Genomic DNA, 56741 nt, shown 5'->3' on the forward strand with positions numbered 1-56741 from the left:
AGGACATCCAGCCGGTCTGGCCGTGCTGGCTGGCGGTGTCGCGGATGTGGGTGAACGACCCCGCGCCCGCGATGGCGGCCAAGACGAGCACAGGTCCGGTGTCGAGCAGCCAGGAGGCCAGGCGTCGCATCGTTCTCCTCCCTTTCAGGCGGTGATGGCTTCAGGCAGGTGAGCGGTGATCTCGTCCCAGGCCGGGGCGAGATGCGTGTGGGTCTGAGCGGCCCGTTCGGCGGTGGTCTCGCTGACGTAGAAGGAGCGGGCCCGGTACCACTGGCCGTCCTGGCTGGCGACGATGGCGACGCCGGGTGTCTCGGCGGCAATTGCACGAGCGGAGACGAGTGCGGCGGGGTCGAGGTCGCCGAGCGTCATGGTCGCGGTCTCCGGGTCGTTGACCCGATGGCAGATCCGCCCCGAGCACTGCGCCCGGAGCGCGGTGACGCCAGGGCCGAGGTCGGAGCCGATGCGCTGGCCGCAGCAGAACAGGTAGATGCCGAACGCCCTTCCGAGCTGCGCCACCCGCAACAGCGCCGTCGAGGCTTTGGCGATCTCGTCCTTCTCCGACTTGTCGGCCATCAAGTACAGCTCGGCCAGTTCGTCCACCAGGACGACGACGGGCACGGGGCGGACGCCGGGAGGAAGCTGCCAGATGTTGCGGGCACCGGCCTGACGGCACAGCCCCATCCGGTCGAGCATCAGCCCGACGAGGTCCTCCAGCAGCGACACGGACTCGGCGCGGGTGGTCGCCAGTGCGGACATGCGTGGCGCGTAGGGGGTGAACTCGACCCCGCCCTTGAGGTCGAAGCCGACCAGCGCTACTGGTTGAGGCGACAGGCCGACGATGAGGGCGTTGGCGAGGTTGGACTTGCCGGACTGGGTGGCCCCGGCGTTGATCCAGTGCGGCACCGTCTTGAAGTCGATGACCCACGGGCCGCCGGTCTCCAGCCTGCCGACGGTGACCTTGAGCAGTTCAGTGGAAGGCGGCAACTCCTCGACCTTCACCAGCGGATCCCGCATCGTCACCGACAGCCGGACCCGGCCCGGCTTGTCGGAGGAGACGCGCACGGCGTGCACGCCCCAGGAGTGCGCGAGCCGTTCGGCGGCGTCGGCGTAGTCGCCGGGCGTCTGGCCTTCCAGGGTGTGCAGGGTGACCCGCCACCCGTTCCGGGTGGGCAGCGGCAGCCACATGAACGGCTTGGTGTCGACGGCGACCCGCTGAAAGCGGCGGCGGACCTTGACCAGACCGGTGGAGGCGATCGCGCCGGGCACGGTGGTGAACCACCAGCGCTGCCGCTTCTTGGTCAGCCCGCAGCCGAGCGCCACCCGCCGCCACGACGTGCGCACGAACAGGGCGGCGAGCGGGAAGCCGAGCGCGAGCCAGAACGAGGGGTAGTGCAGGCGGCGCCAGGCCCACAGCCCGGCCGCCACTGCGGCCAGGACTGTGAGCACGAGCAGCGCGTCACGCATCGGCGGCCTCCCGAATCGGGAGCAGGGCCGAGGCGCGGTAGGAGATGCCCCACCGGCCGGCCATCTCCCACACGTAGCCCAGCAGGCCGACCGCGTTGACGGCGTCTCCCGCCTTGATGGGCGGCTCTCCGGTGATGCCGATCTTGACGAGTTCGATCCGGCCGAGCTCGTCTTCGACGGAGACGGTGACCTCGTAGACGGTGTTGCCGTCCTTGTCGGTTTTGATCTCGCCGGTGTCGCGGTTGAGCACGCGAGGGCGCGCGGCCTTCACGCAGGTGATGGCGAGCTTGCTTGCATCCACAGGGATCGGAACGGAACGCATGGTCTCTGACCTCCTTATTCATCCTGCCAACATAGTTAACCTAGTTGGCCTGGTTGTCAATGTGCTCTCGGTTGGCTTGGTTGCCGTTTCGTGGTGTGATGGAAGGCGATGGTCAAGAACACCGGGCAGCCCGGCTACCTGCAGATCGCCGACGATCTCCGCGCGCAGATCCGCGGCGGGTCTCTCGCGCCCGGAGCCCCTCTGCCGTCGACCGCCCAGTTGGCCCAGCGATACGACGCCTCGCTGTCCGTGGTGAAGATGGCCGTCGGCATCCTGCGCAACGAGGGCCTGGTGATCGGCCAGCAGGGCAAAGGCGTGTTCGTCAGCGATCCCGACCAACGCCCCGCCGGCGGCGGCCACGCGGCCGGTGAGGTGGCCGAGCTGCGCGCCGCCGTACAGGACCTGTCGGTACGGCTGTCGCGGGTCGAGGAGCAGCTAGCTACGTCCACGACACGCCGTCCCGGACGTAGCAGCCGGTAACCTTCCGGGCCAACGCCGCTGACGCCCCCCGCGGTCGCTGGTGCAGGCTCAGCGCCTTGTCCTCCCGGCGGATGCCGACCAGGACCGCGATGTAGCCCGTCAGCAGCACGATGCCGAGCAGTCCGGCGATGATCAGGATGATCGTGGTCATGACCAGATCACCCCCGCCTCGGCCAGGCCGCGAGGCTCGCGAGGGGGCCGACGGGTCTCGCCGCGCCGACCGCCACGCCTGCGCTTTCCCGCGTACCGCTTGATCCAGCGCTCCCGGGCCAGGCACTTACGGCACCGCGTCCGCCCCTCCTCCAGGCGTGCGCCGCACTCGCAGGCGGGCTCCGGGTAGATCTCGTCAGTCATGTGATCACCTCTCCTTTCGGATCTCGGTTCGTGCTTGCGAACCGAGAATGCGACGGAGAGTCAGGACGAGATCACTACACGACGGGACATGTTCAAGACGTCCGTCCTACGATGGCCAGGTCCCCAGACGTCCTGCTGGCAGGTGACATGGCGAACGAGAGATTGCGGGCGGCGCTGTTGCAGCGCGGCGTGAGCATCGCCCAGCTAGCGGAGGCCATCGAGGTAGACCCGAAAACGGTCGAGCGATGGGTGACCAAGGGCCGCTCGCCCTACCGGAAACACCGATATGCGGTGGCGTCGTACCTGGATACCGACGAGACCTACCTGTGGCCCTCAGCGCTGACTCGCGACCAGGTCGCCTCGGCGTCGGAGTCCGAGATCGTCACCGTGTACCCGCATCGCTGGGCGGTGCCGAGGGACGTGTGGGGACGGCTGTTCGCCTCGGCCTCCGAGGAGATCGGCGTCTTGGTCTACAGCGGGTTGTTCCTCGCCGACGACACTGGTCTGGTCCGGATGTTCGGCGACAAGGCCGACGCCGGGGTGAGGGTACGCATCCTGCTGGGCGATCCAGACTGCGCCGAGGTGGCCCAGCGCGGGCGGGACGAGGGCATCGACGACGGCATGGCAGCCAAGATCCGCAACGTGCTCGTGCTGTACCGGGAGCTGATCGGGCGGGACAACATCGAGTTCCGGCTGCATGCGACCGTGCTGTACAACTCGATTTACCAGGCTGACGATCAGTTCCTCGTCAACACGCACGTGTACGGGGTGCCGGCGGGCAATGCGCCGGTCTTCCATCTGCGCAAGGTGATCGGCGGGGACATGGTCGCTACCTACGCCGAGAGTTTCGAACGCGTCTGGGAGGGCGCCCGGCCGATAGGGTCCTGAGCCATGGCCAAGCGGATCGACTACTACGACGACCCCGATGCCCCCGCGGCCAACAGCCTCGTGCCGTCCGTCAACGTGGTCGTCACCAACGACGCGGGCGAGGTGCTGATGATCCGTCGCACGGACAACGGCAACTGGGCGGTTCCCGGCGGCGCGATCGACCTGGGTGAGTCGATCCCGCAGGCCGCCGTGCGGGAGACACTGGAGGAGACCGGGATCACCTGTGAGATCACCGGCCTGGTCGGCACCTACAGCGACCCCCGCCACGTCATCCTCTACACCTCCAACGGCGAGGCGCGTCAGGAGTTCTCCCTGGTTCTGACCGGCCGCGTGCTCAACGGCGAGCCGACCCCGAGCGATGAGTCCCGTGAGGTCCGCTGGGTGTCTCGCGATCAGGTGGCCACGCTGCGGATGGATCGCTCGATGCGGATGCGGATCGAGCACTACCTAGCCGGTACCGGCCTGCCGTACATCGGCTAGCGCCGTCTCCACCTCTCGGACCGCCGTCAGGATGCACGGTGTCGAGGCGGTGATGGAGCGGGACACCAGATGGTCGGCACCGTACCTGGCATGGATCTCAGCGAGACGCTCGGTGACGTCCAGGTGGATGCCGTCGGGGCCGGTGGTCATGTCGCAGTAGGTCAGCGCCCGCACCAGCTCCGGCGGTTCCTCGTCGAACTCTGCGGTGAGCGCGTCGAACAGGGAACGTTCAAGGGCCTCGTTGACGGCGCAGGAGTGATGGGCGACCAGGCGGCACAGCGTGTCGTCTGCGTGGTGCACATCGCGGAGGTAGCGGGCTCCGTCGAGGGGGTGAAAGCCCGTGACGACCAGGCGAGGGGCGTAGCCGATGTCATGCAGGTAGGCGGCGGCGGTCAGGGTGTCGGTCGCCTCGCCGAGGATCGGGGCCAGCGACATGGCCCGGGCGGCGACTCCTTGGGTGTGTGCCCAGCGCCGGGGAAGATCCGTCTTCAGCAGGTCTTCGGCCAGGTCATGAGCCCATTCAGCTTGTCCCACGCCGTCTACGATAGGCATGGGATGCCGGATGCGTGCCAGTCTGCCCGCGAGGACGTCCTAGGACGTCTCACCCTTCACGAACCGGCCTCGCCCCTGCTCGGCCACTACCAGGCCCTCTTGCTCGAGCAGCGCGAGAGCCTGCCGCACCGTGTTGCGCGAGGCCGCAAAGCGCTGCCGCAACGTCAGCTCACTCGGCAACGCCGCCCCCACGGCCAGCTCTCCGCTCTGGATGCGTTCGCGCAGCTCGCTCGCGATCCGCTGGTAGCTGTACGGAGCATCCGACGACAGGACGGAGACCGTCGTGACGATGCGGCCCTTGGACGGCACCGTCACGATCAGTCCTTCGTCCTCCAGGATCGCCAGCCCGCGCCGCGCGGTGTTGCGGGCGATCCCGAACTCCCGGCACAGTGCCGCCTCCGAGGGAAGCACGTCGCCCACCGCGTACACGCCGGAGGCGATCCGATCCCGCAGCCGGTCCGCCAGCTGCGTATAGACGCGCCCACCCGTCAGCCAGGCCCGCTCTTCCGCCATCGAAGGTCAGGCACGGTAGGCGTCGACGATACGGCTCAGGTCCATCCCGAGTTCACCCTGTTTGCCCTCGTGCCAGCCGTCCCGCGTGGCCTGCTCGATCCGGTCGACCGCCGTCGGCATGCGCAGGGAGGTGACCCGCTCGTCCTCCCGATCTCCCCAGTAGAACCAGCAGAACGCCAGATGGGCGTAGACCCGCCGCGTCCGGAATCGGCTGTCGGTCACGTCCAGCCCGGGCCGGCCGTCGGCGGCCACCACCAGCACCGCCGTGATCTGCCGCTCGACCAGTTCGTCCCGCAGCGTGGTCAGCAACCGCTGAGCGTAGGCGGCCTGCTGTTCCTTGATGCTCTTCATCGCCGAGGCGTCCTCTCGCCGTCACCGTCTGTGTACGTCGAGATTCGCCTCCAGCGTGGAACCTCTACACCTCAACTCAGGGACGTCTAGGGACGTCTCGTGTTAGCTTCGCAGGCAGAACACCCCGTCCCCGCCGGAGGTGCGCCTTGAACGACAACCTTCGCCACGCCCTCGCCAACGCCCGCCTCCAGCCCGCCGACATCGCCGCCCGCCTCGCCGTTGACCCCAAGACGGTGCATCGATGGCTGAAAGGGCGCATGCCCTACCCCCGCCACCGCTGGGCCATCGCCGACCTCCTCCACGTCGACGAAGCCGACCTCTGGCCGGAGGCGACCCAGCACCACCGCGTCATCTCCGACGAGGTCCAGGCCGTCTACCCGCACCGCTGGGCCGTCCCCCAGCACACCTGGCGACACCACTTCGAGTCCGCCACCCGAGAGATCGGCATCCTCACCTACAGCGGCCTGTTCCTCGCCGAAGACACCGGCCTCATCCGACTCCTGGCCGCCCAAGCTGGCGCCGGCGTCAACGTCCGCATCCTGCTCGGCGACCCCGATGCCCCGGCAGTGGCAACCCGCGGCATCGACGAGGCCATCGGAGCACCCATCATGGCCGCCCGCGTCAGAAACGCCTTCACCCTCTACCGCACTGTGCTCGGAAGCGGCACGGCAGAGATCCGGCTTCATGGGACCGTGCTCTACAACTCGATCTACCGCTCCGACGACAACCTCCTGATCAACACCCACGCCTACGGCACACCCGCAGCCCAGGCCCCCGTCATGCACCTACGTGCCACCGAACAGCAGGCTGCAGCAGAGACTTACCTGGCCAGCTTCGAACGCGTCTGGGCCTCCGCAACCGCATATGCAGATGGCGCTTGAACAGGCGCAACACTCAGATCACTGAGACGCAAGATCAGAAAGCAACCTATCTTCACGTGATCAAGCCGCCGCCCGATGGGCGGCGGGCGGCCGGGCGGTCCGGGCGGGCGTGCGGCCTCTCCGGGCCGGTCCCGCCCGGCCACCCCGCCGCACCATCGATCGCAGGCAGAACCACGTGCAGGACGTTCACTAATACCGCGAGGGATGTGGGCTTCTGCTCCATTCAACGAGGCGAAGAACGCCTTATGGCGGAAGTGCTCCGACGCCAGGGTGAACCCATGGCATCACGATTGCGTGTCGCGGCTATACGCTGTTCATCTGACAAACGATTATCGTGTTGGCAGTATTGGGGAAGAGGTTTGAGTGGCGGCGCATGCGAAGCATGTTTCTCGTTAAGCATCGGAAGATGAATTTAGATTGATCCTCAGTCATACTCCCACTCGCTGAGGCTCATCCTGCCAGCCTCACATTTGAGGCAGCTGTATGAGGTGTACCATCGCACTCTTCCGGTTCTCCGATCTTCTCCGGACTCAACTTGCTTCCACGCGTGATTTACCCCGGCAGTGTGCTCGGAGTCTCCGGGCTTGCATGTGGCCAGGGCTCTTGCTTTGGCGTCGGCCTTCGCCTGAGCCTTCTCCTGAGCCCGCTGCTTGTTCCGCCAGATCAAGGTATGCCTCCGATAGGTAAGCCTTAGCCGCAGTTGGTGCCTCGGTAGGCATCCGGGCACTTGATGCCGCGACCATCGCAACGATCACACTCCGGACTGCCGAAGGGCTCGTTTCCGAAGTATCCCCGACCTTCGCAGTGCTCACATTCGATCTTCCAAGTGTTGCAATGTGAACATTTCTCATTCTCCATGATGAAGGCCCCCTTGCTACTGGCGACGATCTTTATTCGTGAAGTAGTGATGCATCGAGTGTGCCGGGGTGCACTTGAGCATCTTTCATGGCACCGCAAGTCGAACGAGATGTCAATCCGGAAGATGCGACGTGTGGGTGCTGGGCTACCAACGCTCAGGGGAAGGGCAGGCACTCTGGACCGTATAAATCGTCCTGCCTCGCGGACTGCCTCTTGCGGCTGTTCGCTGCTGCGGATAAATGGCTGCACATCGAAGTGGTTAAGGCCGTGACGATCGCTCACTTCGGCGCTCGCCGTCCTGGTTGGGGCGATCGCTGCCGCGGACCGACTTCGTCGGTCCTTGCCGCCGGGTCCAAGGGCTGAGGTCCGCCGTACAGCAGCCAGTACAGCAACACCGACTCACTCAACCGCACGGCGGCCATCCATGCCTGCTGTTCAGAGTGACGTGGAGGTGATCCACAAGCCGTCTGCCCTGCCCTTGTAAACAGAAGGTTTGGGGTTCGATTCCCCACGTCGGCTCTGCAGTAGGAAGCCCCTGAACAGGCATTATGCCGTTAGGGGCTTCCTTGCGTTGCCAGCAATCCCGGATTGGGCTAGGAATTCATTTCATAGCGGTACCAATGGCGCGGGTCTCCGTCCTCGTGTAGCCACAGTGTCCCGTCTCTGCCAATCCTCCCTCGGGCCCAGCCGGTCGGGTGTCGGTCGTGTGGCAGCAGCAGGTTCAGCCGGTCTGATTCGGTGACGGCTCCGTTCTGTCGGTGGGCTCTACGGATCCCCCAGCGGAACCCGCCATCCGCTCGGTGTTGATTGAGGAAGGCAATCTCAGCACCTGAGACGGCCAGGCCGTGGCAGCGTGTGATGGGGTTTGGGCTGATGCTGCGGACGCCCTGACTGTCGATCTCGATCAGGTGGAAGTCGGGGTAGGGGCAGGCGTAGACCACGTCGCGTCCGACGTTCAACGAGTAGCAATCACACCAGAAGACGTCTGGAGTGTGGAGCGGCGCCATCCAGGGTTGGCCACCGTCACTGCCCCAGCGCGCCAGGCCGATCGCGAAGCCGTAGGAGCGGGTGCCGTCCGGGTTGGGGAACCAGTAGTTCGACTCGTCGAAGTAGCTGATCCAGATAGCGCCCTGGGCATCCGTCATGAGTTGCTCGATGCCGTCACCGGCGTAGAAGGCCGACTGGGTCTGTCCGCCTTCATCGATCACCCGGACGTTCTTCGTGAGGTGTAACTCGTCCTCTGGGATTGGCTCCTGGTAGCGCTCAACGTCGATGTCTACACGCGCACAGCGGGCAGCGGCCAGCACGATGCCGTCGCCGTAGGTGTCGATGCTAGTGAACCGTTGGTCGAGATCTGTCAGCGGAATCTCGCGGGGCTCCGCGCCATCGCAGATGACGGCGGTTGCGTCGTAGCGCGGGGGCGGCCGGAGTCCGGAGAAGTGAGGCATGGGGACGAAGCCCTGGGCGGGGTCGGCGACCAGGGCGGCGAGCCGGCCGCGGTGGTCGATGGTTGAGGCCATGACCTCATGCTGGGCGTAGCGGTCGGGGAGCGTCGCGTGGAGCGCGAGGCGCTGATCAGCGACCATGGGCCTTTCTTGTTGTCATTCCTTGATGATCGCATACAAGGCAGCACGTCGTACGGTCGCCGGACTCTGCTCTCACAGCTCCTGCTGACAGCAAGCTTCCTTCACTCGCTTGGTTCCTACCACTCCCGAAGCGCGTCTCCGCTGGTCCGGGTCCGTGCCTGATCTTGCTAACGCGGATGCTAACAACGTCCGTGTACGCGGGTGCACGTCCTTGGAAGTCGATCAAGCTTTGGGAGCCGCCGAGCAGGCGTCCGCGGCAGCGGTAGCCACCGCTGGACAGTCTCGAAGTCCCTTGTAAACAGAAGGTCAGGGGTTCTCTCTTGCGGGCGCGGGTCCATGCCCGCCGGATCGTGCTCACGGAGAGCACCCCGCCCTCAATGCCGTGGAAGATGCGGCCGTCGGGTCCGGCACCGAAAGCCTCGACGTGTTCGCGGAGGACCGCGGCCAGCTCGGGAACGCAGGGCACCATGCGGGTTTCTCCCTCGGGCCGGTGCTTGAGCCGTCGTACTTCGCGGTGCTCACCAGAGTCGGTCCACTCCTTGCCAGCCTCTGGCGCGGCACGCCTCACATGAATCCAGCCCGAGCGGGTAACGGTCAGGCGTAGTCGTCGGTATTTGGCTGCGCGACCTGCCGCGAACGTGATCGCCGAGACAGTTTCGTCATGTCCGAAGGGGTGGGGCGGCCGATCGGTAGGACACCGACGACAACGAAGCGTGGCGTCTCCGTGATGCTACGCGCGCGCCAGGTGTTCCAGACGCTGTCTTCGAGGCTGGTGTAACCCTTAGCGTGATTGCTGTGATCCCCAACGAGCAGGATGCAAAAGGGAGGGCCCGTCGCAGTGTAATTGGCGGTCTGGGGAATGTACTTCTCTTCTATTCCTGCCCGTGTCCACTTGCTCGTATGACGTTTTACTTCCACGACAAGACGCATTCCGGATTCAGGGGTATAAGTGATGTCCGTACGCCCAGACGCGATGTCAATGACCTCCCGCTGAACGCTGCCGGGGGGCTCCAGCATCCCCCCGAGGTACTGGAGGCAGTCGTTTTGAACGTGTTCTTCCAACCAATACTTCTCGCCTGGTTTTGGCGGTCCCAGATAAGCTGTGACGTCACCAAGCAGATCTGCTTGCGCGTCGAAGCGGATATGCAAGAAGCGCAGGAAATGCATTAAGAGGGTAGCGAAGTAGCTGCGTTCGGGTTCCATCCATGCAGGGCTCCGGATTACCTCCCCGTGCAATTGCTCAAGCTGGCGGTCAAGCAGGATGTTGCCAGTGAGTGCGTAGCCCCGCTCGTGTTCGCGAAGCACGCCTAAGACCTTACGCTGAAGGACAGGATCTGAATTATTGAGCAGCGTGGCCCATGGCGACTGCTCTGCTGCGGATTTTCCCGGCGGCTCCGCAGGGGATCCAGTCTCCAGAGCCTGCCGCCGTGCTGCCACCTTCGCGTGGAGTTGCCAGACGTCGGGATGCTCGATCAGCTCCGGATCGTTTTCGAGTGCCTGCTCCAAGTGGTTGAGTAGGCCTAGCTCGCGGACGAACGCCGCTTCCACCGGAGGTGACACGAGCTGCTCCAGGCCGCCGTTGGTGGTGCCTGCGACTGTGTAGACCGAACGGCTAGCCTGGTACACCTGCAGCACGTCGGTCAGCACCTTGCAGGCATCAAGCCAGCTCGGTTCGAGCAGTCGGGCGCTGGCCTGGCGCAAGGTGGCAACAAGTTGGGACCAGGCCGCCTCACTCTGTCCGCGTGCCTCCAGCCACTGCGGCTTGTGCATCCGTGCGGACCATGCGTACCGCCGCGTCACAGTCTGATCGAGATTTTGAGCGCTGGCCACTAGACGACTTCTGACGGCGGCGGTTGGCTGGCCTTCAAGGTCAATGAAGGCGAAGACCGCATCCAGGGCGAGCCGGTAGGCTCGCGCGTCTAGACGCGCCTCTTCAGCGGTCTCGACAATTTGCAGTCGTAGGGCCGCAGCGCGCAACAGCCGCATCACCTCCTGACGGTCACTCGCTCCTAAACCCGCGCGGAGAGTCGCCAGCGCCAGCTCGTATCGGGCGTCGTTGCGGGTAGCTGACGACAGCGTGTCCGACCCTTCGAGTGTCCGTAGTACCTCAAGCAGCCCTGCATCCTCGTAGTGGTCGTGGGCTATGCCGATAAGTAGAGGCAGGCGCTCAAGTGCGGCGGCAGGCTCGCCCCCGCTGATCTCGGTGAGCAGAAGCAGGAGGCGGCGGTGGTTGGTGAATCCGCCGAGGGATAGCTGCAGCAGGCCGGCGACAGCGTGCTGTGCAAACGCAGGGTCTTGCTCCCCTGCAAGAGCCGCCTCCGCATGTCCGAGCAAGGCCTTAGCAGCCGCACTTCCATAGGCCTCCAGCAGCATCGGATGCGAGCACAGCACTTCAATGGCCTCAGCAAGTACCCAGGCGCGGAAGGGCTGCTGCAGTCCCTTTGCTATGGCCGGTACCAGGGCGGTCCTGATTTCGTTGGCACTGCCGGATGCCGGATGGACAAGCGCCCGCAGCAGCGTGGGCAAGTGCGGGCCTACCGCGAGGGCACGAGCTTCAGCGGTGACAGCCTCGGCACCCCCCAAGTCATCGAGACTGGGGCCGCTGTCGAGCTGCTCGGTGGTTGCACTGGCTGCCCAGGCACCCAGGGAGTGCTCGACGGTGCTCATCGTGTCCTCTCAATCGACGCTGCGAGCTACAGACTCTTGAACGTTCGCGTCAGCTAATCACGTCCTGCTCACTAGAACATGTAATTTTGGTCACTAGTAATAATCCTTTCTCGCGGCAAAGCGTCTGTAACATACTCAGGCTTGGCAGTCGTCAGGATGATCTGAAGCCCTGGTAGCTCCCGGCTCAGCTTCTCAAGCTCGGCGATCAACCTTGTCGCGTCTGGAGTGGTGACCTCCTCGCTCCCGATCGCGTCGATTAGCACCAGCCCAGGATGGGCTGGCACTCCTCGTTGAGTACTGACGCGTAGCATCGCGATCACCATGGCGATGCGGACGCGGAGACGCTCTCCCGGCTGGAACCTGTCGAACGAAGTGCTTTTTCCGCCCTTCTTGGCGTTGAGGTGACCGTTGCGCTTGAGGTCGACAGAGTCGAGGTTCGGTACGCCAAAGTCGCGCGCGAGCGTGACAATCTGGCGGTTGAGGGCGGGGAACAAGTGATCGGCCGCTTCCTTGGCCACAGCCTTCAGCACGTTTAAGACAGCAGCCACGACCTGCTCGGTCGTGCCTGACGTCCCGGTGGAGGAGGTACCGTCGGCCGTTCCCGTGGCCTGCAGTTGCCCTTCTAGCCGGGCGGCGCGGATCTCAAGGTCTCTGAGCGCTAGGTAGGTCGGTGCCATCTGGATTTCTTCAAGCCTGGCACGTGCCTCTTCATGGCGCTGGTGAGCCTCCCGCAGGGCCCGCGCCAGCGTAGCCAGGTTGTTGCTGACCTGCTGTCGGGCTTCCTGCTGTCCGGCGAGTTCCTGCTCCAGTTCTGCGATGCGGGCCTCGGCGAACGCTGCGTTCACTGGCGGCATCGGGCGCGTACAGACGGCGCAGGAGGCGTTCTGCCGCTCGGTAACGTGGCGCGCCCGCTCGAACGGTTCTTCGCAGCGTGGGCAGCATGTCGGGGACAGCAAGCCCAACACCCTCCGGGCCTGCCAAGTCTCTTTGGCGTCCATCACCTGCTGTTCAGCCATCAGACACGCCTGCTCGGTACTGCGGTACATATCCTCGCTGTCGGCGAATGCTTGCCTTGCCGCTCGCAGCTCATCGAGTGCGGCGTCGACGGCCGCTATGGCATCTGCGGCCCCAGGGTCCGCGGTCCGGTGCGCGTCATCTAACTGCTGTCGCACTTCGTCCAACTCTCGCTGCCACTGCTCGCGCTCATGGCGGCGGGCCGCTCGGTCCTGTTCCGTGCGGTGAGCAGCCTGGCTGGCCTCCTTCACGAAGCGTCTCTGCGCGGTGGACAGGTGCGTTAGTACCGAGGCGTAGGGGATGCCGATGAACAGGTCAAGCAGCTTGGCGGGTAGCGAAGGCACCTCTTTGACGTCGCCGAGCAGCAGCTTGTCCCCGCCACGGTTGAGGTAGCAAGCACCGAAGTAGGCGGGCCAGCCATGATTCTGCGCGGCCCCCTCGCCGTCCAGCCCTCCCGTTGGGTTCCAGATAGACGTGTAGCCCAAGCCAAGGGCTTCCATCATGAAGGTCCCTATAAGCCCTGCTACCTGAACTTCACCGTCAGCCTGTGCGAGCTGGCGTAGATTCCTATCTTCCTCCGTCGTGACTTCGTCGGCGGGGCCAGCCGGCAGGATGTGGCACTCGAGCTGACCAGGTTCCTGCGATGTGTCTTGATCCAGTACCACTCGCACTTCCTGGCCGCTGACCACCGCGTCAACTGCGATGTGACGGACCCATGACTTGACATCGGCTCCCAGCTCTCGTGGTCGACCTCGCAAGGCCCAGACGAGGAACTCCAGCATGCTGGTCTTACCGACCAGGTTTTTCGGATGCATGATCGCCCACACGCCTGGTTCGAGCGTTTGGTCGATGGAGAAGTTCGTTCCGTCGTTCTTGGTGCCGACGACTTGGAGCCGTCTCACCTCGATCGTGCGGGGTGGCGGCACCGGGCTGGGCAAGGTGATCCCGACCTCGCCCAGCACCGTCTCTACCATGGTGACGCTCATGGAGCACTTCGCGGCCGCCCGCTTCAACACCTCTCCGGGACTAGGGGGCGTCCAGGGCTGAATCTCAGGGTCTGCAACGCTGGTCACTGGACCACCTCCGTGAATCCCGCCTCGGCTGCGCTGGCCTGCCGCAGCGTGGTCAGACGTGCACGAACTTGCTGCGTGATCGGGGGAATGTGGGACCCAATTGGGGTGTCGGCGTAGTCCCGCTGCAAGTACTGGCGCTCCTTGATTCGGGTGCCACCGACGCCGTTGACGAGATTCACCACAGTGCGGGTGCGTTCGACATACCACACGAGCGCCGGAGCCTCCGTTATTAGGCTGGCTGCTATCACGCGCCCTTGGTCCAGCAGGTAGTAATCGTGCTGAATGACCCGCGTATCCCCAAGGCGATGCCGTTTGCGGGCCAGGCCCTTCTCAACGAGAACCGACAGCGCATTGTCCAACTGCTCAAAGGCGCCGAAACGGTGCCGGAGCATCGGGAACCGGCGAAGATCTGGCTCCTCCGACGTGAGGATTCGTTCCGCCTCGTCGACGAGCCCAGGCGATTCCGGATCAGCCTCGTAATCGTTCAGTAACTCGTTGGCCAGGTAGTCCGGATTGCGTACCCAGAAGTCGAGCTTTTGCAACCGTACCTGGGTATATACAACACCGACGGCCCCGGTCGGGACTTCACTGTCCTCGCCGATGGGCTCCGCCGCCGCATCGAGCAACAGCAGCAGCCGAACCGCGTCTTGCCAGAGGCTCGCCTTTCGAACGGTCCATTCAGCCACATCACAACCCAACCCGATTGCATGACCCGTGTCTAGATCACAACCGAGCGTTCTCAATATTGGTCTTGGGAGTTGGTCAAGGATGGACGAATCGATCAGCGGTCGCCGTAGATGGCGACGTGGTGCTCCTCCTCATCTTCAAAACACCCGTCGTTCGGCTTAGCACCTGGCGGGCGGGGGTGTCGAAGTCCACAAGGTCTGGCGATCTTACCTTTTGGCGTCATCTCGATACTGGCTGGCATATTTGTCCTAAATGACGGTTTCCGACACTCAACTAGACCTGTCTGCCCGGAAGCAGCACGGCATCGTGGTGGGCGGCGAGGGAGTGCTACAGCTTCAAGAGGCTGGAGAGCCAGTTGATGCACGCAAGGCCGAGGGCTCAAGCTTCCATGGAGGGTGACGCCTCTGCGGCCAACTGGTGAGATAGGGCTGGCCCTGTTCGTCATGGCCCGAATGGTCGACTGCTGCACCGCTTAGGGGCTTGCTCACTGCACCGGGGGAGGTGAAGCCGGACGGGACCTGGAACCAGACGAGGAGTGGCCCGGCCAGTATCTCATCGCTGATACTTGGATCTGGTGAGAGACCCTCACGGCCCTTGATCATTCCCAATGTGTTCCCAATGAGCCGCGCCCGCTGGAGGTCCGACCGTGTTAGGACAGGCCAAAGCCGTCTTAGCGGTACGGTGGATCTTCCACTTGTAAACAGAAGGTCAGAGTTTTGCGGGCCAGAACTGCAGTCGGTACGTCTCCAGCCCTTCAGGTGGACGTTCTTCGTGGTATCAGGCACCGGGGCCGGGGCGGACGCTGGCGCTTACGGACCAGTGGCGTGCTTGACCGCGCAAGTCCATGACGTTGCCGGAGGAGTGGCCTTCGGTTCCCACGACTCGGAGCTTGCCCGAGCCGGAGTAGAACTGTGCCGTCTCGGTTCGGGCCCATTGAGCGTCGTCGGCGGGTGGCCGGCCGACCCAGAGTTCGAGCGTCACCTCGACGGTGTGCCAGGAGTCCGCCTGGCTGGTGATGATGGCGACGTTCGCGGTGGTGAGGAACCAGTCGGTCATGCTCGCCCGGTTCGCGAGATCCCAGAGGTCCTCGGCGCCTTCTGGTTGCCCGTTGGCTCCATCAAGGTCCATGACCATGAAGCTGAAGACCCGGATCGTGATCTGGTGGATAGCTCCGGTGGTCCGGAGCATGGGAGAGTCGCTCTTGTGCGGGGATCATGTCGGTGATCGGAGATGGTGAGTGTCGGAAAGTCTCGCGCGGCTTGTGCTGTCCTTCGTGGACGAGGAACTGATTCTCGACCGGGGAAATGTGAACGTGGAGGCTCGGGGCAATCTGATGGCGTTCGGCTTCGCCCCGGAGGGCTTCGACGCGGAGCCCGTGGAGCAGGCTTTCGTCACGGTCGGCGAGCGGCTCGGTGCGCGGTTCGCCGATCTCGCCGGGCCCGTGACGTTCTATGCCTGGTACGACGAGCAGGCCGGCCAGCTACGGTGTTCGGCGGCCTCTGTCGAGCCGGACGATCTGCCGTTCAGGGGCAGGTTTCGGCTTGTGGACAGTCCCGTACCTGTGGTCGCACTGATGGCCGCGGACGCACTGCCGGCTGTGGTGCCGTGGACTGATCTACGGGAGGTCACCGCCGAGGAGGATGCCGGCCCGGACGAGCAGGTCGAGCACACCTTCCCGGTATTTGCCGTGAAGCTCACCCGGTGAAGACGGGCACGGAGGGCCGTGGTTGCGATGTCTGGGAAGGGCAGGGTGGCATCGGAGGTGTCCGTTTGGTCTGGCGGTGCAGAAGCTTGCCCGCGACCCGTTGGAGCTGCCAGCCGATCGTCATGTCGGCCTGGTCGAGATCGACTTCTGCCCAGCGCAGCCCGAGCGCTTCGCCGAGGCGTAGCCCGAGGACGTAGCCCGCGTACATCGGGTCTTCGCGGATGCGTCCCGGACTCCAGGAAGGTCTTCGCCTCGTCCACCCTCCAGGGCTTGACCTTGCGCTTCCGCTGGACCGACATCTTGGCGTTGCTGAGCGCTGCCCGCAACGTCGTGTACGCCGACAGCACCGACAGCACACGCCGACACATCCGCGCTACCGCGTACACGCACCTGACCATGGTCTTGATCAGCCGAGCAGCGTGATTGCTCAGCCTGAAGTAGAAGGTCGGCAGTTCCGGCGGCCCACGAGAGTGTTGCCACGGGCTGCTGCTCGCTCATCGAACCCTGCTAACAACGGTGCTAACAACGGCCCTGGACATTGATGTACGTCCGCGGAAGACGATCAAGCCGAGGAGGACGCTGAGCAGGGACGTGTGACAGCGATGGACGCTCGTGGACCATCTTCGACCCACTTTTAATCCGTAGGTTCCGGGTTCGAGCCCCGGGCGCCCTACCAGCTATTACGTCTCTCCTTGATCTTGTCGGGTGGAGTCGTACAACCAGTTTTACAGCCAAGAGGGCCGGATTCCCGTGGAGGGAGTCCGGCCCTTGATCGTGCTGGAGATCATCCGAGCTGTGGCCGAGTGTCTTCATGACCGTGCGAGGGGACGCCCCGCTTGCCAGAAGGTAGGACGCGCAGGCAGGTCGCAAGTCGTGCAGCCGCAGCCAGTCAAGCGATGGCGCGGGGCATCGCCGCACGCCCGCCACGCCGCAACCCAACAAACGCGTCGACCACCGCCCTGCCGCCGCATGACTCCAGAACACTCACTCCGAACTCAATCGTCAACAACAGTTGACGCCCACGCGCTGGTCAATCTAAGTTGACGTCATGGGAAGGGATGAGAAACCCGGAAACAACGATGTACCGACGCCGGTACTGATCGACCTAGGCGATCATGCACTATGCGCCCAGGTCCGCGGGAAAGGCCCCACAGTGGTTCTCGAATGCGGTGGCTCAGGCCAGGGCGTGGGAACCTGGGGAGAGGAACTGGAACTCGCGTTGGCCGAGCGTGTCACTGTAGTGACCTACGATCGGGCCGGCGTCGGCCGCTCCGGCGGATCGCAGGCCCGTACCGTCACCGAGATGGCCGACGACCTGCGTAGGCTTCTTCGCGCCCTGCACCTTGAACTGCCGGCGGTATTCGTGGGCTGGTCCTACGGTGGGCTCGTGACCCAGCTTTATGCCGCCCGCCATCCCACTGATGTGGCGGGGCTGGTCTTCGTGGATCCGACCGCCAGCGGAACACCGCCGGGCTCGGCGCTCGTACGCGCCCTCTCCTTCCTCCTAGCCCCAAGGCTGCTCCGTCTGCGTGCGATGTTCGGCGGCACCGATGCGCGGTCGCTGCGCGAACTGGCCGACACCCTGGCCGGGATGCAGAATGCCATGAACGAGGCTGCACAGGCGCGTCAGGAGAGCGGGTTGCCGCCTGTGCCCATCCGTGTGATCACGGCAGGCAAGCGGCCGCGCATGCCCAAAGCGCATCTGGAGCATCTGAACGCCGACCATCGCGCTCTGGCCAGCCAGTCCCCACATGGGCAAGTGATGGTCGCCGAGCGGGCCAGTCATCAGATTCCGTTCGAGCAACCCGAGATCATTATTCAGGCGGTCGATGAGGTGTTGGGCTGCCGCCGACATCACAGGAAGGCCTGAACGGGTGAGCCGCTGGATTTTCCGACGCGGCCCACCGAGCGCCGGGCTGCCTCGTGGGCCAGCTCCGGAAGCACTGTCGTGTACGTGTTCTCGGTCAGAATCGTCGAGCCGTGGCGCAGCATCGTGGACACCATCTCGTGTCGGCGCCGGCCGCATGAGCGAGCGTCGCTGCGCAGCGCCGTAGGTCGTGCAAACGGATCGGCGGCAGGCCTCGCCCTCCTCCAACTCCCATCCGACTTGGGCGAGTCGCTTCGCCACGACCAGCGTGCGCTCGTTCGTGTCGAGGTCCTCCCACCGGACGCCACAACCCTCGCCACGGCGCGGGCCACGGAAAGCAATGAGGGGGAAGAAGGAGTACAGCCGATGCTGGGCCGCGACGTCGAGGAATGCGCCGAGCTGGACCGGTGTCCAGACCATCACGGGTGACGGCGGCAGTTCGAGAGCCTCCCGGACCCGTACGGCGCTGATCTTCTTGCCGCCCTTCTCCGCCTTCACGGCCGCCAGGCGCTCGGCGAACTCGGCGACGAATGTCTCCCCCCGTTGCTTGGTCCACACCAGAGCCTGGGGCCGCTTGGCCTTGTCCAGCTTGATGGCACCGGCATTGTTGATGCTGCTGATCTCTTGCCGGACCGCTGGGAGTCCCCCACGCGCCGCTCACCCATTCGTTACAGCGACATGCTGCCCAAGATCATCGGAGTGCTGTTTTTGTGACCATTCCAGGAGCCAGGCCATGAGCCACCCTTCCACACCCGCCATCACCGGGGAAGCAGAGTCTCGCCCCGGAAGCCGGCACCCGACACTTTGATCAACTCGACCCCAAGAGGGCTCGGTCGCGATCGTGAGAGATCAGGGCCGAAACGCGCCTGCTGGGATTACCTCAATGAATGGCAGCTCAGAACACGAAACCGTTCACCGAATCGAACGTCCTTCAGGACCGGTCTCCCTCTTGCACCCTGATGAAGATGCGAGCTTCTCCACGCTCCGTTTTCGCCACCACACGCCAGCAACCTGGTGAAGGGAACTGCAACGACGCCGGTATGGGGCCCGGCAAGCCGTCCGCCGTAGGCATCAGCTGAGCCGAGCCCACGTTGTCACCCGCCACTTCTTCAACGGTAACCGTGGGAAGCCTCGTGCCGGTCGTCCATAGTGGACGCTTGATCTGATAGCCCTCCGGGACCCGCACGGCCGAGGAACTCCAACCTCCTGACACAGGAGCGACGAACCAGATGTCGGTTGCGCCTACCCCTGGCTGGCCATCGCTTCCGGGAATGTCCACGCGATCGCGCACCGTGTCATCACATGGTGCCGTGGCGGCATCTGTGGCCTCCGTGCGCGCCCCTCCTTGCGAACAGGCCGTCAGGCTCAACGCAGCTATGGTTCCGCATGACATGAGCGTTATGGCGGTAGCGGTTCGGTAGTTCAAAGCAGCCATGCGGAAGCCATCCATCCCGATATTGCGACCATGACGAGCACGCCGAGCGCCTGTGCGTAACGAACGCAGTGCCACCAGCGGTCCATCGCTCTCTTGCCGAGAGCTGAAACATCACCGGCGGTAACCGAAATGATAAGCGGAACGGCGAAGAACAGGCCGTAGACCGCGCCTGACCGCGACGGCGCTATCCCCAAGACGGCCGAAAGCAGGACCAGCCAGGAAGTGAACGACACTCGATAAAGAGCAAGGCTCTTCGCGGTTTGCCGACGCCATCCTATGGACATCGAGCCACGAAGAATCGCCCGGGTGTCGACGATGACTCCCTTGGCAGCGACAAGGGCGAACACTTTGAGCGCGTTTTCCACAGGGAGGACAAGCGCTACCGCCTGACCGATCTGCGACAGGAAGAACACCGGGCACGCCCTGGCACTGCCGGCCCGGGCATACCGGCCAGGTCATCACCACGCTGCGCAGGCCGCCACAGCCGTCGCGCCTGAAGCTCCGCGCTCTGATCGCCAATGGTGATCTCCACGACTCCTGGCGTTTTCACCTCGCCCGGCAACACGAACGGGTCCACCGGAGCGGCTACCAGGACGGATACTCCCTCACGGCTTGATCGATCAGTCACTGCGGAAGAGCTACACCCGTCCGGTTTGGTCGGCAGTGGGAGGATGGGGGGCATGTATGTCCGTGAGGCCGGTGACGCACACGCTCCTCCTATTCTGTTACTGCACGGTGGCGGCGTCGCGGGATGGATGTGGCGACCGACGCTGGAGCGGCTCGGAGCGAAAGCCCGAGTGATCGTTCCCGATCTGCCCGGTCACGGACGCAGTGCGGAGGAAGCGTATCGGTCACACGAGATGACCGCCCAGGCCGTGGCCAGGGTCCTGGAAGAGCGCGCACCGGGCGGCGCGATGGTCGCGGGGTTCTCGTTGGGTGCGCAGCTCACGATTCTCCTCGCCGCTACCCGGCCTGATCTCGTCACCAGTGCCGTCGTCGTGAGCGCGCAGGCGAAGCCTCTTCCGTTCCCGCAGGCGACCCTGGGGCTCCTCGGCGCGACCGCACCGCTCGCACGGCAACGGTGGTTCGCGAAGCTCCAGGCGAAGCAACTGTTCATCCCGGCCGAACTCCTGACCGACTACCTTCGCGACAGCGCTCGCACAAGCCGTGAGACTCTTCTCGCGAGCGTCGGCGAGAACATCCGTTTCACCCTTCCCACCGGCTGGGCCGACTTCAAGAACCCGGCGCTGGTGATGGTGGGCGAGCACGAGCGGAAGCTCATGCACGACTCCGCACGGAACATCCACGACTCCCTTCCGGGCAGCCAAATGACCTTCGTGCCGGAATGCGGCCATGGCATACCCCTGCAGCGCCCGGACCTGTTCGCTGAGATTCTGGCCGACAGAATGTGAGTGTCCTGTTCTTGGGCTTCCGCGCCATCACGCTGCCTCCCGGGACCAACACGCCCAAGCTGAATCGGGCGACGTAAGCGGCAATGCACCCTGGCCCACGGCTATCAGGGCCGCCTCCTGCCAAGCCGCCAGGGCCGCCGCAACCGTGCCGGGCCACCTGCGGGTGATTCCGAGGGTGATCACCGCGGCCACTCCGCACGCGGGCGGGATGTCGATCCGCGCCCTGGCCGCTCGACGCGTCAGCAAGAGCAGGACATGAGAAATGCCGAGTCCTCAGAACGCGTGGGAGGGGCAACGTGCTCGCGTACAACGGCGTACCGGTGGACGGCCAGGACCAATCAGAACTCGCCGACGGCCGAGGGGACAAGGAGTTCGCGGAGCCGGCATCCGCGTTGCGCTTGGCGCGCTGTGTGGCCGTCGTCGTCGGCGTGGGATTCGCGCTCGGTGGTCTCGCCGGCCTTCTCGCGAACGAGCCGCCCGGCGTTCTGCTCGCGGCCGGGATCGGCGCCCAGGCAACGATGTTCGCGCTGTATCTGTACAGTTGCGTGCTGCCGGCGCGTGGGCGACGGCCGCGAGGCTGGCGCTGGTCGCTGCTTGCTCAGACCGCGCTTACGGGCGTCGGCCTGATCTGGGAGGCCGGCTCCTGGTGCGGCACTTCCGGCTTCCTGGCGGCCGCGGTCCTGCTGCTGGTCAGGCCGGTCCGCCTCGGTTGGGCGGGGTTCGCCGGCGTGCTGGCGGTGCAGGGATGGTCCTGGTGGACGGTCGATGCCTCTCCGGGCGAGGTGGCGAATCTGGTTTTCGGACATACCGCGTTCGTCGCCATCGCGCTGTACGGCAGCGTCCGGGTGGCCGATCTGGTTGCCGACAGGTACGACGCCCGTGCTGAGCTGGCTGCCGCCGAGGTGACGCGGGAGCGCCGGGCCTTCGCCGACGAGCTCAACGGCCGGGTGGGGAACAGCTTGCGTACGGTGATCGCCGCGGGCGAGGCCATGCTGGCCTCGACCGGCACCGAGCAAGCCCGCGGCCAGCTGGAGCGGGCACTGGATACGGCTCGGTCCACGCTCGATGAGACCAGGGCGATGTCACACGCCCGTCGCGACTCGCATGCCCGGGTCCGGCCGCCGGCCGATGACATGAGCCCGGCGTACGTGCACTTCCTCGGCGGTGTCACCGTTTGCCTGATGATCGTCCCGGAGTCGGCGCGTTTCGCGGTCGAGGCGGGGCTTTCCGCCGCCGGAGGATGGGCGTTCGGCCTGCTGCTGGTGTCCTTCACCGCGCTCTATCTGTGGCACTGTCTGATGGACGGGACTGGAGGGCGGCCTCCGCACTGGCCTTGGACGCTGCTGATCCAGGCGGTCATCGCGTTCGTTCCCGTTGCGTTCTACGGTCTGCAGGCGTGGCACGTCGTTGCCTTCTTGCCGGGGCTCACCCTGATATTGCTGCGTGGATGGCTGCGCTGGGCGGCCACGGGGCTCCTGCTTGTGCAGAACGCCGTGTATCTCTTGTGGGGTGGCGGCCTGGGCGAGGCCGACGTGTTCGACCAGCTCTCGCGGGTGGTGTGGGGTGGCGAGCGCGCTCTGGTCGTCTACGGCCTGGCGCGGATGGCGCGGATGACCTGCGAGTTGCGTGGTGTGAGAGAGGCGCTCGCGCGCACGGAAGTGGCTCGCGAGCGCCTGCGTTTCGCTCGTGACCTCCATGATCTGTTCGGCTACAGCCTGTCGGTCGTCGTGCTCAAGGCCGGCCTGGCAGGACGACTGCTGACGGTGGACAGGGAGCGTGCCGAACGTGAGATGGCCGAAGGCGTCGCCGCCGCACGCGAGGCCCTGGACGACATCCGGACCGTTGCACACGGTTACCGGCAGGAGTCTCTCGCGGAAGCCTTCGAGTCGGCCCGGTCCCTGTTGCTGGCAGGCGGTTTCGACGTGCGTGCCCACTACACCCATGTGCCGATGTCCGCTCATTTCCAGACAGAGCTGGCAGCGTTGTTGCGCGAGGGCGTCACGAACATCCTGCGGCACAGCAGCGGTGACAGGTGCGAAGTCCGTATCGAGCGCGATGGGAATCACGTCCGATTGGCGCTGTCGAACAATGGTGCGGGGGCGGGTGCCGGGAGCCAGGGCCTCGGCATGGAAAGTTTCGCCGCTCGCGTGCGCGTCCTGCACGGGTCGTCGGACCGGCGCGTCGTCGGTGACGTTCATGTCCTCACCACGGAGATCCCGCTCGACGACGGGTCAGAGCCAGCCCTCGTCCGTGGCGATGCGGATGGCGTCGATGCGGTTCCTGGCACTCAGCTTGACGACCGCGGAGGTGAGATAGTTGCGGACGGTGCCCAGGCTGAGAGACAGAGCGGCGGCGATCTCCTGAGGCTCCGCACCGGTGGCGGCCATCCGCAGCACGTCGGTTTCTCGCTCGGCGAGAGGGCTGGTCATCGTCTCCAACGCCCTCATCGCGAGTGAAGAGTCGACCACACGATCACCGGCGGCGACTTTGCGAATGGCCTTCACCAGATCCTCCGGCGGCGAGTGCTTCAGGAGGAAGCCGGCCACCTGCGCGGTCAGGGCGCGACGCAGATAGCCCGGCCGCGCCATGCCGGTGAGCATCAGGACCCGGCAGGAGGGCAGCAGCTCATGCACCTGGGCGGCGGCGGTCAAGCCGTCGATGCCGGGCAACTCGATGTCGAGAAGGGCCACGTCGGCGCGTAGGCGCGCGGCGGTCCCGGCCACGTCGTCCCCCCGCTCGACGGTGGCGACGACATCGAAATCGTCCTCAAGGCCGAGGACGGCGGCAAGGGTGTCACGCAGAATTCGGACGTCTTCCGCAATGATGATTCTTATCATATCCGTCCCCGACGAAAGAGGCTGGGTGACTTCAGTATTGACACGTTGATTTTAGCGCCTCGCTGCCAGGCGAATTGCATCACCTTTTGATTGACTCACAGGCGCCTCCGTGACGTATTCATCAAGGGCTGGTGATCAGCGCACTTACCTCCTTACCTGCTGCCGGGGGAAGCTCACATCGGTACACCTGAAATCACTGAAAGGATCGATGATGTTGCTGGCGAAAAAGAACATCGTCATCTACGGCGGCAGCGGGCCGATCGGCAACGCATTCGCTCTGACCTTCGCCCGGGAGGGCGCGCGGGTGTTCCTGGTGGGACGGACCCGGAAGCCGCTTGAGCGTACGGCGGCCGAAGTGGAGGCCGCGGGCGGCAGCGCTCACGTAGCCGTGCTGGACGCGCTGGACGAGCGATCGGTGAACGAGCACGTACAGGAGGTGCGAACGCTGGCCGGTTCGGTCGATGTGTCGGTGAACCTGGTCTCGCGTGGCGATGTGCAGGGCATTCCGCTGATCGACATGGCGACCGACGACTTCGTCCGGCCCATCACCGCAGGTCTGACGGCGGCGTTCGTCACCGCCCGGGCCGCCGCGCGGGTGATGGCCGACCAGGGCGATGGCGTGATTCTGACACTGAACAGCGGCTCGGCTCACGGCAGCCCGATGATGGGGGCCAGCGGCCCGGCCGACGCCGCCACCGACACCTTCATCCGCAATCTCGCCGCCGAGGTGGGCCCGCGCGGGGTGCGAGTGCTGGGCCTGTGGACGGCGGGCCTGCCCGAGAGCTTCGCCCCGCGATTCCTGGAGCACAATCCCACGCGGCGGGCCTCCGGCATGTCAGCCGAGGACATCGACCGGGTGATCAGTGGGCTGAGCATGCTGGGCCGCGCTCCACGGCTGGCGGATGTCGCCGAGACGGCCGCCTTTCTGGTCTCCGACCGGGCCGGCGCGATCACCGGCGCCTTCGTCAACGCCACCAGCGGCATCTTCCCCAGCTGACCCTTCCAGCCAGGCACTCGAGCAGAGATGAGAACGATGAACCACGGACACGACGAGACCGTCGCCTTCGAAACCGTCGCCCCGCAGCCCGTCATCAGCGTGCGTCGCACGGTCCCGGTCGCCGAGCTGCCCCGGACCCAGGCAGAAATCCTGGCGGCGCTGTGGGCTCACCTCGGCGAGCACGGCGTGCGCCCGGCCGGGCCGCCGTACGTGCGCTATCACGCCTTCGGCGACGTCGAGACCGACGTCGAGGTCGGTGTTCCGGTGCAGGGTGTGGCCGCGAGTCGAGGAGAAGTCGCCATGGGCGAGCTTCCCGGCGGGCCGGCCGTCACCACCTGGCATCTCGGCGCGCACGACCGGCTGGGCGGCGCCTACGACCGGCTGCAGGCGTGGACGCGGACCGCACCGTACAAGCCGGAGGGCGGCGCGTGGGAGATCTACACCTGGATCGACCTCGCTCACCGCCCTGATCCCGCGGCGTGGCCGGCCCCGTCCACATGGCGCACTCAGCTCGTCCAACCCCTCAACAGCGCATGACAGACATGATCGCCAGGTCCACGGCGGGCCGCCGGGAATGGCTCGCGCTGGCCGTCCTGTGTCTGCCCACGATGTTGACCATGCTGGACATCAGCGTGCTGTTCCTGGCCGTGCCTCAGATCACCGTGGATCTGGGTGCCGGCGCGACCGAGCAGTTGTGGATCACCGACATCTACGGTTTCCTCATCGCGGGCTTCCTCATCACCATGGGCAGCGTGGGGGACCGGATCGGCCGTCGCCGGCTGCTGCTGCTCGGGGCGACCGCGTTCGGCGCGCTGTCGGCACTCGCGGCGTACGCCCCCTCGACGGAGGTGCTCATCGCCGCGCGCGCTCTCCTGGGGGTCGCCGGCGCCACGATCATGCCCTCGACCCTCGCGCTCATCATCGGCATGTTCCGCGACCCGCGACAACTGGGCGTCGCCATCTCGGTGTGGGCGTCGGCCCTGACGGCGGGGGTGGCCCTGGGACCCCTCGTAGGAGGAGCGCTGCTGCAGGCATTCTGGTGGGGTGCGGCCTTCCTCGTCGCGGTGCCGGTGATGCTGCTGCTGGTCGTCACGGGTCCCCGGCTGCTGCCGGAGAGCCGGGACCCGGGCGCGCCCGGCGTGGACCCAGTGAGTGTGGTGCTGTCCCTGGTGGCGGTTCTGCCGCTGGTCTACGGGCTCAAGGAGCTGGCTCAATCCGGCTGGTCGCCCGGTCCGGTCGCGCTCACGCTGGCAGGGGCCCTCGCGGGTGTCGTGTTCGTGGTGCGCCAGGGCCGGCTGGCGCACCCGATGCTGGACCTCGGGCTCTTCCGGATCGTGGAGGTGAGAGGCGCGCTGCTGATCTCCCTGCTGGTCGGCGCCTTGCAGAGCGGGAGCGGCTTCTTCGTGGCCCAGTATCTGCTGTCGGTGGAAGGACTGAGTCCGCTGGCGGCCGGCCTGTGGATGCTGGTGCCGACCTTCGGCCTCGTCATCGGAATCTTCGTCAGCCAGGGGATCGCGCAGCGGGTACGTCCCGCCCACGTGGTGGCGGCCGGAGCGGCGATCGCCTCCGCAGGCATGGTCGTCCTGACGCAAGTGACACCCGGCGGCGGGCCGGCGATCCTGTTGCTGGGATTCACCGTGGTCTACGTCGGCGTCAGCCCGGTCGGTCCGCTGGCCGGACGTCTCGTGGTCCCTGCCGCGCCGCCGGAGAGGGCCGGCTCCGCCTCGGCCATGCAGTCCATGAGCGGGGAACTCGGCGTGGCCCTCGGCATCGCCGTCCTGGGCAGCCTCGGGGCAGCGATCTACACATCGGCGGTCGAGGTTCCCCCGGCGCTGGCGAACACGGCGCCGGGCAGAGCGGCCGCCGAGACCATGGCCGAGGCGGTGGCCGTGGCACAGCGACAGCCGACCGGCATCGGCGACGCACTGATCAGCTCGGCACGCGACGCGTTCGCCTCCGGCCTCAACGTCACAGCGGCGGTGTGTGCGCTGGCATTCGCCGGCATCGCGGTGCTGGCGTTGACGACCCTGCGGCGCATCCCACCCTTCGGACCGCCTGCCGCCCAGTAGAGGGTAGGAAGAACGACATGACAGCCCTCCCCACCAGTGACGTCTTCACCGAGCGATTGACGGCCCTGCCAGTGCCGGAAGGGCGCCGTGTTCGTATCTCAGAGCAGGGCGCCGTGCTCGGTGTCCGTATGCGCGACGTCTTCGCTCTCGCCAGAGAGTTCATCGACATGCCTCCGGACGAGATCGCCAATCTCCTCGAACGCGACGTGCACGAGGTCAGGGTCGGCGCGTGCAGCATCATGGACAAGCAGGCCCGCCGCAAGCGCACGCCCCAGTCGCGTCGCGCGCAGCTGTACGACCTCTATATGGGCCGCCACGATCGCATCAACACCTGGGACCTGGTGGACCTGGCCGCGCCCCATGTCGTCGGAGGCTATCTGTACGACAAGTCGCGTGCCCCTTTGTATACGCTGGCCCGTTCCCCGCAGTGGTGGGAGCGGCGCACCGCCATTGTCGCCACCTTCTACTTCATCCGGCACGACGATCTCGGCGACACCTTCGGCATCGCCGAGATCCTGGCCGATGATCCTGTTGAACTGGTGCAGAAGGCCTACGGCGGATGGATCCGCGAGGCCGGCAAGCGGGAGCCTGCGCGCCTGCTCGCCTTCCTTGACCGGCACGCCGCAACGATGCCCCGCACCGCCCTGCGTTACGCCGTCGAACACCTCGGCAGCGACCTCAGAGCGCATTACATGGGAGCGGCGAAACGATCTGCCGGGTCTCAATAGGCTTCGTGCTCAGTGCGCATCAGAGGCATTCCGGCGAGTCACGCCAGGGCCTCGATGCGCACTGCCATACTTCTACCCCGACGCCCACTCGCCGGCCCGGCACAGGAACACGGCGAGCCCACTCGACGGCCTCCGCTCTGTCCTTTGCTTGGATCAGCCAGAATCCGGCGATCCATTCAGTGTCGAGCGATGGCCGGGCAGTCACGACGGCCTCGCCACCGTGACGCGCGATCTGCGCCACCAGGCTCTCTGGACGCAGCCTCCCGGCGGTCAGAAGCACTCCGGCCCTGATCAGGGTCTCGTCATAGACCCGCAGTCTGGCGGCGAACTCGCGGCCGGGTGGAAAGCCCGCCTCGGTGTCTGCCCCGGCCCGGCGAATGATCATGAATCTCATCGATCTTCTCTCAGCTCGGCAGGCCGTTTTCTTTCATGTCGAAGTTCGTCGGGGCGTCTAGCTCCTGCCTCAGATTGCCGCTTCATCCGAGGGTTGTGTAGTGCGCTCTTCATCGGACACCAGTGAGATATTCATGTTCAGCCGGTTACTCATAGCGATGATTCCGTCACCTTATGCAGAAGGGGAGGGAACCGTTGCGACAGGAGTTGCCCGGCGTGAGGCCGGGGACGATCGGGGCATGGCGAGCACATTTCAGCGGGGCAAGGTGCAACTCGTTTTCGGTGCGATGGACGTCGACGGTGACGGCGTGCTGCGCGAGAGCGATTTCGATGCCCTAGCGGGGCGTTGGGCGTCCATCCGCGCGGCCGGTGATGAGGAGCACCTCATGGCGATCATGCATGGCTGGTGGGGAACGCTCGCCGAGCGCTCCCGCGACCCCGAGTCGGTCACGCTCGACGACGTCCTCACCGTGGTGGATCTGCTCGGCCGGACGCCGGACGCCGTGGACGCCACCGCCGAGGCCATGTTCGAGGCCATCGACGAGGACGGCGACGACCGGATCTCGCCGGCCGAGTACCAACGCATGATCGAGGCGTGGAACGGCAGCCCCACCGACACCACCGACGTGTTCGTCCGACTCGACGCCGATGGTGACGGCACCGTCTCCCGTACGGAGTTCATCCGCCACTGGAGAGAGTTCTGGGTGGGCGACGACCCTGCGGCGCCCGGAAGCCACGTCTTCGGGATACCTCCCGCGGCCTGATTCCTAGGAACAGGTCTCGAGCGATCGTCAGACGTTGGTGCGTGACCACTGCTGGTTGGTGCCGGTGTTGCACGGATACTGCTTGAGGATCACGCCGTCCGCGGTCGACGCGGCCGGTACGTCCACGCATTTGCCGCTGTGTCGTGCCCGGAGCTGGAAGTAGCTGCCGTTGGCGACCATCTGGAACTGCTGGTTGGTGCCGGTGCCACAGGTGTACTGGATGAGTTCGGCGCCGTCGGCGGTCGACGCGCTCACCACGTCGAGGCACTTCCCGCTGTGGCGGCTGACGACGCGCCAGTAGCCGCTGCCGGCGTCCTGGAACTGCCACTGCTGCCAGGCGTTGCCGCCGTACGTGTACTGGCCGACGCGCGCGCCGTTGTCGGTGTTCGGCTGCTGGACGTCCATGGCCTTGCCGCTGTGGCGCACGTCGATCCGGTAGTACGTCGGCGGGGGAGTGGGGCCGACGGCGTCGCCCCAGGCGTACCGGATCCGGTCGGCGCCGGAGGGGTTGCGGACGGTCAGGCCGAGATCGGTGCCGCTGCCGGTCAGGCCGTACATCGAGTAGTGGTCGTAGCCGCTGGTTCCGGTCGGTTTGCCGCCGAGGGCGGGCCAGTAGGTGCCGCCCATCTGGTTGTCCCGCATGACCTGGGCCATGGCGCGGATGTGGCGCACGAAGTTGTCGGTGCTGTTCGCGTCGCCGTAGTCGAGGCCGGTGGCCATCGGCGCGCCGAACTCGGTCGCGACCGCGCGGGAGGCGCAGTTGCCCAGACGCGTCTGGATGTGGCTGCGGAAGGCGTCGTAGGTCATCGCGCTGTAGAAGAAGGCGTAGTGGTGGAAGGACAGCAGCGTCGCGTTGAAGCGGCTGTCGTTGCAGACGTCCCGCAGGTCCTGGCTGTAGCCGGTGCCGCCGATGAGCACCCGGCCGGGCACCGCCGAGGTGTGATAGCCGAGCCAGTTCGCCGCGACGTCGCGCCACTCCGCCGAGGTGTAGCCGTGCGGCTCGTTCATCGGCTCGAAGTAGACGTTGCCGTTCGAGCCGTACGTGTTGGTCACGCTGGACCACATCGTGTTCCACGCGGCGAGGTCGGTGATTCTGCCGCCGGAGGCGGCGCCGTCCTCCCAGTACGCGAGGATGACCTTGAATCCACGGGCAGTGGCGGCGTCGATGGCGCCGCGGTAGGCGTTCCACCAGGTCGTGTTGGCCACGGTGTGGGTGTTGATGGGCAGCCGGACGGTGTTGACGCCCATGGTGGAGGCCATGTCGTCGTAGAGGGCGTTGGCTTTCGCCCGTACTGTCGCGTTGCTGTCGGACTGGCTCAGGCCGTGCAGGACGAGCGTGCCGGTGCTGAAGTTGTCACCCAGCACGGCCCAGTTCATGCCCCTGAACTGGCTGGTGGCGGCAGCGGCCGGCGACGCGGGGATGACGAGGCTCGCCGCCGCGGTGAGCGCCGTCACCACGAGGGCGATCAGCGACCGGCGTGACGACCGGGTGTTTCCCGAGGATAAGCAGCTGATCAGTCTCATGGCATGCCCAATCACTGGATCTGAATTCCTGGGTCAGACCTGGGTGCGGCTCCACTGCTGGTTGGTGCCGCTGCCGCAGGCGTACTGCTGGATGTCGGCGCCGTCGCCGGTGCCGGAGCCGACGACGTCGAGGCACTTGCCGCTGTGCCGTGCGACGATCCGGAAGTAGCTCCCGGTGGCCTGCCACTGCCATTGCTGGTTGGTGCCGCCGCCGCAGGTGTACTGGATGACGTTGGCCCCGTCGGCGGTCGAAGCGCCGGCCACGTCCAGGCACTTGCCGCTGTTCTGGTTGACGACGCGGAAGTAGCCGCCGCCGGCGTCCTGGAACTCCCATTTCTGGTTGCCGCCGCCGTTCCAGGTCCACTGTTTGATCTCGGCGTTGTTCGCGGTGGAGGCCGACACGACGTCCACCACCTTGCCGCTGTTGCGGTTGGTCACGCGGTGGACCGGCGCGGGGGCGGGCACGTCGGCCACCGGCAGGATCGTGCCGTGGCGGCAACCGGGGCAGGTGATCTGGCTCAGGCCCGACCAGGAGTTCAGGTTCGAGCTGGTGGCCGTCCAGATGCCGCCGTTGGTGTACTTGTCGATCCAGATGCGCCAGGAGCCGTCGCTCATCCGCAACACGGCCGGTCCCTCGTAGCCCGAGCTCCACAACTGGCCCTGGTTGCTCCACCCGCTGGTGAGACTCGTGCTGGTCCAGTGCTCGATGTACTTGGAGGTCTCGTTCTTGGTGAAGGCGTGATAGGTGCTACCCGACTTCACCACGTACGTGTCGATGTAGTTGTAGCCGAGACCACCCATCTGCGCCGGTCCGCTCCAGGAGGTGAGCGACGCGTTCTGGGCGGTGAAGATGTACGGACGGAAACAGTTGGAGCACGTCGTCTGGGCGATGCTCACGATGATCCGGACGGTGCCGCCCTCGACGTAGAACTCGGGCGCCCAGGTGAAGCGCGTGTTGGCGACGCCGGAGTCGACGCTGGTCACGTGGGTCCAGTTGACCAGGTCGGGGCTGGAGGCGATGTTGAAGTGGGTGGAGTTCGTGGTCCACGACTCGACGGTGTGGGCGATGTAGTAGAGCCCGTTGTGCTGGATGATGCTGGGATCGCGCAGCACGCCGGACGGGCCGCGGTAGTTCGTGTCGGCCAGCACGCCGAAGTTCGTGCCGTTGGCCGACGAGTAGACCCAGAGCTCCTGGTCGGCGGCGGCGTCTCCCTTGAACGTGGTGTAGACGTAGCCGGGCGCGGCCTGTGCGGGTGAGGCGACCGACGCCCCGGCGGCGGCGGCGGTGAGCGCCACGAGGCAGAGCCGGGCCAACCAGCGTCTGACCTTCAGTCGTCTGTTCACGGGTGAATTCCCTCACCATGAATTGTTAGCGCTAACATCATGCTGATCCATTCACGAAGGCGTCGAATGGTGGTCGGTGCGCCAAGCGTGCGCGGGGGTGCGGTCGTTACGTCGGCGTTACATCAGTGTGTTCGCTCATGTCGAGCCGGTCAATACCCCGTTCATTCGTGGACGATTGACCGCAGGCGGAATCGTCTCGTGGCGAGGTATTGACAACCGGGCTGTCAGCCTTTTCCATGTGGGAAAACACGTCGTAAACATGCATGTGACCCTCGGGTCGGTGGTGATGTTAACGCAAACATCGTGCCCCCGTGGAACACCCGGTCGCCACGCCAACCGCCGGAACAGAGGGAAGTGATCAGCATGAATCGACTCGTGAGCTTACGCCGCTCGCTCGCGGCCATCCTCCTGCTCGCCGGTGCCGTCGTCGGCCACGCCGCGACCGCGGCCCCGGCCGGCGCGGCTCCGGTGACCATCACCAACGGCACCCAGTTCCTGGACACCAGCGGCAACGCGCTGCACGCCCATGGCGGCGGCGTGCTGCGGGAAGGCGGCTACTACTACTGGTTCGGGGAGAACCGCAATCCCGACAACACCTTCCGGGCGGTCTCGGTCTACAGGTCCACGGACCTGCGGAACTGGGAGTTCCGCAACGACGTCCTCACCCAGTCGTCGCACCCCGAGCTCAACGTCGCGAACATCGAGCGGCCGAAGGTCATCTACAACAGCTCCACCGGCAGATTCGTCATGTGGATGCACAAGGAGAACGGCTCAAACTACAGCGAGGCCCGCGCCGCCGTCGCCTCCTCCGCCACCGTGGACGGCCCCTACACCTACCACGGCAGCTTCCGCCCGCTCGGGCACATGTCGAGGGACATCACGCTCTTCAACGACAACGGCACCGCCTACATGATCTCGGCCGCGGACGAGAACTACGACCTGCACATCTACCGGCTCACGACGGACTATCTGAACGTCAGCACGCTGGTGGGCAATTTCTGGAACGACGCCCACCGGGAAGCCCCGGCCATGTTCAAACGAGGAAACGTCTATTTCCTGCTGACCTCAGGGGCGACCGGGTGGAGTCCGAACCAGGCGCGATACGCGACCGCGTCGAGCATCTCCGGTCCATGGACCGGGTGGACCAACGTCGGCGACGGCACGACGTTCAGCTCCCAGCCGACGTACGTGCTGCCGATCCAGGGCTCGTCGACCACCAGCTACCTGTACATGGGGGATCGCTGGGCCGGGGCCTGGGGCGGGCCGGTGAACGATTCCCAGTACGTCTGGCTGCCGATCACGTTCCCGTCCACCACCAGTATGAGCCTGACCTGGTATCCCCAGATCACCATCGACGCCGCCACCGGCGTCGTCTCCGGCGGCGGCACCTCCCCGTACTACCGGATCACCGGACGCGGCAGCGGAAAGGTGATGGACGTCGTCAGCTCGTCGACGGCGAACAACGCCGAGGTGAAGCAGTATCCGTGGAACGGCGGCGGGAACCAGAAATGGCAGTTCCAGGACATCGGCGGCGGCTATCACCGGCTGGTCAACCAGAACAGCGGCAAGTGCCTGGACGTGGCCGGCGCTTCGACCGCCGACGGGGCCAACATCATCCAGTACACCTGTGGCGGTGGCTCCAACCAGCAGTGGCAGTGGGTGGCCACCGGCAGCTACTTCCAGCTCAGGGCCCGTCACAGCGGCAAGTGCCTGGACGTCGTCAACGCGTCCACGGCTGACGGCGCCGACATCCAGCAGTACGCGTGCGGCAGCGGCACCAACCAGCAGTGGTCCCGTACCCAATCCTGATCCTCGGCCGTAGCGACATGACCAGGAAGCCATGCCATGAGAAGACTCGCACTCGCCGCGGCGCGCCTGCTCGCGGTGTGTTCACTGGTGGCGGCGACGTTGGTCGCCGGACCCGCCGCGCCTGCCCAGGCGTCGAACCCGATCGTGAACCGGTTCGCCGCCGATGCGTCGATGCACGTCTACAACAACCGCGTGTACGTCTACACCACGGACGACGAGAGCAACAGCGGCACGTACTGGGACTCGAACGCCTGGCGGGTGTACTCGTCGGCCGACCTGGTGAACTGGACCGACCACGGCGCGCCGTTCTCGGTCGGCGGGTTCGGGTGGGCGACGCGGTACGCGTGGGCGCCCTCGGCGACCCAGCGCAACGGGTACTACTACCTGTACCTGCCGACCGACCGGACCAGGATCGGCGTGGCCAGGAGCACGTCGCCCACCGGCGGGTTCAGCGACCCCCGCGGCACCCCGCTGATCGAGAAGGGGCGGGACGCCAACACCGGTGAGGAGCCCATCGACCCGGCGGTGTTCGTCGACGACAACGGGCAGGCGTACCTGTACTTCGGCGGCGCCCGCGCGCCGAAGGTGGTCCGCCTGAATTCGGACATGATCTCCACCACGGGCGCGATCCAGAACGTGACGATCAGCGGCGGCAGCGGCTTCGCCGAGGCCGGCTTCATGCACAAGAGGAACGGCGTCTACTACTACTCGTACTCCACGGGCTGGCCGGGTCAGATCGCCTACGCCACGGCGAGCAGCCCGCTGGGCCCGTTCACCTACCGGGGCGTCATCCTCGAAGGCGTCAACGTCAACACCAACCACCATTCGATGGCCGAGTACAACGGCCAGTGGTACATCGCCTACCACCGCAACGCCCGCGCCGGCGGTGGCAACTACAAGCGGTCGATCGCGCTCGAGTACCTGTCCTACAACGCCGACGGCACGATCCGCCGGGTGACGCAGACGAGCGCCGGGGTCGGCACCCCGACCATCGCCGCGAATCGGCTGCAGTCGTACAACTTCCCGGACCGGTACGTACGGCATGCCGACTACGACGTACGGATCGACCCGAACGTGAGCCCGGCGGCGGACGCGCAGTGGCGGATGGTGCCGGGGCTGGCCGACACGGGCGGCGCGTACGTGTCGTTCGAGGCGGCGAACCTGCCCGGCTACTACCTGCGGCACTACGACTACGACCTCGTGCTGGCGCGGAACGACGGCAGCGCGACGTTCCGGGCCGACGCGACGTTCCGGCGGGTGGCCGGGCTGGCCGACTCGTCGGCGGCGTCGTTCCAGTCGTACAACTTCCCGGACCGCTACCTGCGGCACGCAGACTACCTGCTCCGGATCGACCCGGTCAGCACCACGACCGCTCGGGCCGACGCCACCTTCCGCGTCACCGGCTGAGACCAGAGGGCCGGAGTCCCGCCGGGGAGTCCGGCCCTCGGTCAGCGCCGGTGGGGATCCGTTGAGGATCTGTCAGGCGTCTTGTGGCAGGGCCTTCTCGGCGGCGGCCGTCTCCATGGCCGACGGGCCTTCGCCCGGGCGCCGGGGAGACGTCGGCGGCTCGCGGAGGACGATCGGCATCCCCGCGGCGTGCCATGCCTGGAAGCCGCCGATCACGTCGGTGCTGCGGTGGAGGCCGAGGTCCTGGAGCGAGCGGGCGGCGAGGCTGGAGGAGTATCCCTCGTCGCACAGGATGATCCACTGGATGCGGGCGTGTTCGGCCTCGGGAATGCGGGCCTCGCACCGGGGGTCCAGCCGCCACTCCAGCTGGTTGCGCTCGATGACGATGGCGCCCGGGACCTCTCCCGCGCAGCGCTGGAAAGCGGGCCGGGTGTCGACGATGAAGCTGTCGGTCCGGCCCGCCGCCGACCATGCCTGGGGTGGGCTCAGGCGGTGCAGCCCCGTGCGGGCCTGAGCCAGCACCTCGTCGATGTCTATCGAAGCTCCCTGGTCGGCGCGGGCGGACGGGAGTCGGACCCGCCACCTTGACGATCAACAAGGTTACCCGCGCGGGGCCTCAGAACGCGCGCGCGCCGCTCGTGGCGGCCGGTCCGTACGCGCCGCCGCTGTCCGCGACCGGCATGCGGCGTATCGCGATCATGGCGGCGTCGTCGCCGAGACGTCCGCCGGTATAGGTGAGGAGGTCGTCGCACACCCGTTTCAACAGCCCTTCCGGGGCTTCCTGCGTCCAGGCGCCGATCCGGTCGGCCAGCGGGTAGAAGACCCCGGCGGCGTCGCGCGCCTCGGTGACGCCGTCGGTGTAGAGCAGCAGGAGATCGCCCTCGTCGAACCGGAACGAGCAGACGGCGTACCCGTGGTCGCACAGGTCACCCAGACCAAGCGGTGGCGCCGGGTTCTCGCACTGCAGCGGTGTGACCTCCCCGGCGTGCACCAGCAGCGGCGGCGGGTGGCCGCAGTTCACCAGGGTGAGCGCCGGTTCGTCGTCTGGTATGTCGAGGGCGACCGCGGTCACGAAGGTCTCCTCGCTTGCCGGCCATTCCCCGGCGAAATCGTACGGATTGAACCCGGCGCTGTCCTCAAGGTCGGCGACGAGCTCCGGCAGGGACAGGCCCCGGCGGGCGGCTTCGCGGAAGGCGCTGACGAGAGCGGCGGCGTCGGAGATGGCGGTGAGGCCCTTGCCCCGGGCGTCGCCGATGATCAGGCGGGTGGCGTTCACGGTGCGTACGGCACCGTACAGATCCCCGCCGACCCGGGCCTCCGCCGCGGCGGCCAGGTAGACGGAGGCCAGCCGGAGCGTGCCCAGCGACTCCGGCAGTGGCCGCAACAGAGCCCGCTGCGCGGCTTCGGCCACCGAGCGCACCTGCACCAGGACCCGCCGCTCGCGGTCCCGGATGAGGCAGAAGACCACCACGAACGCCGATACCGCGATCATGGCGATGAGCTCCGACTGCATGTTCTCGGTGCCCAGGCGGTTGTGATGGACGCCGATCATGATCTCGCCCGTGATCGCGAGAAGCCCGATCACGCCCGTGAACCACGCTCCCGCGAAGGAGGCCGTGATCGCCGGGGCCGCCACCAGCAGAGCTCCGAAGTGGATGTCGCTGGGGGACAGCAGGTCCGCGACCGTGATGACCACGATCATGGCCAGCGGAATCACCGCCAGCGCGTGATTCCGTTGCAGTGAGAGACGCCCCCGAAGATGCGGGTTTCCCCCATATCTCACAGTTTCTGTCTACATGTTCCGATACGGGGGCCAAAAGGTAGATGGACAGGTCTTGGGAAAGGCTTTCATCCCAGTCGCTCACCTCTCGTGACGTCGCGATGACATTTGGTGGTGGCGTGCCTAGGCTCTCCCCGTGATCGGCTTTGCGGAAGTCGTGAAGCGTCTGCTGGTCGGCAGGGCGCTGCGCAGCGAGAAGCTGCACGAGAGGCTGCTGCCCAAGAGGCTGGCGCTGCCGATCTTCGCGTCCGATCCGCTGTCGTCCGTGGCCTACGCCACCCAGGAGATCCTGCTGGTCTTCTCGGTCGCCGGGCTGGCCTTCCTGCATCTGACGTCCTGGGTGGCCACGGCGGTGATCGTCCTGCTGGTCGTGGTGGTCGTGTCCTACCGGCAGGTGGTCCGCGCCTATCCCGGGGGCGGCGGGTCGTACGCGGTCGCCTCCGGCAACCTCGGCCCGACGGCCGGCCTGGTGGTGGCCGCGGCCCTGCTGGTCGACTACGTGATGACCGTGGCGGTCTCGGTCGCCGCGGGAGTGGACAACATCGTCTCCGCGTTCCCCGGCCTGCACGAACACCGGGTGAGCCTGGCCGTGGGTCTCGTCGCCGTGCTCGCCACGATGAATCTGCGCGGGGTACGGGAGTCCGGCCGCGTCTTCGCCGTACCGACGTATCTGTTCATCGGGGCCGTGCTGGTGATGTGCGCGACCGGCCTGTTCGGCTGGGTCACCGGGAACGCGCCGGTGGCCGAGTCCGCCGGGTGGGAGCTTCGTCCCGAGGCGGGGTACGAGCAGCTGACGGGCCTGACGTTGACCGTGCTGATCCTGCGGGCGTTCTCCAGCGGCTGCACGGCGCTGACCGGAGTGGAGGCGATCTCCAACGGGGTGCCGGCGTTCCGCCGCCCCAAGGCCCGCAACGCCGCCACGACCTTGGCCGTCATGGGCCTGATCTCGGCGACGATGTTCGCCGGGATCACGGCGCTGGCGCTGATCAGCCAGGTGCGGATCGCCGCCGACCCCTGCCAGTTCAGCGGCACCGGCCCGGACTGCGCGGACCTGCCCCAGCGCACCGTGATCGGCCAGCTGGCCGCCGCCGTCTTCGGCGGGCACGACAGCGTGGGGTTCTTCGTCGTCCAGGCGGCCACCGCGCTGGTGCTGGTGCTGGCCGCCAACACGGCCTTCAACGGATTCCCGCTCCTCGCCTCGCTCCTGGCCCGGCATCGTTACCTGCCCGAGCAACTGCACATGCGCGGGGACCGGCTCGCCTTCTCCAACGGGATCATCGCCCTGGCGGCCATCGCGGCCGCGCTCCTGTGGGTCTTCCACGCATCGGTGACCGACCTCATCCATCTGTACATCCTGGGCGTCTTCACCTCCTTCACCCTGTCCCAGGCCGGGATGGTCCGCCACTGGGGCCGGGCGCTGGCCGTCGAGTCCGACGCAGGAGTGCGACGCCACCAGCGGCTGGCACGGACGATCAACGCCGTGGGGGCCCTGACGACCGGCCTGGTCCTGATCATCGTGCTGGCCACCAAGCTCACCGAGGGCGCCTATCTGGCGCTGGCCGCGGGCGTGCTGCTGTGGTCGCTGATGCGGGGCATCCGCCGTCACTACGACGTGCTCGCCAGTGAACTCGCCGTCACCGACCCGATCGAGGAGTCCGTCGCCCCCGCGCGGGTCTTCACCATGGTCGTGGTTCCCCGGATGGACGCGGCGACCATGCGCGCCCTGGGCTACGCCCGTGCGCTCCGGGCCGACCACGTGGAGGCGGTCACGGTGGCCATCGACCGCGAGGACGCCCAGGACCTGCTGAGGCGGTGGGACACCTCGGGCATCAACGTCCCGCTGAAGGTCCTGGACTCGCCGTACCGCGAGCTCACCCGCCCGATCACGGCCTACGTCCGCTCCCTCGTACGGAAGAGCCCGCGTGACGTGATCTACGTCGTCATCCCCGAGTACAGCGTCGGTCGATGGTGGGAGAGCCTGCTGCACAACCGGACCACGCTGTGGCTCAGGAGCCGGCTCATGCTCATCCCCGGGGTCGTGATCATCAGCGTCCCCTGGCAGCTGCCGTCCTCCCGCCGTCTCACCCGCCGCCTGACCCGCCGGCCCCTCCGCCGGGCCCCGGGAGCCGTACGACGAGGCGAACCCGACCCCCGAGCGGACCGTGGCTAGAGCGAGTCGGCCGGGTCCCAGACCTTCACGGTCGCCCGCATGTTGTGGTACGAGTCGTCCTTCATCTTCATCGCCGCGATGCGCCCTTCGGAGGTCCGCAGGCAGAAGATCGCTCCGGTCTCCACCTCTTCCTTGCCTGACTCGCCCCATTCCGTCGTGCCCTGGGTCGAAAGTGCCTCGACGCACTGCTGCCGGGTGGGCGCGGTGGAGTCGCTCCACGGGGCGAGGGACTGTTCGTGCGCTGCGATCGAACTCACGAAAAAGGACGAGGATTCAGCGATGTCCGCGTTCTCGTCGGATGTGCGAATGGTCGGCGGGAGCTGGTCGAGGTCGACACCGGCGCCCAGGCGCACGACTCCGGTCCACCGGACGGAAGGCGCTGCCGACGGTTCTGGTGACGGGGTCTGGCTCGGCGTCGGAGCCGAGCTGCTCGGGGCCGTGCTGGCGGGGTGAGCCGAGGGGCTGGTGGTCGCGGCCGCCGGCGGTGGGTCGTCCTCGCCGCGGAACCATCCGTCACCGAAGAACAGGACGGTCACCGCGAGGGCTAACGACAGGACCGCGAGGATGGTCTCCTTGGTCCATTTTCTCGATGGCTGCTGACTGGGATCGCCGTAGTAGTGGCCTGAAGGGTCTGCCTGGTCGCCATCTTGTCGAGTCTGGCTCATCCGAGCATTCCCATCGCCGTCAGATGTTCCTTCGAAGTCCGGTGGACCCCAGAGTGCCACATCTGAGCTGTCGGCTTCGGGTCAGGCCGCGAATTCGCCCGGCCGGTCTGCCTTCCATGAGAAAGGCGGACCGGCGGGCGCCGAATGGTCTGGGCGTGTGGTGCCGCCCAGGCTTTGTTAGCGCTCACATTCCGCGCTGTGGTCCTCCTTCGCACTCCGGCGTCTTCCGGTGGTGATGGCGGCGAGTAAATACAACACGCCGGGTGTCGTCAAGGGGTGGTGGTCTGGTGCGCGACGCGTCCGGTGGGTGTCGGGGCAGGTCTGCGGGTCCGTAAGTTGCGGGGATGGGTGAAAGTTTCATCTCCGCCGTCGCGGGGTGCTCGTGCGATATCGCTCCTGGTGTCCGTGGCTCCATGGCATCCGCGGTCAGGCATCGACCCCGCGTCGGGCGTTCCGAAATTTTCGTGAAAACGTTGACATGTTTCGGTTGCGTTCCCACACTGATCTCCGAGGCGGTCGGTCCTGCCTGATGTGGTGATCGGCCAGGGCCGCCGGTCATGACGCCATCGTGGTGTGCGCCTCCGGCCTGGGGTGCGGCGTCGTCCGCCGGGGTTCCCGCACATCCCTCGTTCCGTAACTTCAGTATGGAGTCAGGCATGGGCTTGAAGGCTTTACCTTCGTCCGCGTACGAACGTTTCGGTGTCCTCCGCGGCATCGTGGGCGCCGTCGGCGCCCTGGGGATCGTAGGCGCGGCGCTGATGGTGTCCGTTCCCGCGGACGCGGCGGAGAGCACGCTCGCCGCCGCCGCCCAGCAGAGCGGCCGGTACTTCGGCACGGCCATCGCCGCGGGCAAGCTGGGCGACCAGGCGTACACGACGATCGCGAACCGCGAGTTCGACATGATCACCGCCGAGAACGAGATGAAGATCGACGCCACGGAACCCAACCGGGGGCAGTTCAACTTCAGCGCCGGCGACCGGATCTACAACTGGGCGGTCCAGAACGGCAAGCGGGTACGCGGCCACACCCTCGCCTGGCACAACCAGCAGCCGGGCTGGATGCAGTCGCTCTCCGGCGGCAACCTCCGCCAGGCGATGATCGACCACATCAACGGCGTGATGGGGCACTACCGAGGCAAGATCTACGCCTGGGACGTCGTCAACGAGGCCTACGCCGACGGCAACTCCGGTGGCCGGCGCGACTCCAACCTCCAGCGGACCGGCAACGACTGGATCGAGGTGGCCTTCCGCACCGCGCGGGCCGCCGACCCGTCCGCCAAGCTCTGCTACAACGACTACAACATCGACAACTGGAGCTGGGCCAAGACGCAGGGCGTCTACAACATGGTCCGCGACTTCAAGCAGCGCGGCGTACCGATCGACTGCGTCGGCCTGCAGTCGCACTTCAACAGCAACAGCCCCTACAACAGCAACTACCGCACGACCATCCAGAGCTTCGCCGCCCTGGGCGTCGACGTGCAGATCACCGAGCTGGACATCCAGGGCGGCTCGGCCACCACGTACGCCAACGTCGTCAACGACTGCCTGGCGGTGCCGCGCTGTACCGGCATCACGGTCTGGGGCGTCCGTGACAGCGACTCCTGGCTCGGCGCCGGCGCCAGCGCGCTGCTCTTCGACGGCAACGGCAACAAGAAGGCCGCGTACAACTCCGTCCTGAACGCGCTCAACAACGCGGACCCGGATCCCGACCCGGACCCGACCACGACGCCCACGCAGACCCCCGGCACCGTGGGACAGATCCGGGGTGTGGCGTCCGGGCGGTGTGTGGACGTGCCGAACGCCTCGACGGCCGACGGCACGCAGCTCCAGCTGTGGGACTGCCACTCCAACTCCAACCAGCAGTGGTCCTACACCTCCGCGCAGGAGATCCGCGTCTACGGCAACAAGTGCCTGGACGCCGCCGGCACCGGCAACGGCGCCAGGGTGCAGATCTACTCCTGCTGGGGCGGCAACAACCAGAAGTGGCGCGTCAACTCGGACGGCTCCATCGTCGGAGTCCAGTCGAATCTGTGCCTCGACGCCGTGAACAACGGCACCGGTAACGGGACCCAGCTCCAGATCTACTCCTGCTGGGGCGGCGACAACCAGAAGTGGTCCTGGAACCGGGGCTAGGAGGTCAGATCATGAGACGGCACCAGCAGGTGCCGATCGGGTCAGGGACGGTGATCGCCGCCGTGGTCACCGCGGTGATCACCGTCCTGGCCGGTTGCGTCGCCATGGCGCCCCAGGCGAGTGCGGCGACGCTGACCAGGATCGGCGACTTCGGGGCGAACCCCGGCAACATCCAGATGCACCTCTACGTCCCTGACAACGTGGCCGCGCGTCCCGGCATCCTGGTGGCGATGCACGGCTGCAACGGCCGGGCGACCGACTTCCACCAGCAGACGGAGTTCGCGTCCCTGGCCGACCGGCACGGCTTCGTCGTCATCTACCCGCAGGCCAACAAGAGCGCCAACGGCCTGTCGAACTGCTTCGACGTGTGGTCGGACGAAGCACTCCGGCACGGCGGCGGCAGCGACCCCGTGTCGATCGTGTCGATGGTCAACTACGTCGTGCAGCGCCACAACGGCGACCCCGAGAAGGTGTTCGCCACCGGCTTCTCCTCCGGGGCGATGGAGACCGTCAACCTGCTCGCCACCTATCCCGATGTGTTCAAGGCCGGCGCTCCCTTCGCCGGTGTGCCCTTCGGCTGTCTCGGCCCGCCCGGTTGCGGCGACCGGACTCCGCAGCAGTGGGGCGACCTGGTCCGCGGCGCCTACCCCGGTTACACCGGTCCCCGGCCCCGGCTGATGGCCTGGCACGGCACCGCGGACGACGTGCTGAACTTCAGCATGTTGCAGAAGGAGGTCGACCAGTGGACCGACGTGCACGGGGTGAGCCGGACGCCCACCTCGACCACGAACCCGCAATCGGGGTGGACGCGCAGAGTCTTCGGGACCGGCCAGGTCGAGGCCTACACCATCAGCGGAGCCGGGCACAATCTGCCGCATCCCGGGATGGCCGTGCACGCGATCCGGTTCTTCGGCCTCGACGGCGCCGGCCCCACGCCGACCCCTGGCGGCGACGGCCAGATCAGGGGCGTCGCCTCCGGGCGCTGCGTGGACGTGCCGAACTCGAGCACCGCCGACGGCACGCGGCTCCAGCTCTGGGACTGCCACGGCGGCGCCAACCAGCGGTGGGCCCTCACCTCGTCCCAGGAACTGCGGGGTCTCGGCGGCAAATGCCTCGACGCCGCCGGGGCGGGCAACGGAGCCGGCGTCCAGCTCTACTCCTGCTGGGGCGGCGCCAACCAGAAGTGGCGCGTCAACGCTGACGGGACGATCGTCGGCGTGCAGTCGGGGCTGTGCCTGGACGCCGCCGGGACGGCCAACGGCGCCCGCCTCCAGCTCTACTCGTGCCACGGCGGCGCCAACCAGCGGTGGAGCCTGGGCGCCGCGTGACGCACCCCGGGTCTGGGCGGTCTCTTGTGGATCGCCCAGACCCGGGTCATGGCTCAGAGGCGGGTCCACCGTTGGTTGGCCGCGCCGCTGCACGTCCAGATCTGCAGGTAGACGCCGTTGGCGGTGGCGTTGCCGGGCACGTCCAGGCACTTGTTCGCACCGAGCGCGGTGATGCTTCCGTCGGTGTTGAAGCGCCACTTCTGGTTGTTCTGGCCGTTGCAGTCCCAGATGATCACGCTGGTGCCGTCGGCGGTGCCGTTGTTGTTCACGTCGAGGCACTTGTTCCCGTAGACCCGCAGTTCGCCGGCTGCCGTGGAGGTCCACTGCTGGTTGACCTGACCATGGCAGTCCCAGATCGCCACCCGGGTCCCGTTGGCCTGGGAAGCTCCGGTGACGTCGAGGCATCTGCCCGACCCCACGCCCTGGATCCGGGACACGGGGTTGGGCGTCCCGCCGCTGACCCGGAACACGACGGTGCCGTGGGACGGCACGCTCGCCGAGATGGCCCCGGTCGTCGAGGTGACGGCGTTCGTCCAGGCCTCACGCATACTGAAGGAGCTGCCGGACAGGCCGATCGCCGAGGTGGTGGTGCTGATCGTCGTCGTGCCGCCGCCCTGGTTGAACAGCGCGACCGCGACGTCGCCGTTGCTCAGCCGTTTGGCCAGGACGCGGCGGGTGCCGTCGTTGCTGATCTGGGTCGCCTGGAGGCCGAGCGGGTCCTGGTTGATGGCGATCAGGTTCTGGTTCTTCATGATCGTGGCGGTCGCGGAGTCCATGGTCCGCATGTCGTTGCCCGCGATCAGCGGTGCGGCCATGATCGCCCAGAGGGCGAAGTGGCTGCGCATCTCGGTGTCCGTCATGCCGCCCCGGCCGACCACCATCATGTCGGGGTCGTTGAACTGTCCCGGCCTGGCGTAGCCCGACAGGGGCGCGTTGACGTTGACGATGTTCTGGATGCCCATCGGGTAGCCGTTGGTCTGACCGGAGTTCCACACGTTGGTGATGTCCTCGGTCGTACGCCAGATGTTGGCGACGTCACCCCAGTTCCGCTGCGGGCCGGTCTTCTCGTGGATGCTGTTGGGGTTGATGCTGTAGAGGATCGGCCGGCCGGTGGCCGCCAGGGCGTCGCGCATCTTCGCGAAGGTGCGGACCTGGTCGTCGATGGTGCCGGTGGGGGAGCACCAGTCGTACTTGAGATAGTCGACGCCCCAGGCGGCGAACTGCTGGGCGTCCTGGACCTCGTGGTTCAGGCTGCCGGTGGCGCCCGGGTAGGCGCCGAAGTACTGGGCGCAGGTGCGGTCCAGGGGTGCCTGGTAGAGGCCGAACTTCAGGCCCCGGGCGTGCAGGTAGTCGCCGAGCGCCTTCATGCCGCTAGGGAATCTCGACGGGTTGGCCCGCAGGTTTCCGGCGGAGTCGCGGGCCGGGTCGAACCAGCAGTCGTCGACGACGACGTACTGATATCCGAGGTCGCGCATGCCGGAGGAGACCATCGCGTCGGCGGTCTGGCGGATCAGCGTCTCGTTGATGTTGCAGCCGAAGGTGTTCCAGGTGTTCCACCCCATCGGCGGGGTGCGGCCCACGCCGTTCTCCAGCGCCTGCGCCTGGGTGGCGGGGGTGAGCGCCACGACCAGGGCCACTGCGGTCAGCAGGGCGCGGGTTCTTTTCCCGTTCATGGAGATCGCTCCTCAGGGGGTCGAAGGGAGGGCACTGCCGGTGAACTGCCACCAGTTGACGTTGAACAGGTAGCCGCCGCCGCCCGCGAAACGCAGGTAGAGGTCACGGGTGCCGGTCGCGCCGGACACCGGGCAGGTGACCGTGGTCCAGTTCTGCCAGCCGCCGGTGCCGTTGACGGCGCAGGTGCCCACGAGGGTGCCGGTGGCGCTGCCGAGCCGCAGCTCGATCCGGCCGCCGCTGGTGGCCGAGGCGACGCGGGCGGTGAAAGCGGTGGCCCCGTTGCCGAAGGCGACGCCCTTGACCTTCAGGTAGTCGCCGTTCTCGATGTAGCCGACGTTCATGCCGCCCTCGCTGGAGGGTTCGGTCTCCACCCCGGACGCCCAGGCGACGGTCTCGGCCTCCTGCCGGACGAACGGGTTGAGGGTGCCGACCTGAGGCGGACCGGCGGTGGTCATGTTGATCGTCGGGATGCTGCCGTCGGCGTTGTAGGTGAACTTCTCCACGGCCACTGACCTGGTGAAACCGCCGCCGCCCGGCAGGGCGCCGTTGTGGTAGAAGAAGTACGATCCTCCGGCGTAGTCGATGATCCCGGCGTGGTTGGTGAAGCTGCTGCCCTGCCGGGGCATGATCGTCCCCCGGTACGTCCACGGCCCGGTGGCGCTGGGGGCCGTCGAGTAGGCGATGAACTCCGAGCAGCATTCCGCGGCGAACACGTTGTAGTAGAGGCCGTTGCGCTTGTAGACCCAGGGCCCCTCTTCGTAGAGCGTGGGGCGGCTGGGGTTGCCGTTGCGCGTGCCGAATCCCGCGCCGGTCAGCTGGATGTAGGTGATGCCGCCGGAGTAGGAGATCATGTCGCTGTTCAGGCGTACGTACGCGAGCCGGGGGTTGCCCCAGTACAGGTAGGCCTGGCCGTCGTCGTCGATGAGGACGTTGGGGTCGATCTCGTTGTTCTCGACCAGCGGGCGGCCCAGCGCGTCACGGAACGGCCCGGTCGGGCTGTCGCCGACCGCGACGCCGATGGCCATGCCGCCGGTCCTCCGGTTCCGTACGGGGACGTACCAGTAGAACTTGCCGTTGCGGTAGGCGACGTGGCCGGCCCAGGCGTTGGCGTCGGCCCAGGTGAAGGTGGCCAGGCTCATGGGCGAGCCGTGGTCGGTCCAGTTGGCCATGTCGGTCGAGGAGTAGACGCGCCAGTCGCGCATCGTGAAGTACGTGGAGCCGTCCTCGTCGTGGCCGGTGTAGAGGTAGACGCGGCCGTTGTGGACGAGCGGCGCCGGGTCGGCGGTGTAGATCGTCTGGACGATCGGGTTGTCCGCCATGGCCGGTGTCGCGGGCAGCAGGGACATGATGCAGAGCACGCTCATGATCCAGGCCAGGCGGCGTGATCGCGCGGGTCTCATGGGGTCCTTTCGGGGCGGCTTCGTGGAGTGTTAGCGCTAACATCAAATCGTGGGGTGCGTCGTCGCGGAGTACATCCGATGGTCCGGCGGGCGTCAACGGAGGCGATCCCCGCCGCGTGGGCGTCGTCGCCTGGACGCTTCCCGGCCTGCGGTTCCGTCCGAAAAGGGATCACGTGACCGCACCGTCACGTGAAAATTTCACGTGACGGTGCGGCCGGCCCGTGGATCAGGCGATCTCGATGTGGTCCAGTTCCGCCCAGCGCGTCCGGTGCTGCAGGCGCAGGGTGTTCCAGCCGGCGTTCAGCGTGAGCCGGGCCGGAACCTGCGTCCAGTTGTCCCAGCCGCGGTCGGGGTAGTCCAGGGTGAACCGCGTGGTCCCGTTGACCGTCATCAGGTGCTGCGCGTCGCCGTAACCGGCCGCGTAGGCCACGTGCGCCGTGTAGGCCCCGGCGACCGGCGCGAACACCCGGACGTCGACCCAGCTGTCCGCATGGTCGATCTTGGCCACGACGGCCCCCTGGGACGCCCCGGCCGCGCCGGTGCGGACGGTGGCACGGTTGAGCGAGCCGCGCTCGGCCTCGTACCGTACGCGGCTGCCACGCACGACCGGATAGTCGCCGGCCCAGCCCAGCGCCGCGGTGTACAGGTGGCGGGCGTCGCCCACCCAGCCGTGGAAGAAGGCGCGGTCGCCGAGCACGTCGGTCCCGCCGGGTCCCTGTACGGCTCCGTCGAAGGTGGCGGTCGTCATCAGCGGCCGGTACGCCTTGGTGTAGCGCCCGGTGAGCGACGGGGACACGGCGTAGCCGGTGAAGTAGCTGTTGCCGGTGTAGGAGCCGCCCGAGTAGAAGAGCACGTACTGGGAGGGCCGCTTGACGAGCACGGGCGCCTCGATGACGCCGGCCTCCTCGGGCCTGTCGTCGCGGATGAGCTCGGTGCGGCCGCCGACGAAGGTGACGCCGTCGGCCGCGACCTGCTGCAGCCAGAGGATGGTGGGCCGGCCGACGGCGTTGCCGTCGTTCTTGTAGAGCAGATACCGCTTGCCGTCGGTGTCGACGAAGCTGGACGGGTCGATGTCGCCGCCCTCGTCCGCGTCGCAGACGAGCGGCGAGCCGCCGGCCGGCTGGAAGGGGCCGAGCGGGTTCGCCGAGGTCGCGGCGCCGACGCACATGCGCCCGGTGGCGGTGCTCGGGCCGGTGAAGTACATCAGGTATCGGCCGTCGGGGAGACGGGAGACGTCGGGCGCCCAGAACCCGCCGTCGCCCGCCCAGGACGGCTTGGCCGGCAGCGCGTCCCCGCGCACGGTCCACGGGCCGGTGGCGGACGGGGCGCTGGCGACCGGGATGCGGCCGGGCCGGCTGCTGGTGGAGTAGGCGTAGAAGGTGGAGCCGACCTGGATGACGTCCGGATCGGGGAAGTCGGCGCGGATCACGGGCGCCGGGGCCACGGTGGCCGCCGCCGCGCCGGCCGTGGGCAGACAGACTGTGGCCGCGGTGAACGCCAGGAAGAGCCGGCCGAGGAGCCGCATGAGGACCTCCGATCATCCGTAATCAGTTCAGGTCCCCAGTGAAGTCCTCCGGCCGAGGTGGCCGACAGGGGTTCGGACGCACTCGGCCTCCCGCCGCGCTACGTCTCGGTCAGGAAGGCGCGGATGGCGGGGACGAACCGCTCGTGGGCGTCCTCCAGGAGGTAGTGGCCGGCTCGCCGGCAGACCTCGACCCTGGCGTGGGGCAGGCGGCGCCGCCACTCGGCCAGCATGGCGGGGTCGAAGACCGGGTCGCGCAGCCCCCAGCCGACGAAGGCCGGCAGCCCGGCGAACCGGTCGAGCCGCCGGCCGGTGCCTTCGAGGAGCGGCCACGCCCGGTCGCCCGGCCGCAGCGGGATGTCGTGCACGAACCGCTGGACGGCCACCCGGTGCTCGGGCCGGTCGTACGGGGCGAGGAAGGCGGCGCGCACGTCGGCGGGCATGCGGCGGCGCACGCCGAGCGGACGCCAGGTCGCGCCGCGGGCGAACAGGTTGTGCCGCAGGAACAGCCGCGCGCCGAGCCGGGTGCGGCGCAGCACCCACAGCGGCGCCCGCAGCGGGAGGCGGACCCGCTCGCCGTGCGGGCTGGGGAAGGCCGCCGTGTTGAGGACGACGAGCCGGGCGACGCGCCCGGGGTGGCGGCAGGCCCACGCCATGCCGATCGGCCCGCCCCAGTCGTGCATGACGAGCGTCCAGCCCCGCTCGGGGGCGCCCCGGTGGGCGATGAGGTGCCCGACCAGCGCGTCGAGGTCGTCGACGCGCGAGGCGAAGGTGTGGTCGTACTCCCGGGCGGCCGGCTTGTCGGACAGCCCCATGCCGATGTGGTCCGGAGCGACGCAGCGGAACCGGTCACGCAGGGCCAGGATCGGCCGCCGCCACAGGTAGCTCCAGGACGGGTTGCCGTGCACGAACAGCACCGGGGCACCCGTCCCCTCGTCCACGTAGTGCTGGCGCAGCCCGCCGGGGTGGGCGTGCCAGCGGGAGGCGAACGGGTAGCCGGGGAAACGTGTCACGGGGACTCCGAGAGGTGGGCGGTCAGGCGGGCGAGCCCTTCGGCCATGCTCACGCGTGGCCGGTAGCCGAGGTCGCGGCGGGCCGCGGAGATGTCGAACCAGTGCGCCGTGGACGCCTGCTCCACCAGGAACCGGGTCAGGGGCGGCTCCCAGCCGCCCTGCGCCGCCAGCCGTTCCAGCATCCCGGCCGCCGCCATCGCCGGTCCGGCGGGCAGCCGCCGCCGCACCGGAGGCTGCCCGGCCGCCGCGAGCAGCGCGTTCACCCAGACGCCGAAACCGCACGGCTCGCCCTGGGTGATGAAGTACGCCCGCCCGCACAGCGGCGACCCGGGCCGCAGCCGGTCGAGGGCCAGCACGCAGGCGTCGGCCGCGTTGTCGACGTAGACGGTGTCGATGGTCTTGTCCGCCCTGCCCAGCAGCCACAGCCGGTGCCGGTTCGCCACGAACCGGGGCAGGAAGTGCGGATCGCCCGGCCCCCAGATGAGGTGCGGGCGCAGCGCGACGGACGGCGCCGGCCCGGCCAGCACGAGCCGTTCGGCCGCCGCCTTGGTGCGCGGGTAGGGCGCGGTGAACCGGGTGGCGTACGGGACGGACTCGTCCACGCCGTCCAGGTCGCGCCCGTTGTGCACGACGCTCGGCGACGACACGTGGACCAGCCGTGCCCCGGCTGCCGCGCAGGCGTCCACCACGTTGCGCGTACCGTGCACGTTGACCTCGGCGAAGTCCCGGGACGCGCCGTGCGCCCCGGCCTTGGCGGCGCAGTGGACCACGGCCTCGCACCCGTCGACGGCGGCGCGGACGGCCGCCGGGTCGCGGATGTCGGCCAGGTACTGGGTGACGCCCAGCGCGTCCAGTTCGAGACGCGGGCGGCGGTGCAGCGCGCGCACGGTGTCGCCGCGCGCGACCAGGCGGCGGCACACGGCACGGCCGAGGAACCCGCCGCCCCCGGTGACCAGGACGTTCACCGGCGGCCTCCGCGCGACCGCCGGGCCGCCCAGGCGGCGAGCACGTCCCGGCGGATCTTGCTGTTGTGCCGGGCGTCCACCGGGAAGCGGCGGTGGAACAGCACCTCGCGCAGGCCCGCCGTGCGCGGGTGCCGCGCGGCCTCCGCGAGGATCCCGGCCCGTACGAGGTCGCGCCGGAAGCCGGGCTCGGGCTCCACCACGAGGACGGGGCGTGGGCCGGCGCCCACCAGGGCGACGCGGCGCGCTCCCGGCACTCCGGCCAGGAGTGTCTCGACGTGGTCGGTGTAGAGGTCGCCGTCCGGGGCGCGGACGCGTTCGGACTTGCGGCCCGCGAACCACAGCCGGCCGTGCTCGTCCAGCCGCCCCAGGTCGCCCATGCGGTGCCAGACCCGGTCGCCGTCCGGGATCCTGGCCAGGGCGGTGGCCCTCGGGTCGTCCAGGTAGGGATCGCTGACGGCGGGGGAGGAGACGACGAACTCCCCGACGGTGCCGGGCGGCACCGTCAGGTTCTCGTCCCACCGGGCGATCGGCCCGTCGGTGACGCCGATGACCCGGACCTCGACCCCGGGCAGCGGCGGGCCCAGGCATGTCCCGGCCCCCCGGTGTGCGGCGTGCGCCGCGACCAGTTCGGCGCCCTCGATCGCGGCCACCGGCAGGCACTCGGTCGCCCCGTACACCGACAGCACCCGGGCCGCGCCGGGGACGCAGGCGCGGACGCGGTCCAGCGTCGGCAGCGGCAGCGGCGCCCCGGCGACCGCCACCGTCTCCAGCGAGTCCAGCACCAGGCCGCGGGCCACGCAGTGCCGGGCCAGCCGGTCCAGCAGGGCGGGCGCGGCGAACAGGGTGGACACCCGGTACCGGCGGATGTCCGCGGCCAGCGCCGCGGGGTCGAACCACAGCGGGCGCCGCGGGTCCAGATCGGGCAGCACGGCTGTCGCGCCCAGCGCCGCCGCCCCCAGGGCGAAAGGGATGAACGTCGACAGCACGGGTGCGCCGGCCCGGATGAGCTCCAGCCCGGCCAGCAGGTCGAGCTGCGCCGTCAGGTGCCGGTGCCGCAACGGCACCCCCTTCGGCGGCCCCGTCGAACCGGAGGTGTACGCGATCAGCGCCAGATCGCTGGGCTGAGGCGCCGGCAGACCCGGCACCGCGCCACGGGCGGCGGTTCGCGGGTCCGGGGTCGGTCCGGCGTCGGTGACTCGCAGATCTGGTGTATGCGGGTCCGGGGTCGGTGCGGGCGCGGCGGCTCGCGAGTCCCGTGTCAGGTCGCGGGCGGCGGTTCGTAGGGCGTCGAGGGTCGGTTCCGGCCAGAAGCGGCGGGGTCCGACCGTGATGACGACGCGGCTGGTGCGCCGGGCCCAGCCCAGGGCCAGCCGGGCCGCCTGGGCGAGCGGCACCCCGATGAACGCCTCCGGCGCGGCCCGCTCCAGGCACCGCCGGACGGCCGCGTACGGCAGTCCCGGATCGACCATGACCGGCACCGCCCCCAGCCGCAGCAGCGAGAGCACCAGCACGCCGAGCTCCACGCCCGGACGCACCAGCAGCACCGTCCGCATGCCGGGCCGCACCCCGCCGAGCGCCAGCGCGGCCGCCGTCTCCTCCACCGATCGCGCCATCTCCCCGTAACTGGCCGAGCGCGGCGCCCGCCCGCCGATCTGGCAGGCGAGGGTGTCCGGCCGGTCGGCGGCCCATCGTTCGGCCCGGGTGACCAGCTCGCTCACCGGCACCGGGGTCACCACCGCACCACGACGGTGCCGGCGCTGAACCCGCTCGCCAGGCCGACGAACGCCACCAGGTCGCCGCGCCGCACCCGTCCGGCGGCGACCGCCTGGGCGAGCTGGACCGGTATCGTCGCCGCCACCAGGTTGCCGTGCTGGGCGATGGTGACGACGACCTTCTCCGGCGGGATCCCGACATGGGCGCAGAACTTCCACAGCGCGGGCAGCGACGCCTGGTGCACGCACACGACAGCGAAGTCGTCCCAGGTGAGGCCGAGGTCGGCGAGCGGATCGGAGAAGACGGCGTGGTCGGTCGCCTCGATGCCGCGTATCAGTCCGATGGCGTCGACGGTGAGCGGGCGGATGACCGGCCAGTCGGTCGCCGGGTCGGACGTCAGGTTCCGCAGCGCCACGGTGGCGGCGTCCCACCCGTGGGACTGGGCGGCGAACCGGTGACCGAGCACCCCCGGCTCCGCCGCGGCCTCCAGCAGCAGCGCGGCCCCGGCGTCCGACACCGTGTAGGCGGCGGCGACCGTCATGAACTCGTCGGCGCCGGAGAGCGTCCACGGCATGAACGCGGTCGGCAGCTCGCCGCAGCAGATCAGCACCCGCCGGTGCCGGCCGGTGACGATCAGCGCCTCCGCCACCTGGATCGCGTTCAGCACGCTGTTGCAGGCGTTGCGCACGTCGAACACCGGGCAGCCGGCGCCCAGCTTCGCCGCCACGACGTGCGCGGTCGCGGGCTCGACGAGGTCGATGGTCACCCCCGCGTAGACGAGCAGGTCGAGGTCGCGGGCGTGCAGGTCCTGCTCGTCCAGCAGCGCGCGGGCGGCGTGCGCGGCCAGGTCCGACGGTTTCTCCCCTGGCGGGGCGACGTGCCTGCGGCGGACGCCGCTGCCGTTGTGGATCACTCCCCGGGGCAGGACAAGCCCGGGGTTGCGGGCGGCGAGCCGGTCCTCCACCTCCGCGGTGGTCATCGTGGTCTCGGGCAGGTGGGCGGCCACACCGGCCACCCGGGCGTGCACGGAAGCCATGGCGGTCTCCTCAGGAAGCCGGACGCGTGGAGTGCAGCCCCAGGTGGAGGAGCACCGTACGGGCGATGTCGGTGACGGTCCCGGCGCCGCGGATCAGCTCCATCGGCGGGATGTCCACCCCGAACGCGTGCCGCATCGACAGCAGCAGCTGCGTGGCCATGAGCGAGTCCAGGCCGTACTCGTCCAGCCGCCGGTCGGGGGCGATGTCGGCGGCCGGGACGAGCAGGACCGCGGACAGCAGGGCGGTGATCTGCTCGACGACGTGCTCGTGCGCCTCGTCGCCGGTCATCGCGGCCAGCTCCGACAGCAGGTCGCCGGTTTCGGGGGCCTGATCGGCGCCGGGCGGCAGGACCGCCGACAGCCACGGCCGTCGCAGGCCGGGGAGCGTCTGCCGCAGCCTGGCCCAGTCGCAGCGGCCCACCACGGCCACGTCGGCCCCGTCGGCCAGCATGGCGTCCACGGCGGCGAGCGCCACGGCGGGGTCCACCGAGTCGATGCCGAACCGCTTCAGCGCCTCGGCCTGCGTGCCGTGCGCCAGCACGCCGGTGCCGGCGAGCGCGCCGAGGCAGACCGCCAGCGCGGGCAGGCCCCGGGCTCGCCGCCGTCGCGCCAGCGCCTCCAGGAACAGGTTCGCCGACACGTACGGCGACTGCCCGATGTTGCCGATCGTCGTCAGCGACGAGTACAGCACGAACGCCTCCAGCCGCAGGTCCGCGGTGAGCTCGTCCAGCACCAGCGCGCCCGCGACCTTGGGCCGCAGGACCGCCCGGATCCGGTCGTCGGAGAGATCGGCCAGCGCCGCGTCGTCGAGATGCATGGCGGCGTGCACGACACCGCGCACGGGGTGGCCCGAAGCGTCCAGTTCGCGCAGGATGTCCCGCATGGCGTCGCGGTCGGCCACGTCGGCCGCGTGCGCGGTGGCCTCCGCGCCGAGGCCGCGCAGCTCCTCCAGCAGCGTGTCCGCGCCCGGCGTGTCCGCGCCGCGCCGGCTGACCAGCGCCAGCCGGCGCACCCCGCCCCGCGCCAGGTGCCGCGCCGTCTCCGCGCCGAACCCGCTCAGCCCACCCGTGATCAGGTACGTGCCCGCAGCCGGACGCCGGGTGGGCCGGGACCGCACCGCGACAGGGTCACCGAGGGAGACGACGACCTTGCCGATGTGCCGGGAGTGCCGCATCAGCGCGAACGCGTCGGCCACCCGCTCGGCCGGGAACACCGTGTGGGGCAGCGGGCGCTGGTCGTGCACGTGCTGGAACGCGGCCGTCATCTGCTCGGCCATCAGCGCCGGGTCCTTCCACATGAGGGTGCCCACGTCCACGCCGAAGAACGCGATGTTGTCGCCGAACGGCCGCAGCGCCACGTGCCTGCTCTCGTAGATGTCGCGCTTGCCCAGCTCGACGAACCTGCCGCCGTGCCGCAGGCACTCCAGGCCGCGGCTGATGGCCTCCCCGGCCAGGGAGTTGAGCACGACGTCCACGCCGCGGCCCCCGGTCAGCTCCCTGACCTGCTCGCCGAAGCGCAGGCTGCGCGAGTCCAGCACGTGCGCGGCGCCCAGCGCCCGCAGCAGGTCGCGCTTGGCCTCGCTGCCCGCCGTGGCGATCACCCGCGCGCCGGCGTGCCTGGCGTACTCCAGCGCGGCCAGGCCGACCCCGCCCGCGCCGCCGTGCACGAGCAGCGTCTCGCCGGGCCGGAGCCGCGCGCACCCGTGCAGCGAGTGGTAGGCGGTCGAGAACGCCATCGGCAGCGTGGCCGCCGCGGCGAAGGTGAGACTGTCGGGGATCCGGACGGCCGTCCACTCCTCGGCCACCGCGTGGCTGCCGAACCCCACCGGGCCCGCGGCCATCACCCGGTCGCCGGGCCTCAGCCGGACGACGCCCGGCCCCACGGCGGCGATGGTGCCGGCGCACTCCAGGCCCAGCTCGTGGCCGCCGAAGACCGCCTCGACCGCTTCCGACGGGAGCAGGCCGACCGTGAACATGACGTCGCGGTAGTTCAGCCCGATCGCCCGTACCTCGATCAGCACCTGGCCCGGCCCGGGCTCCGGGATCTCGGCCCGTTCCCAGCAGAGCTCGTACGACAGCCCCGGGTCACGCACCGCCAGCCGGTACGCCCCCCGGCGGCCGGCGGGGACGGACGGCGGCGCCGACCTCACCAGACGCGGCGTGAACCGGCCCCGGCGAGTGAGGAGGATCTCGTCGTCCTCCCCGGCCGACACCAGTTCCGCCACCAGCCCCGCCGCGTCTCGCCGGACGTCCCCACTACGGTGCAGGCACACCCGCCGGGCGTCCAACTGGGGCTGCTCGTTCCCGAGCGACCGCACCGTCCCCCAGGTGGCGGCATCCTCGGGATGAATGATCCATACGGGGTCGGCGGCGTTTTCAGGGTGGACGGTCTCTACGGAGTTGGCGGTGTTTTCGGGGTCGGCGGTCTCTAGGGGGTTGACGGTGTTTTCGAGCTGGGCAGCGCTCTTCTGGCCGGCGGCTTCGCGGTGGGTGGCGTTCTCGGGGTGGGCGGTGTCGCCGGGCGGTCCGGGCTCCGGGAGCGCGCCGCATGGGCGGGTCACCAGCCACAGCCTCACCTGGACGTGGTGCGGCAGTTGCTCGCAGGCCAGGGCGATCGCGCGGAGCGCCGCGGCCCGCCGGGTGATCCGTTCGACGACGCCCTCCGGGCCTGTGCCGCCGAGGACGATCGCGAACGTGACCACGTCCGCCGACACGGCCTGGGCCGCCCACGCGGCGGGATCATCGGCGAGGGGCGCCACATTCGCCCGCCCACCCCGCTCCCGCAGCAACGAAGCGAGCTCGACGGCGAGCGGATCCCCATCGTTCTCCGCAGCGACCACCCACACGCCGTCGGCGAGCTGGTCGGCGGTTGTCTCCGCAATGTGCTCGGAGGGGGAGGTGGCGAGGAGCGCTGAGAAGTCGCCTGCTTCAGGGTCCTGTTCAGGGCCGGTCTGGATGATGTCGGCGTATCCGGCTTCCGCCAGCAGCTCCGGCCACCGCTGGGCGGACGGCAGCGCGCCGGGGCCCCACAGCTCCGGTGTCAGCCCCAGGAAGGGCAGCAGCGGTCCGGCCCGGTGCGGTCCCGCGACGAGCAGCTTGCCGCCCGGGGCGAGGAGCCGTCCCAGCCCGCGGAGGGCGCCGGGCAGGTCACGCGCGAGATGCAGGCACCCGGCCGCCACCACGAGGTCGAACCCGCCGGCCGGCCACCCCTGCCCGACCGGGTCGGCGTCCAGGTCGAGCAGGCCGAACTCGGCGACGTCCACCCCGGACAGCCGCTGCCGCAGCCGGGCCAGCACCGGCTCGGCCATGTCGGTCACCGTGTAGCGGACCCGGTCGACCGGCAGGATCGGCAGCAACGTCACCGTGGTGCCGCCCGTCCCCGCGCCCACCTCCAGGACCCGCAGCGGCCGGTCGGCCGGCCACCCCTGGACGACCTGCTCCACCAGCGCCCGCGCGAGCCGGTTCGCGAACAGGCTCGCCGGCCCCACGTCGTGGTACTGGTCCACCAGCTCCCCGGCGCCGTCCGAGCCGAGCACGTCGCCGGCCGCGACCTCCCCGGCCAGTACCTCGCGCAGCCGCAGCCCGGCCCGCACCGCCAGCGCCGTCTGCGCGGGGAACGCCGCCCCCGCCACGGCCAGCCCCCGCAGCTCGGTCGCGACCGGTGCGGGCGGGGCGAGGCGCACCCCCCGCTCGCCGCGGCGTTCCAGCACGCCGTGCCGTTCCAGCAGCGGCAGCGCCGCCCGGACCAGCGCACGGTGGTGCGGCTCCCGGCAGGCGGCGGCCAGATCGTCGACGGTCAGCTCGCCACCGCCGGTCAAGGCCGCCAGCGCCGCGCCGAGCGTACGGGCGAACGTCTCTTCCAGCTTGGCCGCGTACTCCGGGTAACGCAGCTCACGCCAAGCCGAGCGCACCTCGTCCAGCCGCGCGGAAGCCCCCGCGAGTATGCCCGCCGGATCGGGGCCCGGCCAGGCGTCCGCCGGCTCCCCGGGCCGGGGCGCCGCCCGTAGTTCGACGTGGTAACGCTCGGTCCGCGTGGCGTGCAGGCCGGGCGTCCTGCGCAACCGGACCCCCTCCATCTCGGCCGCCACCCGGCCGTCGCCCCCGGTGACCGTGATGTCCCAGCACACCTCCTCGACAGAACTGGAACGTTCCCGTACATGCAGGAAACCTTCCGGGGCCGGTCTGCCCCAGAGCCGGACCGACCCGATCGCGGCAGGCATGTAGCCCGTGCCGCCCACCAGCGCGTCCACCAGCCACAGCACGCCCGCCTGCAGGGCGCTGTCGAACAGCACGGGATGCGCCTGGTAGCGCTCGTCCCGCTGGTCAGGGCACGTGTACGCGCCCAGCACCTCGCCCGGGGCCCGCCACAACCCCGTCAGCACCCGGAACGCCGGACCCCACACCATGCGCCCCTCGGCGGCCCGCGCGTAGTAGGCGGGCACGTCCACGGGCTCGGCGACGCGGGCGCGCAGCTCCGCCAGATCGAGCGGCGCCGGGGCCGGCCGCAGCAGCGGCCGGACCCGCGCCCGGAAGTGCTCGCGCGGATGCTGCCCGCGCCGCGTCGTGCTCGCCACCGTGATCGTGCCCGTCTCGGCGGACAGCGACGTCTGCGCGCAGACCGGCTCCGCGCCCGGCCCCGGCACCACCAGCGCGCGGGTGATGCTCACCCGGTCCACCTCGACCGCCTCGGCGGCGTCCGGGATCGCCTGCCGGCCCGCCGCCAGCGCCATCTCCACGTAGCCGGTCGCGGGCATCACGGCGGCCCCGCCCGCCCGGTGGTCGGTCACCCAGGGCACCCGGACCTGGTCGATCTCCCCGTACCAGGAAGGGTCGAGCGCGGGCAGCCGCTGGCCCAGCAACGGATGCGTGATCTCGGGGTCGCC

At 68.3% G+C, this 56741-nt stretch carries 48 protein-coding genes, 1 tRNA gene and 1 pseudogene (2 of these 50 only partly in view); 20 read left to right on the forward strand and 30 right to left on the reverse strand.

The window, feature by feature from the left end; all coding sequences use genetic code 11:
- The 3 genes in view from AB0K05_RS15380 to AB0K05_RS15390 are tightly spaced (at most 14 nt apart) and all read right to left on the reverse strand, a layout consistent with a single transcriptional unit that may run on beyond the window.
- Window positions 1-130, reverse strand: partial view of a DUF2637 domain-containing protein gene (locus AB0K05_RS15380; protein ID WP_364229607.1) — the 5' end (the start) only. 560 nt of this gene lie to the left of the window's left edge; only the first 130 of its 690 coding nucleotides appear in the window; the start codon lies at window positions 128-130; its stop codon lies off the left edge, out of view.
- 14 nt (window positions 131-144) lie between these two features.
- The gene (locus tag AB0K05_RS15385) at window positions 145-1464 is read right to left on the reverse strand and encodes an FtsK/SpoIIIE domain-containing protein (protein ID WP_364229609.1); all 1320 of its coding nucleotides are present in this window, start codon (window positions 1462-1464) and stop codon (window positions 145-147) included.
- The gene (locus tag AB0K05_RS15390; RefSeq protein ID WP_364229611.1) at window positions 1457-1786 is read right to left on the reverse strand and encodes a hypothetical protein; all 330 of its coding nucleotides are present in this window, start codon (window positions 1784-1786) and stop codon (window positions 1457-1459) included. Before AB0K05_RS15390 ends, AB0K05_RS15385 begins: the two co-directional genes overlap by 8 nt.
- 108 nt (window positions 1787-1894) lie before the next feature.
- Here AB0K05_RS15390 and AB0K05_RS15395 point away from each other — a divergent pair, with 108 nt between their 5' ends.
- The gene (locus AB0K05_RS15395; protein WP_364229613.1) at window positions 1895-2266 is read left to right on the forward strand and encodes a winged helix-turn-helix domain-containing protein; all 372 of its coding nucleotides are present in this window, start codon (window positions 1895-1897) and stop codon (window positions 2264-2266) included.
- Here AB0K05_RS15395 and AB0K05_RS15400 read toward each other — a convergent pair.
- Both AB0K05_RS15400 and AB0K05_RS15405 read right to left on the reverse strand, forming a co-directional pair.
- Window positions 2226-2417: a hypothetical protein gene (locus AB0K05_RS15400; RefSeq protein ID WP_364229615.1), complete on the reverse strand. Its 192-nt coding sequence runs from the start codon at window positions 2415-2417 to the stop codon at window positions 2226-2228. The genes AB0K05_RS15395 and AB0K05_RS15400 overlap by 41 nt on opposite strands.
- The gene (locus tag AB0K05_RS15405) at window positions 2414-2620 is read right to left on the reverse strand and encodes a hypothetical protein (protein WP_364229617.1); all 207 of its coding nucleotides are present in this window, start codon (window positions 2618-2620) and stop codon (window positions 2414-2416) included. The genes AB0K05_RS15400 and AB0K05_RS15405 overlap by 4 nt, the downstream gene beginning before the upstream one ends.
- A 147-nt stretch (window positions 2621-2767) precedes the next feature.
- Between AB0K05_RS15405 and AB0K05_RS15410 the strand changes: the two genes are divergently transcribed.
- Window positions 2768-3508, forward strand: a complete 741-nt coding sequence (locus AB0K05_RS15410) for a helix-turn-helix transcriptional regulator (RefSeq protein WP_364229619.1) — start codon at window positions 2768-2770, stop codon at window positions 3506-3508.
- Window positions 3509-3511: 3 nt separating this feature from the next.
- The gene (locus tag AB0K05_RS15415) at window positions 3512-3988 is read left to right on the forward strand and encodes an NUDIX domain-containing protein (RefSeq protein WP_364229621.1); all 477 of its coding nucleotides are present in this window, start codon (window positions 3512-3514) and stop codon (window positions 3986-3988) included.
- Here the strand turns inward: AB0K05_RS15415 and AB0K05_RS15420 are convergent.
- Genes AB0K05_RS15420 through AB0K05_RS15430 form a run of 3 tightly spaced genes read right to left on the reverse strand, consistent with a single transcriptional unit; the run spans window position 3956 to window position 5404 of the window.
- Window positions 3956-4522 (reverse strand): HD domain-containing protein, encoded by a 567-nt coding sequence (locus AB0K05_RS15420; protein ID WP_364229623.1) that lies wholly within the window; start codon window positions 4520-4522, stop codon window positions 3956-3958. The two genes, AB0K05_RS15415 and AB0K05_RS15420, sit on opposite strands and share 33 nt — an antisense overlap.
- A gap of 57 nt (window positions 4523-4579) precedes the next feature.
- Complete coding sequence (locus tag AB0K05_RS15425; protein ID WP_364229624.1) at window positions 4580-5053, reverse strand: GntR family transcriptional regulator; 474 nt, start codon at window positions 5051-5053, stop codon at window positions 4580-4582.
- 6 nt (window positions 5054-5059) lie between these two features.
- Window positions 5060-5404, reverse strand: coding sequence for a hypothetical protein (locus AB0K05_RS15430; protein WP_364229626.1), 345 nt, complete (start codon window positions 5402-5404; stop codon window positions 5060-5062).
- A gap of 146 nt (window positions 5405-5550) precedes the next feature.
- Here AB0K05_RS15430 and AB0K05_RS15435 point away from each other — a divergent pair, with 146 nt between their 5' ends.
- Window positions 5551-6285: a helix-turn-helix transcriptional regulator gene (locus tag AB0K05_RS15435; RefSeq protein ID WP_364229628.1), complete on the forward strand. Its 735-nt coding sequence runs from the start codon at window positions 5551-5553 to the stop codon at window positions 6283-6285.
- A 1451-nt stretch (window positions 6286-7736) separates the two neighbouring features.
- Here the strand turns inward: AB0K05_RS15435 and AB0K05_RS15440 are convergent.
- The 5 genes from AB0K05_RS15440 to AB0K05_RS15460 all read right to left on the reverse strand — a co-directional run bounded on the left by AB0K05_RS15440 (window position 7737) and on the right by AB0K05_RS15460 (window position 15358).
- Complete coding sequence (locus AB0K05_RS15440) at window positions 7737-8729, reverse strand: hypothetical protein (protein WP_364229630.1); 993 nt, start codon at window positions 8727-8729, stop codon at window positions 7737-7739.
- 594 nt (window positions 8730-9323) lie between these two features.
- Complete coding sequence (locus AB0K05_RS15445; RefSeq protein WP_364229632.1) at window positions 9324-11396, reverse strand: hypothetical protein; 2073 nt, start codon at window positions 11394-11396, stop codon at window positions 9324-9326.
- A 71-nt stretch (window positions 11397-11467) separates the two neighbouring features.
- A complete protein-coding gene (locus tag AB0K05_RS15450; protein WP_364229634.1) occupies window positions 11468-13396 on the reverse strand; it encodes a hypothetical protein in 1929 nt (642 codons plus the stop codon).
- An 83-nt stretch (window positions 13397-13479) separates the two neighbouring features.
- On the reverse strand, window positions 13480-14169 hold the full coding sequence (locus tag AB0K05_RS15455; protein ID WP_364229636.1) for a hypothetical protein: 690 nt from the start codon (window positions 14167-14169) through the stop codon (window positions 13480-13482).
- A gap of 778 nt (window positions 14170-14947) precedes the next feature.
- Window positions 14948-15358, reverse strand: a complete 411-nt coding sequence (locus AB0K05_RS15460) for a hypothetical protein (protein WP_364229638.1) — start codon at window positions 15356-15358, stop codon at window positions 14948-14950.
- Window positions 15359-15443: 85 nt separating this feature from the next.
- Here AB0K05_RS15460 and AB0K05_RS15465 point away from each other — a divergent pair, with 85 nt between their 5' ends.
- The 4 genes from AB0K05_RS15465 to AB0K05_RS15480 all read left to right on the forward strand — a co-directional run bounded on the left by AB0K05_RS15465 (window position 15444) and on the right by AB0K05_RS15480 (window position 17745).
- Entirely contained in the window at window positions 15444-15875 is a 432-nt protein-coding gene (locus AB0K05_RS15465) for a hypothetical protein (protein WP_364229640.1), read from the forward strand.
- A gap of 270 nt (window positions 15876-16145) precedes the next feature.
- A complete protein-coding gene (locus tag AB0K05_RS15470) occupies window positions 16146-16298 on the forward strand; it encodes a hypothetical protein (protein WP_364229642.1) in 153 nt (50 codons plus the stop codon).
- A 150-nt stretch (window positions 16299-16448) separates the two neighbouring features.
- Window positions 16449-16551: transfer RNA gene (locus AB0K05_RS15475), tRNA-Ser, on the forward strand.
- Between the two features lie 372 nt (window positions 16552-16923).
- Complete coding sequence (locus AB0K05_RS15480) at window positions 16924-17745, forward strand: alpha/beta hydrolase (RefSeq protein WP_148035276.1); 822 nt, start codon at window positions 16924-16926, stop codon at window positions 17743-17745.
- Here AB0K05_RS15480 and AB0K05_RS15485 read toward each other — a convergent pair.
- Window positions 17730-17867 carry a hypothetical protein gene (locus AB0K05_RS15485; protein ID WP_222709223.1) on the reverse strand — a complete coding sequence of 46 codons (138 nt, stop codon included), beginning with the start codon at window positions 17865-17867 and terminating at the stop codon, window positions 17730-17732. The genes AB0K05_RS15480 and AB0K05_RS15485 overlap by 16 nt on opposite strands.
- Window positions 17868-19164: 1297 nt before the next feature.
- Window positions 19165-19590, reverse strand: a complete 426-nt coding sequence (locus AB0K05_RS15490; protein WP_219550606.1) for a hypothetical protein — start codon at window positions 19588-19590, stop codon at window positions 19165-19167.
- A gap of 267 nt (window positions 19591-19857) precedes the next feature.
- Between AB0K05_RS15490 and AB0K05_RS15495 the strand changes: the two genes are divergently transcribed.
- Both AB0K05_RS15495 and AB0K05_RS15500 read left to right on the forward strand, forming a co-directional pair.
- On the forward strand, window positions 19858-20589 hold the full coding sequence (locus AB0K05_RS15495) for an alpha/beta hydrolase (protein ID WP_364229645.1): 732 nt from the start codon (window positions 19858-19860) through the stop codon (window positions 20587-20589).
- Window positions 20590-22199: 1610 nt separating this feature from the next.
- A pseudogene (locus AB0K05_RS15500) lies at window positions 22200-22445 on the forward strand (histidine kinase); the annotation flags it as partial.
- 375 nt (window positions 22446-22820) lie between these two features.
- Here the strand turns inward: AB0K05_RS15500 and AB0K05_RS15505 are convergent.
- Window positions 22821-23426: a response regulator transcription factor gene (locus AB0K05_RS15505; RefSeq protein WP_148035272.1), complete on the reverse strand. Its 606-nt coding sequence runs from the start codon at window positions 23424-23426 to the stop codon at window positions 22821-22823.
- A gap of 208 nt (window positions 23427-23634) precedes the next feature.
- On the opposite strand from AB0K05_RS15505, the gene AB0K05_RS15510 reads away from it, so the two are divergent.
- From AB0K05_RS15510 to AB0K05_RS15525, 4 genes are read left to right on the forward strand one after another with little or no spacing between them, the layout of a single operon-like run.
- Complete coding sequence (locus AB0K05_RS15510) at window positions 23635-24423, forward strand: SDR family oxidoreductase (protein ID WP_271277084.1); 789 nt, start codon at window positions 23635-23637, stop codon at window positions 24421-24423.
- Window positions 24424-24459: 36 nt separating this feature from the next.
- Window positions 24460-24960 (forward strand): GyrI-like domain-containing protein, encoded by a 501-nt coding sequence (locus AB0K05_RS15515; RefSeq protein ID WP_148035271.1) that lies wholly within the window; start codon window positions 24460-24462, stop codon window positions 24958-24960.
- Complete coding sequence (locus tag AB0K05_RS15520) at window positions 24957-26492, forward strand: MFS transporter (protein ID WP_271277085.1); 1536 nt, start codon at window positions 24957-24959, stop codon at window positions 26490-26492. Before AB0K05_RS15515 ends, AB0K05_RS15520 begins: the two co-directional genes overlap by 4 nt.
- A gap of 17 nt (window positions 26493-26509) precedes the next feature.
- Window positions 26510-27220, forward strand: a complete 711-nt coding sequence (locus AB0K05_RS15525; RefSeq protein WP_271277086.1) for a DNA alkylation repair protein — start codon at window positions 26510-26512, stop codon at window positions 27218-27220.
- Window positions 27221-27239: 19 nt separating this feature from the next.
- On the opposite strand, the gene AB0K05_RS15530 is transcribed toward AB0K05_RS15525, so the two are convergent.
- Entirely contained in the window at window positions 27240-27614 is a 375-nt protein-coding gene (locus tag AB0K05_RS15530; protein WP_148035268.1) for a YciI family protein, read from the reverse strand.
- A gap of 385 nt (window positions 27615-27999) precedes the next feature.
- Here AB0K05_RS15530 and AB0K05_RS15535 point away from each other — a divergent pair, with 385 nt between their 5' ends.
- Window positions 28000-28377, forward strand: a complete 378-nt coding sequence (locus AB0K05_RS15535; RefSeq protein WP_271277087.1) for an EF-hand domain-containing protein — start codon at window positions 28000-28002, stop codon at window positions 28375-28377.
- A 27-nt stretch (window positions 28378-28404) separates the two neighbouring features.
- Here AB0K05_RS15535 and AB0K05_RS15540 read toward each other — a convergent pair whose 3' ends face one another.
- Together AB0K05_RS15540 and AB0K05_RS15545 are read right to left on the reverse strand one after the other, a co-directional pair.
- A complete protein-coding gene (locus tag AB0K05_RS15540) occupies window positions 28405-29901 on the reverse strand; it encodes an RICIN domain-containing protein (protein WP_271277088.1) in 1497 nt (498 codons plus the stop codon).
- Window positions 29902-29934: 33 nt separating this feature from the next.
- The gene (locus tag AB0K05_RS15545; protein ID WP_364229649.1) at window positions 29935-31245 is read right to left on the reverse strand and encodes an RICIN domain-containing protein; all 1311 of its coding nucleotides are present in this window, start codon (window positions 31243-31245) and stop codon (window positions 29935-29937) included.
- Window positions 31246-31608: 363 nt separating this feature from the next.
- On the opposite strand from AB0K05_RS15545, the gene AB0K05_RS15550 reads away from it, so the two are divergent.
- Both AB0K05_RS15550 and AB0K05_RS15555 read left to right on the forward strand, forming a co-directional pair.
- A complete protein-coding gene (locus tag AB0K05_RS15550; protein ID WP_364229651.1) occupies window positions 31609-33054 on the forward strand; it encodes an RICIN domain-containing protein in 1446 nt (481 codons plus the stop codon).
- A gap of 36 nt (window positions 33055-33090) precedes the next feature.
- Window positions 33091-34461 carry an AbfB domain-containing protein gene (locus tag AB0K05_RS15555; protein ID WP_364229653.1) on the forward strand — a complete coding sequence of 457 codons (1371 nt, stop codon included), beginning with the start codon at window positions 33091-33093 and terminating at the stop codon, window positions 34459-34461.
- Between the two features lie 72 nt (window positions 34462-34533).
- Here the strand turns inward: AB0K05_RS15555 and AB0K05_RS15560 are convergent, their stop codons facing one another.
- Entirely contained in the window at window positions 34534-34983 is a 450-nt protein-coding gene (locus AB0K05_RS15560) for a rhodanese-like domain-containing protein (RefSeq protein ID WP_364229655.1), read from the reverse strand.
- 94 nt (window positions 34984-35077) lie between these two features.
- Entirely contained in the window at window positions 35078-36163 is a 1086-nt protein-coding gene (locus AB0K05_RS15565; protein ID WP_364229657.1) for a PP2C family protein-serine/threonine phosphatase, read from the reverse strand.
- A gap of 214 nt (window positions 36164-36377) precedes the next feature.
- On the opposite strand from AB0K05_RS15565, the gene AB0K05_RS15570 reads away from it, so the two are divergent.
- Entirely contained in the window at window positions 36378-38411 is a 2034-nt protein-coding gene (locus AB0K05_RS15570; RefSeq protein WP_364229659.1) for an APC family permease, read from the forward strand.
- Here AB0K05_RS15570 and AB0K05_RS15575 read toward each other — a convergent pair.
- The gene (locus AB0K05_RS15575; protein ID WP_271277095.1) at window positions 38408-39076 is read right to left on the reverse strand and encodes a hypothetical protein; all 669 of its coding nucleotides are present in this window, start codon (window positions 39074-39076) and stop codon (window positions 38408-38410) included. The genes AB0K05_RS15570 and AB0K05_RS15575 overlap by 4 nt on opposite strands.
- 656 nt (window positions 39077-39732) lie before the next feature.
- Here AB0K05_RS15575 and AB0K05_RS15580 point away from each other — a divergent pair.
- The gene (locus tag AB0K05_RS15580) at window positions 39733-41208 is read left to right on the forward strand and encodes an endo-1,4-beta-xylanase (protein ID WP_364229661.1); all 1476 of its coding nucleotides are present in this window, start codon (window positions 39733-39735) and stop codon (window positions 41206-41208) included.
- 11 nt (window positions 41209-41219) lie between these two features.
- Complete coding sequence (locus tag AB0K05_RS15585; protein ID WP_364229663.1) at window positions 41220-42536, forward strand: PHB depolymerase family esterase; 1317 nt, start codon at window positions 41220-41222, stop codon at window positions 42534-42536.
- Between the two features lie 53 nt (window positions 42537-42589).
- On the opposite strand, the gene AB0K05_RS15590 is transcribed toward AB0K05_RS15585, so the two are convergent.
- The 8 genes from AB0K05_RS15590 to AB0K05_RS15625 form a co-directional block, all read right to left on the reverse strand.
- On the reverse strand, window positions 42590-44209 hold the full coding sequence (locus AB0K05_RS15590) for a ricin-type beta-trefoil lectin domain protein (RefSeq protein ID WP_364229665.1): 1620 nt from the start codon (window positions 44207-44209) through the stop codon (window positions 42590-42592).
- A 12-nt stretch (window positions 44210-44221) separates the two neighbouring features.
- Window positions 44222-45610, reverse strand: coding sequence for a glycoside hydrolase family 43 protein (locus AB0K05_RS15595; RefSeq protein ID WP_364229667.1), 1389 nt, complete (start codon window positions 45608-45610; stop codon window positions 44222-44224).
- A gap of 226 nt (window positions 45611-45836) precedes the next feature.
- Window positions 45837-47135 carry a family 43 glycosylhydrolase gene (locus tag AB0K05_RS15600; RefSeq protein WP_364229669.1) on the reverse strand — a complete coding sequence of 433 codons (1299 nt, stop codon included), beginning with the start codon at window positions 47133-47135 and terminating at the stop codon, window positions 45837-45839.
- Between the two features lie 98 nt (window positions 47136-47233).
- Complete coding sequence (locus tag AB0K05_RS15605; RefSeq protein ID WP_271277101.1) at window positions 47234-48145, reverse strand: alpha/beta fold hydrolase; 912 nt, start codon at window positions 48143-48145, stop codon at window positions 47234-47236.
- Window positions 48142-49110 (reverse strand): NAD-dependent epimerase/dehydratase family protein, encoded by a 969-nt coding sequence (locus AB0K05_RS15610; RefSeq protein ID WP_219546753.1) that lies wholly within the window; start codon window positions 49108-49110, stop codon window positions 48142-48144. Before AB0K05_RS15610 ends, AB0K05_RS15605 begins: the two co-directional genes overlap by 4 nt.
- Window positions 49107-50843: a fatty acid CoA ligase family protein gene (locus AB0K05_RS15615; protein ID WP_364229671.1), complete on the reverse strand. Its 1737-nt coding sequence runs from the start codon at window positions 50841-50843 to the stop codon at window positions 49107-49109. The genes AB0K05_RS15610 and AB0K05_RS15615 overlap by 4 nt, the downstream gene beginning before the upstream one ends.
- Window positions 50840-51859, reverse strand: a complete 1020-nt coding sequence (locus AB0K05_RS15620) for a 3-oxoacyl-[acyl-carrier-protein] synthase III C-terminal domain-containing protein (RefSeq protein WP_364229673.1) — start codon at window positions 51857-51859, stop codon at window positions 50840-50842. The genes AB0K05_RS15615 and AB0K05_RS15620 overlap by 4 nt, the downstream gene beginning before the upstream one ends.
- A gap of 10 nt (window positions 51860-51869) precedes the next feature.
- A protein-coding gene (locus AB0K05_RS15625; RefSeq protein WP_364229675.1) for an SDR family NAD(P)-dependent oxidoreductase crosses the window boundary here: on the reverse strand, window positions 51870-56741 show its 3' portion. It continues 2679 nt past the right edge of the window; 4872 of the gene's 7551 nt are visible here — the last part of the coding sequence; its start codon lies beyond the right edge, outside the window; the stop codon is at window positions 51870-51872.

It is taken from the genome of Nonomuraea sp. NPDC049486, assembly GCF_040676925.1.
Taxonomy (GTDB): Bacteria; Actinomycetota; Actinomycetes; order Streptosporangiales; family Streptosporangiaceae; genus Nonomuraea; species Nonomuraea ferruginea.

What these genes read in the sequence shown, in the direction of transcription:
- AB0K05_RS15385 (WP_364229609.1), bottom strand. Translation starts at nt 1,464, where the DNA reads ATGCGTGACGCGCTGCTCGTGCTCACAGTCCTGGCCGCAGTGGCGGCC.
- AB0K05_RS15390 (WP_364229611.1), bottom strand. Translation starts at nt 1,786, where the DNA reads ATGCGTTCCGTTCCGATCCCTGTGGATGCAAGCAAGCTCGCCATCACC.
- AB0K05_RS15395 (WP_364229613.1), top strand. Translation starts at nt 1,895, where the DNA reads ATGGTCAAGAACACCGGGCAGCCCGGCTACCTGCAGATCGCCGACGAT.
- AB0K05_RS15400 (WP_364229615.1), bottom strand. Translation starts at nt 2,417, where the DNA reads ATGACCACGATCATCCTGATCATCGCCGGACTGCTCGGCATCGTGCTG.
- AB0K05_RS15405 (WP_364229617.1), bottom strand. Translation starts at nt 2,620, where the DNA reads ATGACTGACGAGATCTACCCGGAGCCCGCCTGCGAGTGCGGCGCACGC.
- AB0K05_RS15410 (WP_364229619.1), top strand. Translation starts at nt 2,768, where the DNA reads ATGGCGAACGAGAGATTGCGGGCGGCGCTGTTGCAGCGCGGCGTGAGC.
- AB0K05_RS15415 (WP_364229621.1), top strand. Translation starts at nt 3,512, where the DNA reads ATGGCCAAGCGGATCGACTACTACGACGACCCCGATGCCCCCGCGGCC.
- AB0K05_RS15425 (WP_364229624.1), bottom strand. Translation starts at nt 5,053, where the DNA reads ATGGCGGAAGAGCGGGCCTGGCTGACGGGTGGGCGCGTCTATACGCAG.
- AB0K05_RS15430 (WP_364229626.1), bottom strand. Translation starts at nt 5,404, where the DNA reads ATGAAGAGCATCAAGGAACAGCAGGCCGCCTACGCTCAGCGGTTGCTG.
- AB0K05_RS15440 (WP_364229630.1), bottom strand. Translation starts at nt 8,729, where the DNA reads ATGGTCGCTGATCAGCGCCTCGCGCTCCACGCGACGCTCCCCGACCGC.
- AB0K05_RS15445 (WP_364229632.1), bottom strand. Translation starts at nt 11,396, where the DNA reads ATGAGCACCGTCGAGCACTCCCTGGGTGCCTGGGCAGCCAGTGCAACC.
- AB0K05_RS15450 (WP_364229634.1), bottom strand. Translation starts at nt 13,396, where the DNA reads ATGAGCGTCACCATGGTAGAGACGGTGCTGGGCGAGGTCGGGATCACC.
- AB0K05_RS15460 (WP_364229638.1), bottom strand. Translation starts at nt 15,358, where the DNA reads ATGCTCCGGACCACCGGAGCTATCCACCAGATCACGATCCGGGTCTTC.
- AB0K05_RS15480 (WP_148035276.1), top strand. Translation starts at nt 16,924, where the DNA reads ATGGGAAGGGATGAGAAACCCGGAAACAACGATGTACCGACGCCGGTA.
- AB0K05_RS15485 (WP_222709223.1), bottom strand. Translation starts at nt 17,867, where the DNA reads ATGCTGCGCCACGGCTCGACGATTCTGACCGAGAACACGTACACGACA.
- AB0K05_RS15495 (WP_364229645.1), top strand. Translation starts at nt 19,858, where the DNA reads ATGTATGTCCGTGAGGCCGGTGACGCACACGCTCCTCCTATTCTGTTA.
- AB0K05_RS15505 (WP_148035272.1), bottom strand. Translation starts at nt 23,426, where the DNA reads ATGATAAGAATCATCATTGCGGAAGACGTCCGAATTCTGCGTGACACC.
- AB0K05_RS15510 (WP_271277084.1), top strand. Translation starts at nt 23,635, where the DNA reads ATGATGTTGCTGGCGAAAAAGAACATCGTCATCTACGGCGGCAGCGGG.
- AB0K05_RS15515 (WP_148035271.1), top strand. Translation starts at nt 24,460, where the DNA reads ATGAACCACGGACACGACGAGACCGTCGCCTTCGAAACCGTCGCCCCG.
- AB0K05_RS15520 (WP_271277085.1), top strand. Translation starts at nt 24,957, where the DNA reads ATGACAGACATGATCGCCAGGTCCACGGCGGGCCGCCGGGAATGGCTC.
- AB0K05_RS15525 (WP_271277086.1), top strand. Translation starts at nt 26,510, where the DNA reads ATGACAGCCCTCCCCACCAGTGACGTCTTCACCGAGCGATTGACGGCC.
- AB0K05_RS15530 (WP_148035268.1), bottom strand. Translation starts at nt 27,614, where the DNA reads ATGAGATTCATGATCATTCGCCGGGCCGGGGCAGACACCGAGGCGGGC.
- AB0K05_RS15535 (WP_271277087.1), top strand. Translation starts at nt 28,000, where the DNA reads ATGGCGATCATGCATGGCTGGTGGGGAACGCTCGCCGAGCGCTCCCGC.
- AB0K05_RS15540 (WP_271277088.1), bottom strand. Translation starts at nt 29,901, where the DNA reads ATGAGACTGATCAGCTGCTTATCCTCGGGAAACACCCGGTCGTCACGC.
- AB0K05_RS15550 (WP_364229651.1), top strand. Translation starts at nt 31,609, where the DNA reads ATGAATCGACTCGTGAGCTTACGCCGCTCGCTCGCGGCCATCCTCCTG.
- AB0K05_RS15555 (WP_364229653.1), top strand. Translation starts at nt 33,091, where the DNA reads ATGAGAAGACTCGCACTCGCCGCGGCGCGCCTGCTCGCGGTGTGTTCA.
- AB0K05_RS15565 (WP_364229657.1), bottom strand. Translation starts at nt 36,163, where the DNA reads ATGATCGTGGTCATCACGGTCGCGGACCTGCTGTCCCCCAGCGACATC.
- AB0K05_RS15575 (WP_271277095.1), bottom strand. Translation starts at nt 39,076, where the DNA reads ATGAGCCAGACTCGACAAGATGGCGACCAGGCAGACCCTTCAGGCCAC.
- AB0K05_RS15580 (WP_364229661.1), top strand. Translation starts at nt 39,733, where the DNA reads ATGGGCTTGAAGGCTTTACCTTCGTCCGCGTACGAACGTTTCGGTGTC.
- AB0K05_RS15585 (WP_364229663.1), top strand. Translation starts at nt 41,220, where the DNA reads ATGAGACGGCACCAGCAGGTGCCGATCGGGTCAGGGACGGTGATCGCC.
- AB0K05_RS15590 (WP_364229665.1), bottom strand. Translation starts at nt 44,209, where the DNA reads ATGAACGGGAAAAGAACCCGCGCCCTGCTGACCGCAGTGGCCCTGGTC.
- AB0K05_RS15595 (WP_364229667.1), bottom strand. Translation starts at nt 45,610, where the DNA reads ATGAGACCCGCGCGATCACGCCGCCTGGCCTGGATCATGAGCGTGCTC.
- AB0K05_RS15600 (WP_364229669.1), bottom strand. Translation starts at nt 47,135, where the DNA reads ATGCGGCTCCTCGGCCGGCTCTTCCTGGCGTTCACCGCGGCCACAGTC.
- AB0K05_RS15620 (WP_364229673.1), bottom strand. Translation starts at nt 51,859, where the DNA reads ATGGCTTCCGTGCACGCCCGGGTGGCCGGTGTGGCCGCCCACCTGCCC.